This is a genomic window from Rhodanobacter sp. OK091, assembly GCF_900142825.1.
Classification (GTDB): Bacteria; Pseudomonadota; Gammaproteobacteria; order Xanthomonadales; family Rhodanobacteraceae; genus Rhodanobacter.
This window is the reverse complement of sequence record NZ_FRCH01000002.1, coordinates 170,065-225,411: the sequence shown is the minus strand read 5'-3', so window position 1 is coordinate 225,411 and position 55,347 is coordinate 170,065. Positions and strand designations below refer to the sequence as shown.

56 protein-coding genes and 1 tRNA gene (2 of these 57 cut by a window edge) are annotated in these 55,347 nt (G+C 64.8%); 20 read left to right on the top strand and 37 right to left on the bottom strand.

The window, feature by feature from the left end:
* From BUA26_RS10630 to murJ, 10 genes are all read right to left on the bottom strand, one after another.
* Window positions 1-263 carry the 5' portion of a pilus assembly PilX family protein gene (locus BUA26_RS10630; RefSeq protein WP_083572976.1) on the bottom strand. It extends 343 nt beyond the left edge of the window, so only the first 263 of its 606 coding nucleotides appear in the window; its start codon is at window positions 261-263; its stop codon lies beyond the left edge, outside the window.
* Window position 264: 1 nt separating this feature from the next.
* A complete protein-coding gene (locus BUA26_RS10625; RefSeq protein ID WP_072761534.1) occupies window positions 265-1,320 on the bottom strand; it encodes a prepilin-type N-terminal cleavage/methylation domain-containing protein in 1,056 nt (351 codons plus the stop codon).
* A gap of 11 nt (window positions 1,321-1,331) precedes the next feature.
* The gene (gene pilV / locus BUA26_RS10620; RefSeq protein ID WP_072760583.1) at window positions 1,332-1,814 is read right to left on the bottom strand and encodes a type IV pilus modification protein PilV; all 483 of its coding nucleotides are present in this window, start codon (window positions 1,812-1,814) and stop codon (window positions 1,332-1,334) included.
* A complete protein-coding gene (locus tag BUA26_RS10615; RefSeq protein WP_072760581.1) occupies window positions 1,811-2,485 on the bottom strand; it encodes a pilus assembly FimT family protein in 675 nt (224 codons plus the stop codon). Before BUA26_RS10615 ends, pilV begins: the two co-directional genes overlap by 4 nt.
* Window positions 2,486-2,729: 244 nt before the next feature.
* A tRNA-Thr gene (locus BUA26_RS10610) sits at window positions 2,730-2,805 on the bottom strand.
* 55 nt (window positions 2,806-2,860) lie between these two features.
* The gene (gene ispH, locus BUA26_RS10605) at window positions 2,861-3,823 is read right to left on the bottom strand and encodes a 4-hydroxy-3-methylbut-2-enyl diphosphate reductase (protein WP_072760579.1); all 963 of its coding nucleotides are present in this window, start codon (window positions 3,821-3,823) and stop codon (window positions 2,861-2,863) included.
* Between the two features lie 86 nt (window positions 3,824-3,909).
* Complete coding sequence (gene lspA, locus BUA26_RS10600; protein WP_072760577.1) at window positions 3,910-4,410, bottom strand: signal peptidase II; 501 nt, start codon at window positions 4,408-4,410, stop codon at window positions 3,910-3,912.
* Between the two features lie 175 nt (window positions 4,411-4,585).
* Window positions 4,586-7,447 carry an isoleucine--tRNA ligase gene (gene ileS / locus BUA26_RS10595; protein WP_072760576.1) on the bottom strand — a complete coding sequence of 954 codons (2,862 nt, stop codon included), beginning with the start codon at window positions 7,445-7,447 and terminating at the stop codon, window positions 4,586-4,588.
* A gap of 92 nt (window positions 7,448-7,539) precedes the next feature.
* On the bottom strand, window positions 7,540-8,493 hold the full coding sequence (locus BUA26_RS10590) for a bifunctional riboflavin kinase/FAD synthetase (RefSeq protein ID WP_072760574.1): 954 nt from the start codon (window positions 8,491-8,493) through the stop codon (window positions 7,540-7,542).
* Between the two features lie 49 nt (window positions 8,494-8,542).
* Window positions 8,543-10,150 carry a murein biosynthesis integral membrane protein MurJ gene (gene murJ, locus BUA26_RS10585; RefSeq protein ID WP_072760572.1) on the bottom strand — a complete coding sequence of 536 codons (1,608 nt, stop codon included), beginning with the start codon at window positions 10,148-10,150 and terminating at the stop codon, window positions 8,543-8,545.
* 229 nt (window positions 10,151-10,379) lie between these two features.
* Here murJ and rpsT point away from each other — a divergent pair, with 229 nt between their 5' ends.
* Window positions 10,380-10,643: a 30S ribosomal protein S20 gene (gene rpsT, locus BUA26_RS10580; protein WP_072760571.1), complete on the top strand. Its 264-nt coding sequence runs from the start codon at window positions 10,380-10,382 to the stop codon at window positions 10,641-10,643.
* A gap of 75 nt (window positions 10,644-10,718) precedes the next feature.
* On the opposite strand, the gene BUA26_RS10575 is transcribed toward rpsT, so the two are convergent.
* From BUA26_RS10575 to BUA26_RS10565, 3 genes are read right to left on the bottom strand one after another with little or no spacing between them, the layout of a single operon-like run.
* Window positions 10,719-11,018 carry a DUF6587 family protein gene (locus BUA26_RS10575; protein ID WP_072760568.1) on the bottom strand — a complete coding sequence of 100 codons (300 nt, stop codon included), beginning with the start codon at window positions 11,016-11,018 and terminating at the stop codon, window positions 10,719-10,721.
* Complete coding sequence (locus BUA26_RS10570; protein WP_072760567.1) at window positions 11,015-12,853, bottom strand: ferrous iron transporter B; 1,839 nt, start codon at window positions 12,851-12,853, stop codon at window positions 11,015-11,017. Before BUA26_RS10570 ends, BUA26_RS10575 begins: the two co-directional genes overlap by 4 nt.
* Window positions 12,850-13,095 carry a FeoA family protein gene (locus tag BUA26_RS10565; protein ID WP_072760566.1) on the bottom strand — a complete coding sequence of 82 codons (246 nt, stop codon included), beginning with the start codon at window positions 13,093-13,095 and terminating at the stop codon, window positions 12,850-12,852. The genes BUA26_RS10570 and BUA26_RS10565 overlap by 4 nt, the downstream gene beginning before the upstream one ends.
* Before the next feature lie 115 nt (window positions 13,096-13,210).
* Between BUA26_RS10565 and BUA26_RS10560 the strand changes: the two genes are divergently transcribed.
* The 7 genes from BUA26_RS10560 to BUA26_RS10530 all read left to right on the top strand — a co-directional run bounded on the left by BUA26_RS10560 (window position 13,211) and on the right by BUA26_RS10530 (window position 20,234).
* A complete protein-coding gene (locus tag BUA26_RS10560; RefSeq protein ID WP_072760565.1) occupies window positions 13,211-14,005 on the top strand; it encodes an enoyl-CoA hydratase-related protein in 795 nt (264 codons plus the stop codon).
* 22 nt (window positions 14,006-14,027) lie between these two features.
* A complete protein-coding gene (locus BUA26_RS10555) occupies window positions 14,028-14,546 on the top strand; it encodes a cupin domain-containing protein (protein WP_072760564.1) in 519 nt (172 codons plus the stop codon).
* Between the two features lie 101 nt (window positions 14,547-14,647).
* A complete protein-coding gene (locus BUA26_RS10550; RefSeq protein ID WP_072760563.1) occupies window positions 14,648-16,636 on the top strand; it encodes an acetyl/propionyl/methylcrotonyl-CoA carboxylase subunit alpha in 1,989 nt (662 codons plus the stop codon).
* Window positions 16,637-16,779: 143 nt separating this feature from the next.
* Window positions 16,780-17,682, top strand: a complete 903-nt coding sequence (locus tag BUA26_RS10545) for a hydroxymethylglutaryl-CoA lyase (protein WP_072760562.1) — start codon at window positions 16,780-16,782, stop codon at window positions 17,680-17,682.
* A gap of 63 nt (window positions 17,683-17,745) precedes the next feature.
* A complete protein-coding gene (locus BUA26_RS10540) occupies window positions 17,746-19,065 on the top strand; it encodes a metal-dependent hydrolase family protein (protein WP_072761533.1) in 1,320 nt (439 codons plus the stop codon).
* Window positions 19,062-19,550: a GNAT family N-acetyltransferase gene (locus tag BUA26_RS10535; RefSeq protein WP_072760561.1), complete on the top strand. Its 489-nt coding sequence runs from the start codon at window positions 19,062-19,064 to the stop codon at window positions 19,548-19,550. The genes BUA26_RS10540 and BUA26_RS10535 overlap by 4 nt, the downstream gene beginning before the upstream one ends.
* Before the next feature lie 96 nt (window positions 19,551-19,646).
* The gene (locus tag BUA26_RS10530; RefSeq protein ID WP_072760560.1) at window positions 19,647-20,234 is read left to right on the top strand and encodes a GNAT family N-acetyltransferase; all 588 of its coding nucleotides are present in this window, start codon (window positions 19,647-19,649) and stop codon (window positions 20,232-20,234) included.
* 83 nt (window positions 20,235-20,317) lie between these two features.
* On the opposite strand, the gene BUA26_RS10525 is transcribed toward BUA26_RS10530, so the two are convergent.
* Together BUA26_RS10525 and BUA26_RS10520 are read right to left on the bottom strand one after the other, a co-directional pair.
* Window positions 20,318-20,737, bottom strand: a complete 420-nt coding sequence (locus BUA26_RS10525; protein WP_072760559.1) for an RcnB family protein — start codon at window positions 20,735-20,737, stop codon at window positions 20,318-20,320.
* A gap of 179 nt (window positions 20,738-20,916) precedes the next feature.
* Entirely contained in the window at window positions 20,917-21,408 is a 492-nt protein-coding gene (locus tag BUA26_RS10520) for an RcnB family protein (RefSeq protein ID WP_072760558.1), read from the bottom strand.
* A 210-nt stretch (window positions 21,409-21,618) separates the two neighbouring features.
* Here BUA26_RS10520 and BUA26_RS10515 point away from each other — a divergent pair, with 210 nt between their 5' ends.
* From BUA26_RS10515 to kynU, 6 genes are all read left to right on the top strand, one after another.
* Window positions 21,619-22,386 (top strand): SDR family NAD(P)-dependent oxidoreductase, encoded by a 768-nt coding sequence (locus tag BUA26_RS10515; protein WP_072760556.1) that lies wholly within the window; start codon window positions 21,619-21,621, stop codon window positions 22,384-22,386.
* A gap of 92 nt (window positions 22,387-22,478) precedes the next feature.
* A complete protein-coding gene (gene yeiP, locus BUA26_RS10510) occupies window positions 22,479-23,042 on the top strand; it encodes an elongation factor P-like protein EfpL (RefSeq protein ID WP_072760555.1) in 564 nt (187 codons plus the stop codon).
* Between the two features lie 170 nt (window positions 23,043-23,212).
* Entirely contained in the window at window positions 23,213-25,312 is a 2,100-nt protein-coding gene (locus BUA26_RS10505) for an FUSC family protein (RefSeq protein WP_072760553.1), read from the top strand.
* 49 nt (window positions 25,313-25,361) lie between these two features.
* The gene (locus BUA26_RS10500) at window positions 25,362-26,396 is read left to right on the top strand and encodes an amidohydrolase family protein (protein WP_072760551.1); all 1,035 of its coding nucleotides are present in this window, start codon (window positions 25,362-25,364) and stop codon (window positions 26,394-26,396) included.
* The gene (locus BUA26_RS10495) at window positions 26,393-26,917 is read left to right on the top strand and encodes a hypothetical protein (protein WP_072760549.1); all 525 of its coding nucleotides are present in this window, start codon (window positions 26,393-26,395) and stop codon (window positions 26,915-26,917) included. Before BUA26_RS10500 ends, BUA26_RS10495 begins: the two co-directional genes overlap by 4 nt.
* Window positions 26,918-26,947: 30 nt before the next feature.
* On the top strand, window positions 26,948-28,270 hold the full coding sequence (kynU, locus tag BUA26_RS10490) for a kynureninase (RefSeq protein WP_072760547.1): 1,323 nt from the start codon (window positions 26,948-26,950) through the stop codon (window positions 28,268-28,270).
* A 33-nt stretch (window positions 28,271-28,303) separates the two neighbouring features.
* Here the strand turns inward: kynU and BUA26_RS10485 are convergent, their stop codons facing one another.
* From BUA26_RS10485 to BUA26_RS10435, 11 genes are all read right to left on the bottom strand, one after another.
* Window positions 28,304-29,566 carry a glutamate-5-semialdehyde dehydrogenase gene (locus BUA26_RS10485; RefSeq protein WP_072760545.1) on the bottom strand — a complete coding sequence of 421 codons (1,263 nt, stop codon included), beginning with the start codon at window positions 29,564-29,566 and terminating at the stop codon, window positions 28,304-28,306.
* On the bottom strand, window positions 29,563-30,732 hold the full coding sequence (gene proB, locus BUA26_RS10480) for a glutamate 5-kinase (protein ID WP_072760543.1): 1,170 nt from the start codon (window positions 30,730-30,732) through the stop codon (window positions 29,563-29,565). The genes BUA26_RS10485 and proB overlap by 4 nt, the downstream gene beginning before the upstream one ends.
* An 11-nt stretch (window positions 30,733-30,743) precedes the next feature.
* Window positions 30,744-32,039 carry an argininosuccinate lyase gene (argH, locus tag BUA26_RS10475; protein ID WP_072760542.1) on the bottom strand — a complete coding sequence of 432 codons (1,296 nt, stop codon included), beginning with the start codon at window positions 32,037-32,039 and terminating at the stop codon, window positions 30,744-30,746.
* A complete protein-coding gene (argC, locus tag BUA26_RS10470) occupies window positions 32,036-33,010 on the bottom strand; it encodes an N-acetyl-gamma-glutamyl-phosphate reductase (RefSeq protein WP_072760540.1) in 975 nt (324 codons plus the stop codon). The genes argH and argC overlap by 4 nt, the downstream gene beginning before the upstream one ends.
* Window positions 33,011-33,013: 3 nt before the next feature.
* Window positions 33,014-34,330 (bottom strand): acetylglutamate kinase, encoded by a 1,317-nt coding sequence (locus BUA26_RS10465; RefSeq protein ID WP_072760538.1) that lies wholly within the window; start codon window positions 34,328-34,330, stop codon window positions 33,014-33,016.
* Window positions 34,317-35,417: an acetylornithine deacetylase gene (locus BUA26_RS10460; protein WP_072760536.1), complete on the bottom strand. Its 1,101-nt coding sequence runs from the start codon at window positions 35,415-35,417 to the stop codon at window positions 34,317-34,319. The genes BUA26_RS10465 and BUA26_RS10460 overlap by 14 nt, the downstream gene beginning before the upstream one ends.
* Entirely contained in the window at window positions 35,414-36,607 is a 1,194-nt protein-coding gene (locus BUA26_RS10455) for an argininosuccinate synthase (RefSeq protein WP_072760534.1), read from the bottom strand. The genes BUA26_RS10460 and BUA26_RS10455 overlap by 4 nt, the downstream gene beginning before the upstream one ends.
* Before the next feature lie 27 nt (window positions 36,608-36,634).
* Window positions 36,635-37,108 carry an OsmC family protein gene (locus tag BUA26_RS10450; protein WP_143154253.1) on the bottom strand — a complete coding sequence of 158 codons (474 nt, stop codon included), beginning with the start codon at window positions 37,106-37,108 and terminating at the stop codon, window positions 36,635-36,637.
* Entirely contained in the window at window positions 37,105-37,728 is a 624-nt protein-coding gene (locus tag BUA26_RS10445; protein ID WP_072760530.1) for an FMN-binding negative transcriptional regulator, read from the bottom strand. The genes BUA26_RS10450 and BUA26_RS10445 overlap by 4 nt, the downstream gene beginning before the upstream one ends.
* 6 nt (window positions 37,729-37,734) lie before the next feature.
* Window positions 37,735-38,742 carry an N-acetylornithine carbamoyltransferase gene (locus BUA26_RS10440; RefSeq protein ID WP_072760528.1) on the bottom strand — a complete coding sequence of 336 codons (1,008 nt, stop codon included), beginning with the start codon at window positions 38,740-38,742 and terminating at the stop codon, window positions 37,735-37,737.
* A 387-nt stretch (window positions 38,743-39,129) separates the two neighbouring features.
* Window positions 39,130-39,657: a glycine zipper 2TM domain-containing protein gene (locus tag BUA26_RS10435; RefSeq protein ID WP_072760525.1), complete on the bottom strand. Its 528-nt coding sequence runs from the start codon at window positions 39,655-39,657 to the stop codon at window positions 39,130-39,132.
* Between the two features lie 177 nt (window positions 39,658-39,834).
* Between BUA26_RS10435 and cysS the strand changes: the two genes are divergently transcribed.
* Both cysS and BUA26_RS10425 read left to right on the top strand, forming a co-directional pair.
* Window positions 39,835-41,208 carry a cysteine--tRNA ligase gene (gene cysS, locus BUA26_RS10430; RefSeq protein WP_072760523.1) on the top strand — a complete coding sequence of 458 codons (1,374 nt, stop codon included), beginning with the start codon at window positions 39,835-39,837 and terminating at the stop codon, window positions 41,206-41,208.
* 52 nt (window positions 41,209-41,260) lie between these two features.
* Window positions 41,261-41,692, top strand: coding sequence for a SufE family protein (locus tag BUA26_RS10425; protein ID WP_072760521.1), 432 nt, complete (start codon window positions 41,261-41,263; stop codon window positions 41,690-41,692).
* Window positions 41,693-41,779: 87 nt separating this feature from the next.
* Here BUA26_RS10425 and dksA read toward each other — a convergent pair whose 3' ends face one another.
* Window positions 41,780-42,859, bottom strand: coding sequence for an RNA polymerase-binding protein DksA (dksA, locus tag BUA26_RS20735; RefSeq protein WP_072760519.1), 1,080 nt, complete (start codon window positions 42,857-42,859; stop codon window positions 41,780-41,782).
* 232 nt (window positions 42,860-43,091) lie between these two features.
* Here dksA and yidD point away from each other — a divergent pair, with 232 nt between their 5' ends.
* Both yidD and BUA26_RS10410 read left to right on the top strand, forming a co-directional pair.
* Window positions 43,092-43,364, top strand: a complete 273-nt coding sequence (yidD, locus tag BUA26_RS10415) for a membrane protein insertion efficiency factor YidD (protein WP_072760517.1) — start codon at window positions 43,092-43,094, stop codon at window positions 43,362-43,364.
* Window positions 43,354-44,706 carry a dihydroorotase gene (locus tag BUA26_RS10410; protein WP_072760515.1) on the top strand — a complete coding sequence of 451 codons (1,353 nt, stop codon included), beginning with the start codon at window positions 43,354-43,356 and terminating at the stop codon, window positions 44,704-44,706. The genes yidD and BUA26_RS10410 overlap by 11 nt, the downstream gene beginning before the upstream one ends.
* A gap of 160 nt (window positions 44,707-44,866) precedes the next feature.
* On the opposite strand, the gene folE2 is transcribed toward BUA26_RS10410, so the two are convergent.
* The 7 genes from folE2 to efp all read right to left on the bottom strand — a co-directional run bounded on the left by folE2 (window position 44,867) and on the right by efp (window position 50,682).
* Complete coding sequence (gene folE2 / locus BUA26_RS10405) at window positions 44,867-45,814, bottom strand: GTP cyclohydrolase FolE2 (RefSeq protein ID WP_072760513.1); 948 nt, start codon at window positions 45,812-45,814, stop codon at window positions 44,867-44,869.
* A gap of 112 nt (window positions 45,815-45,926) precedes the next feature.
* Window positions 45,927-46,781 carry an isoprenoid biosynthesis enzyme family protein gene (locus BUA26_RS10400; protein ID WP_072760511.1) on the bottom strand — a complete coding sequence of 285 codons (855 nt, stop codon included), beginning with the start codon at window positions 46,779-46,781 and terminating at the stop codon, window positions 45,927-45,929.
* Complete coding sequence (gph, locus tag BUA26_RS10395) at window positions 46,778-47,458, bottom strand: phosphoglycolate phosphatase (RefSeq protein ID WP_072760509.1); 681 nt, start codon at window positions 47,456-47,458, stop codon at window positions 46,778-46,780. The genes BUA26_RS10400 and gph overlap by 4 nt, the downstream gene beginning before the upstream one ends.
* Window positions 47,455-48,162, bottom strand: coding sequence for a bifunctional 2-polyprenyl-6-hydroxyphenol methylase/3-demethylubiquinol 3-O-methyltransferase UbiG (gene ubiG, locus BUA26_RS10390; RefSeq protein WP_072761532.1), 708 nt, complete (start codon window positions 48,160-48,162; stop codon window positions 47,455-47,457). Before ubiG ends, gph begins: the two co-directional genes overlap by 4 nt.
* A 77-nt stretch (window positions 48,163-48,239) precedes the next feature.
* On the bottom strand, window positions 48,240-48,494 hold the full coding sequence (locus BUA26_RS10385) for a YciI family protein (RefSeq protein WP_072760507.1): 255 nt from the start codon (window positions 48,492-48,494) through the stop codon (window positions 48,240-48,242).
* Window positions 48,495-48,507: 13 nt separating this feature from the next.
* Window positions 48,508-49,839, bottom strand: a complete 1,332-nt coding sequence (locus BUA26_RS10380; RefSeq protein WP_072760505.1) for a TRZ/ATZ family hydrolase — start codon at window positions 49,837-49,839, stop codon at window positions 48,508-48,510.
* Between the two features lie 264 nt (window positions 49,840-50,103).
* The gene (gene efp / locus BUA26_RS10375; protein WP_072760503.1) at window positions 50,104-50,682 is read right to left on the bottom strand and encodes an elongation factor P; all 579 of its coding nucleotides are present in this window, start codon (window positions 50,680-50,682) and stop codon (window positions 50,104-50,106) included.
* A gap of 88 nt (window positions 50,683-50,770) precedes the next feature.
* On the opposite strand from efp, the gene epmB reads away from it, so the two are divergent.
* Together epmB and BUA26_RS10365 are read left to right on the top strand one after the other, a co-directional pair.
* The gene (gene epmB / locus BUA26_RS10370; protein WP_072760501.1) at window positions 50,771-51,793 is read left to right on the top strand and encodes an EF-P beta-lysylation protein EpmB; all 1,023 of its coding nucleotides are present in this window, start codon (window positions 50,771-50,773) and stop codon (window positions 51,791-51,793) included.
* A gap of 133 nt (window positions 51,794-51,926) precedes the next feature.
* A complete protein-coding gene (locus BUA26_RS10365) occupies window positions 51,927-53,969 on the top strand; it encodes an EAL domain-containing protein (RefSeq protein WP_072760499.1) in 2,043 nt (680 codons plus the stop codon).
* A 114-nt stretch (window positions 53,970-54,083) separates the two neighbouring features.
* Here the strand turns inward: BUA26_RS10365 and rplS are convergent, their stop codons facing one another.
* The 3 genes in view from rplS to rimM are tightly spaced (at most 44 nt apart) and all read right to left on the bottom strand, a layout consistent with a single transcriptional unit that may run on beyond the window.
* Window positions 54,084-54,488, bottom strand: coding sequence for a 50S ribosomal protein L19 (gene rplS / locus BUA26_RS10360; protein WP_072760497.1), 405 nt, complete (start codon window positions 54,486-54,488; stop codon window positions 54,084-54,086).
* Between the two features lie 44 nt (window positions 54,489-54,532).
* Window positions 54,533-55,306, bottom strand: a complete 774-nt coding sequence (gene trmD / locus BUA26_RS10355; RefSeq protein ID WP_072760495.1) for a tRNA (guanosine(37)-N1)-methyltransferase TrmD — start codon at window positions 55,304-55,306, stop codon at window positions 54,533-54,535.
* A 34-nt stretch (window positions 55,307-55,340) separates the two neighbouring features.
* Window positions 55,341-55,347, bottom strand: the 3' portion of a protein-coding gene (gene rimM / locus BUA26_RS10350) for a ribosome maturation factor RimM (protein ID WP_072760493.1). 509 nt of this gene lie beyond the right edge of the window; the window shows 7 of its 516 coding nt (coding positions 510-516); its start codon lies beyond the right edge, outside the window — the gene reads right to left on this strand; it ends in the stop codon at window positions 55,341-55,343.

The window sequence follows — 55,347 nt, the reverse complement described above, 5'->3', positions numbered from 1 at the left end:
TGCCAGATGATTCCGGGATTGGTGGGAATCAGCGCCGTGGCCGCACGGATCGCCGCCTCGGCGCTCTGGAACGCCACCTGACGGTCGTACAGGTTGGACGCCATCTTCTGCTGCATGATGGTACCGCGCACCGCGGCCAGCCCCACCAGGGTGATCACCACCAGCAGGAGCAGCGCCACCACCAGGGCAACACCACGCTGCGAGCGAGCGCCAGGCGAAAGGGGGCGGAAGCGATACGGACGGGAAACGGTCGGCGCTTTCATGTCATTGCACTCGGTTGCGCACGGTGGTGGTGGAAGTGAACACTCGGGTGATCGGCGCAGCGTTGTTGACGCTCGCGCGCTGGTTGGTGCTCTGCACAGTGAGCGTGACCTGCGCGGCATTGACTGTGGCCCAGTTGGTCACGCCAGTGGCGGTGCCAAACGCCGTGCCCGGAGGTTGCAGATAGCTGATCTGCATGTTGGTGACATTGCGCACCATTTCCTCCGGCGTGGCCGTGACCGTGCCGCTGCTGTTGACTGCATTCAGGCGATACAGCGACCTGCCTCCCCCTCCCACCGGATTGACGCCGATGTACCAGTCGACAGCGGTGAGCTTGGCCACCCGCGAATTGCCGGGAAAGGAGTAGGGATTGCCGCCCCCCCCATTGCAAGTGGTAGACGGAGTCGGGCCCGGATAACCCAAATCCTTCACGCAGTTGCCCGGGGTCACCCCGCTGCCGGAGTTATGTTGGACATCCACGTTGGCGTTATCGTAATTCGTGATCTGCAAGATGGTTGCATGGTCGAAATCGCAGACCATGATCAGGTCGCCCTTGTTCAACTCGGTCGTAGTGCCACTGATTTTGAAGTCCGCAGAACTTGGCGCGGGGGTCCACGAGACGGTCACACCCGTGCTAGCTGTGCTGATCACATGCACCGAACTGGTACCGGCCACCGGCGCACCGGCACCAGTGAGGCCTGTCAGCGCCGGATCAGTGCTGGCGTCATCGTAACCATGCAAGGCGTTGTTCCAGTCGGCGTACCAGAGGGTGGAGCTATTGAGCACGTTGGCGACGCGCCCGCTGCTGGTGTCGCAGCCGGTCAGGCCGGCGCCACGCAGGTCGCGTGCCAGCATCTCGAACGCGATGCGCGAACCGTCCTGCACGTCGCCCAGCGCTTCATTGGCGCGATAGGACTGCTGACCCGCCAGGAACACGCTGGTGACACCGGCGATCACGATCAGGCCCAGCAGCATCGCCACCATCAGCTCGATCAGGGTGAACCCGTGCGGGCGCGGCGCGGCGCGTTTCGCACGGTACCGTTGCTGGCGGTGGATCATGGGATACTCGCTCATAGCATGGCCTGGGTGACGATTTTCTGTTTGTTGGTGCCACCCACGCCGGCACGGCTGTCGTCGAACTGGACGGTGATGATGCAGTAAGCGGTGGTAGTACCGGCGGCCGCGTTGCAGAGGATGGTGCCGGTGGTGTTGGCGCTGGCCCCGAGGGTCTGTCCAAGCTCGCCGCACCACTGAACCAATTGGGCGCTGGCCAGCGCGGAAGCGCCCGCGGGGGCGGCGCAGGCATTGGCCGTAACCGCGCCGTCGTAACCGTGGTTCGCGGCATTGGAGAGATCGGCGCGCATCGCGTCGAGGATCGAATAGCTAGCGACGGTCACCATGCTGCGCGCCATCGCGCTGTTGTTGGTGGACAAGGACATGGCCTGCAACGCGGCGATGCCCAGGAACGCGATGGAAAGCACCAGCACGGCCACTAGCACCTCGATGAGGCCGGCGCCGGACTGGGCAGACGCAGGGATTGCTCGGTTCATCATGGGCAGGCTCTCGAGTCTGGAGCAGGGGCGGTCGCGAGGATCGAGCCGGCTACCATCGTGATCTTGCGATGATTGTTGTTGCTCATCTGGCTGGTGCAGATGTCCGCGACTGTACCGTTGTATGGAGCCGTGGCGGTGGCGGCATACGCCAGCCCCTGCCCGTTGAAGCGCAGCGCCTGCACATTGCCACTCAGCTGAATCGGCATGGTAATGCCAGTTATGCCGGCAAGCACCGTCGCAGCTGTGGCCGGGGAGCCGCCCACCAGCACATAGACCGCGCCGGTCTGTGTGGTGCACGCGTTGCCGAGTGTATCCGAGGTATTGACGCTGGCCGAGTTGCTGCACAGCTGGGTCTTGGCATTGCGCTTGACCGCTTCCATCCGCGCGGAATTGATCGCAAGGATGAGATCGTTTGATGTGGTGGTGAGCTTATTGGAAAGTATGATCGTCTTGAAGCTCGGCACGGCAATCATGATCAGCACCACCGCAATGGTGACGGTAATCATCAGCTCGACCATGGTGAAGCCACTAGCATGCCGCCGTGCCGCCACCGGCTTATGCCTTGATGCGACGGTTGCAATGGATCCGCACTCGAACAAGCGACTGCCGGTGTTTGCCGACTTCCGCACCTCGATCAACGAGACGCCTCGCTGACGCGACAAGACTTGCATGGAATTCTCCCCCCTATACCCCTGCACGCAGGGTACTCACCCGCCAGGTCCCGACCAGCCTCCAGCCGACGGGCGGTAGAAATTGCCCGACAAGCGGCCGGAAGCGACGCAGGAAAGGTGATCGTGGTCACGCGCAGCGGCCAAGGCAGAGAACGTGCTTTGCCGTGGATCGTTCGCAGCGGAGCGAGGAACGGTTTGGGAACCCCAAAAAAACAAAGGCCCGCGTTGGCGGGCCTTTGAAGTCTGGTGCCGGAAATAGGAATCGAACCTACGACCTACGCATTACGAATGCGCCGCTCTACCAACTGAGCTATTCCGGCAAAGAGCCGTGGATTTTACGGTGCGGGGCGTTGTGGCGCAAGCGCGGAGCCAGCTTCAGAAGCTGGCCGACGTGCTGCCACCGACGATGCGCAGCTCCTTCGGCAGGGCGAAGGTGATGTTCTCCGGTTCGCCATCGAGCTCGTGAACATCGCCCGCGCCCCACGATTGCAGGCAGGCGATCACGTCGCGCACGAGTTTCTCCGGCGCCGACGCACCCGCAGTGAGACCGATGCGGGTGACGCCGTCGAGCCAGCTGCGTTCGATGTGCTCGGCGCCGTCGATCAGGAACGAACGCACGCCCTGTTTCTCGGCCAGCTCGCGCAAGCGGTTGGAGTTGGAGCTGTTGACCGAGCCGACCACCAGCATCAGATCGACCGCGTCGGCGAGGCGGCGCACCGCGTCCTGGCGATTCTGTGTGGCGTAGCAGATGTCGTCCTTGCGCGGGCCTTCGATGTCGGAAAACTTGTTGCGCAAGGCTTCGATGATGGCCTTGGTGTCGTCTACCGACAACGTGGTCTGGGTGACATAGGACAGCAGGTGCGGAAACTTCGGCGTGAGGTTTTCCACGCATTCCAGCGACTCGACCAGCAGGATTTCACCGGCGTTGGCAGGATTCCACTGCCCCATAGTGCCTTCGACTTCCGGATGGCCGGCGTGGCCTATCAGTACCACGCTGCGACCGATCCGGCCTAACCGTGCGACTTCCATGTGCACCTTGGTGACCAGCGGACAGGTGGCGTCGAACACTTTGAGATGGCGCTGCTCGGCCTCTTCACGTACTGCCTGCGATACGCCGTGCGCGCTGAAGATCACCGTGGCGCCGTCCGGCACTTCGCGCAGCTCTTCGACGAACACCGCACCGTCGGCGCGCAGCTTGTCGACCACGTAACGGTTGTGCACCACTTCATGCCGCACATAGATCGGCGCACCCCACGATTCCAGCGCGCGCTCGACGATGGCGATGGCGCGATCGACGCCGGCACAGAATCCACGGGGGTTGGCGAGCAGGATGTCCATTGAATTCTCAGGAGTGAGTGGAGAGGGGCGAGAAATGAGTAAAGGCAGCCACTCGTTTCTCACGCCCGATCTTTCTCGTCCCCCAATTATCGCACGCTGTCCTTGGGCTTGCCGGCAAACAGGCCGAAGGCGATCAGCAGCACGGCACCCACCGTGATGCCGCAGTCGGCAAGGTTGAATACCGGATAGTTCCACTGACGGAAATACACGTGAATGAAATCGGTGACCTGCGCAGCATGCAGGCGATCGATCAAATTGCCGATGGCGCCACCGACGATCAGCGCCAGCGGCAAACCCGTGCGCCAATCACGCCGCGGCGTACGCGCCAGCCATCCCACCAGCACCGCGCTGATCACCAACGCCAGCAGCACGAAGAACCAGCGCTGCCAGCCGGCGCCATCGGCCAGGAAGCTGAAGGCGGCGCCACTGTTGAACGCCAACGTCCAGTTCAAAAAACCGGGAATCACGACATGCGAAACACCCATCGGCTGCAACGCCTGCACGGCCCACCATTTGCTGAGCTGGTCGAGCGCGATGACGGCGGTGGATAGCCATAGCCAGGGGAGTGCGTTGGGTTTGGGGGTCATAAGCACATCGGACAGATTTGTTTGATTACCCCCTCTCCCCTCGGGGGAGAGGGCTGGGGTGAGGGACCGGTCTTGCGGTAAAACGACGTCGAAGCAGGCTCTTGGAAAACACTTCTACGAGCACCCACCCCTCACCTCGATCCTCTCCCCAACGGGGAGAGGAAGCAAAGCATGATCAGAACCAGCGGCGATTCTCGCCGGTGCCTTCGATGTTGCTGATGCAGCGACCGCACAGCTCGGGATGTTCGGCATGCCGGCCGACATCGTCGCGGCGATGCCAGCAGCGCACGCACTTCGCCGCGTCGCTGACGGTAGCCGATACCCAGACATCGGCACCTTCCAGCTCGGTCAGCACCGCATCGGCCGGCTGGCCACCGGCCAGATCCAGGCGCAATTCCGACGTGATGAAGAAAAAGCGCAGCTCGTCCGCCGCCGGTGCATAGCGCGCCACGGTGGCAGCGTCGGCATGAATCGCCAGCTTCGCTTCCAGTGCCGCGCCAATCTGCTCGGCTTTGCGCATGCCTTCGAGTACGCGCGAGGCAGTGTCGCGGATCGCCAGCAGATCGGCCCAATAGCGCCGCTGCTCCGGTGAACTCTGCGTGGCAGCGAGTCCGTCGTACCAGGTTTCGAACAGCACGCTGTCGTCGCGCTCACCCGGCAACTGTTGCCAGATCTCCTCGGCGGTAAAGCTCAGCACCGGTGCCAGCCAACGCACCAGCGCCTCGGCGATACGGTACATCGCGCTCTGCGCGCTGCGCCGGCCACGGCTGTCGGTCGGCATGGTGTACAGCCGATCCTTGGTGATATCCAGGTACAACGCACCCAGCTCGTTGGTGCAGAAGTTCTGGATGCGCGCTACCACTTCCGGAAAGTCATAACGCTCATACGCGGCCAGCACAGCTTGCTGCACGTCATACGCCTGCTGGATCGCCCACTGGTCCAGCAGCAGGCTGTCTTCGACCGAAACCAGATGCTTTGCCGGATCGAAACCGTCCAGATTGCCGAGCAGGAACTTCGCGGTGTTGCGGATGCGCCGGTAGGTGTCGGAGACCCGCTTGAGGATCTCGTCGGAGACGGTCATTTCGTTGCGGTAGTCGGCCGAGGCCACCCACATGCGCAGCACGTCGGCACCCAGCGTATCCATCACCTTCTGCGGCGCGACCACGTTGCCCAGCGACTTGGACATCTTGCGGCCGTTCGCATCGACCGCGAAACCGTGCGTGAGCACCTCGTTGTAGGGTGCGCGGCCGTGAATCGCCGCCGAGGTCAGCAGCGACGACTGGAACCAGCCGCGATGCTGGTCGGAGCCTTCCAGATACATCACCTTGTAATGCGATGCCGTGCCCTGCTGCAGCTCCGGGCGCTGACCGATCACCGCAAAATGGGTGACGCCCGAATCGAACCAGACATCCAGCACGTCGGTGACTTTTTCGTAATCGTTCGCCTGATCGCCAAGCAGCTCGGCCGCATCCAGCGTGAACCATGCATCGATGCCGCCCTGCTCCACTTTCCGCGCGACCTGTTCCAGCAACGCCACGGAATCCGGGTGCGGCTCCTGCGTGGCCTTGTGCACGAACAGCGCGATCGGCACGCCCCAGGTGCGCTGGCGCGAGATACACCAGTCCGGGCGCCCCGCGACCATGCCGGCAATGCGCTCCTCACCCCAGCCCGGCACCCAGCGCACGCTCTTGATCGAAGTCAGCGCGGTCTCGCGCAGCGCCGCCTGTTCCATCGAGATGAACCACTGCGGCGTGGTGCGGTAGATCACCGGCGTCTTGTGGCGCCAGCAATTCGGATAGCTGTGCTCGATCTTCGCAAACGCCAGCAGCACCCCGCGCTGGCGCAGCAGGTCGACGATGGCGTCGTTGGCTTTCCAGATATGCATGCCGCCCAGTTCGAGCGGAACAGCGGCCGGCGTGTCGGCACGATACGTGCCACGCGGCTCGATGTAGTTGAGCAGGCCGATGCCGTACTCGCGCCCCACCACGAAATCCTCGACGCCGTGATCGGGCGAAGTGTGCACGGCGCCGGTGCCGTCCTCGGCGCTGACGTGCTCGCCGAGAATCACCGGCACTTCGCGCGGATAGAAGGGGTGATGCAGCTTCAGGCCTTCCAGCACCTTGCCCGACGCATGACCGAGCACCGTCGCCTGCTGCAAGCCATAACGCTGCGCCGCCTTGTCGACCAGCGCACTAGCGATCACCAGCAACACGCGCCTGCCGTCCCGCGACGGGCCTTCGATCAATGCATATTCCAGCTCGGCGCCCAGCGACACGGCCTGGCTTTCCGGCAGCGTCCATGGCGTGGTGGTCCAGATCGGAATGGCGACGATCTCATCGCCGGCGTCCACACCGAACTTCGCCGCCAATGCTTTCGCGTCGACCGCGTCGTAGGCCACGTCCACTGCCGGCGAGACCTTGTCGCCGTATTCGATCTCCGCCTCGGCCAGGGCCGAGGCGCAGTCGAAGCACCAGTACACCGGCTTGGCGCCGCGCACCACATGGCCGTTCGACACGATGCGCGCCAGTGCGCGCAGCATGTCGGCCTCGTAGCTGAAATCCATCGTGCGATAAGGCTGCTGCCAGTCGCCGAGCACGCCAAGCCGCTTGAAGTCGGTGCGCTGCGCGTCGACCTGCTCGGCGGCGTACTCGCGGCATTTCTGCCGGAATGCGGCGGCGTCGAGCTTGTCGCCCGGCTTGCCGAACTTCTTTTCCACCGCGATCTCGATCGGTAGGCCGTGGCAATCCCAGCCCGGCACGTACGGCGCGCGATGGCCGGCCAGCAGCTTGGACTTGACCACCATGTCCTTGAGGATCTTGTTGACCGCGTGACCGATATGGATCGAACCATTCGCGTACGGCGGGCCGTCGTGCAGCACGAACACGCTGTCGCGACCGGCGGTCTTCTGCTGGATCTGCGCGTAGCGGTCGACCCGTTCCCACTCGGCCAGCCAGCCCGGTTCGCGCTTCGGCAAATCGCCGCGCATCGGGAAGTCCGTCTGCGGCAGGTTGATCGTGCTCTTGTAGTCGTGGGTCATTGCGTGGATGCCATCACTAAAATGTTGCCGTCCGCCAGCAGGCGAACAAAGGGGTCAAAATTAAACGATACGCGCGCGCGCCGGAAGCCGGTTCACGCCTCGACCAGCCGCGGATTCATGCCCAGCAGCTCGCGCGCCTTGCGGGAATCCAGCGCCATCTGCGCCTTGAGCGCTTCCAGTCCGTCGAACTTCTGCTCGTCGCGCAGCTTGGCCACGAACTCCACCGCCATGCGCTGGCCGTACAGGTCGCCATCGAAATCGAACAGGTGTACTTCAAGCAGCGGCTGGACGACCTGGTTCACGGTCGGGCGCACACCGAGGCTGGCCACACCCGGCCAACTGCATTCGCACTCGCCCAGCCCCACTTTTACCGCGAAAATGCCGTGCACCGGGCTGATACGTTGCTGCAGGTGGATATTGGCGGTGGGATAGCCCAGCGTGCGGCCCAGTTGATTGCCATATTCGACCTTGCCTTCGATCACGAAGGGACGGCCCAGCAGCGGTTCGACGCCGGCAAATTCACCCGCGGCCAGCAGCGCGCGTACGCGGCTGGCCGAGACCCGCGCGCCATCGAGCAGCACCGGGGGCATCGTGCACGCGCCAAAACCCAGTTGCGCACCCATCCGCTCCAGCAGCGCGACATCGCCGCCGCGCTTGTGGCCGAAACGGAAATCGCCACCCACCCACACTTCGCGCGCCGCCAGCCGTTCGACCAGCACGCACCGCACGAAATCCTCCGCCGACATCGCGGTCAACGCCTGGTTGAAGCGCAGCAGCAAGGTGTGCTCCATGCCCGCAGCGGCGAAGCCGCGCAGCTTTTCGCGCACACTGGACAAGCGCGGCACCGGCTCGGCGGAAAAGAACGCGCGTGGCAGCGGCTCGAAGCTCACCACGGCCGGGTTGCAGCCGAGCGCCTGCGCACGCTCGCGCACCTGCGCCAGCAGCGCCTGATGCCCGCGATGCAGGCCATCGAACGCACCGACCGCAATCACGCCGCCGCGCGGCGCCAGGCAAGGGCCCGCAACATCCCTGGAAAGTCTCATCATCGGATGAGTATAACGGCCGCGCGGGCCGTGTTGAGGCTGGCCGCCAGTCTCAAGCGGCACGCAGGTCGCGTAACCGGAAACCGCCGGCAAACAGCACGCCGACGTAGGCCGCGCTGCCAGCCATCACCAGCACCAGCAAATGCCACAGCCGGGTCAGCCAGCGCACGTTGGACCAGTCCGGCCACAACCAGCGCCCCAGCAGCAGCACCGCTACCATCACCGTGCACGCCAGCGCCAGGCGCAGCAAATGGCGCGACCAACCCGGCTGGCGTTGATATACGCCGGATCTTTTCAGCCAGTGCCACAGCAGGTACAGGTTGACGTAAGAGGCCACCGCACTGGCCAGGCCCAGCGCCATATGCAGGCCGGGCAACTGCGCCAGACCATCCAGCCACGGCAATTGCTTCAGCCCAGCCGGTGCCCACAGCTCGAACAGCAGCACCAGGAACAGCACGTTCAGCAGCATGTTGGTGAGCATTGAGGCCACCCCGGCGCGTACCGGCGTACGCGTGTCCTGGCGCGCATAGAACGCCGGCAGCAGCACCTTCACCAGCGCGAACGCCGGCAACCCGAAACTCAGCGCGGTGATCGACAGCGTCGCCATGTCGGTGTCGTGCGCGGTCCAGTGGCCATGCTGGAACAGCGTGGCGACCAGCGGCTCGGCCAGCAGCATCAGCCCGAACATCGCCGGCACCGCGATCAGCAAAGTGACCCGCAGGCCCCAGTCCAGCGCGCGCGAAAATCCGGCCTTGTCGGTGGTGACGTGGTGGCGGGACAGCGACGGCAGGATCACCGTGCCCAGCGCTACCCCGAACACGCCCAGCGGCAATTCCAGAAAACGATCCGCCTGCGACAGCCAGCTCTGCGAGCCGACGATCAAGTACGAGGCGATCACCGTGTCGAACAGCAGGTTGATCTGCGCCACGGAGGAGCCGAACAAGGTCGGCACCATCAGCCGCATGATCTTCCGCACGTCCGGGTGACTCCAGCCCCAGCGCGGCAAGGTCAGCAGATCCAGCCCGCGCAACGCCGGCAACTGGAACAGCAGTTGCAGGATGCCGGCAACCAGGATCGCCCAGCCCATCGCCAGGATCGGCGTCTGCAGCCGCTTCGACAGCCACAGCGCGCCGGCGATCATGCACAGGTTGAGGATCACCGGCGTCAACGCCGGCAGACCGAAGCGATGGAAACTGTTCAGTGCGCCGCCGGACAACGCAGTCAGCGACACGAACAGCAGGAATGGAAAAGTCAGCCGCAGCAGCTCGACGGTGAGTTCGAACTTGCGCGGCTCGTCGATCGCGCCCGGCGAAAACAGAGTGGTCACCTGCGGCGCAAAAATGATCCCCAGTGCAGTGATCACCAGCAACACCCCACCCAACGTGCCCGATACCCGCGACATCAGGTTCTTCAGGTCCGCATGGCTGCCCTTTTCCTTCACCTCGGTGAAGACCGGCACGAACGCGGTGGAGAACGAGCCTTCGGCAAACAGCCGGCGCATGAAATTGGGAATGCGGAACGCCACCCAGAACGCGTCGGTGGCCCCGTTGGCGCCGAATGCGGCATTGATCGACATGTCGCGCACCAGGCCGAGCACCCGCGAGATCATCGTCATGCTGCTGAACGAGAGCAGCCCGCGGAACATGCTGGGGGACTTCATGTGGCTGTCGTTACCTTCTGGCCGGGCGTACGGGGCGCGTAGTTTGACAGCCGCCACAGGCAAGATGACAGCCCGCGATGTGGCAAAATGCCGACGTCGCGACCGCCCGGATTGACCTCGGACCCGCGGCGACCCGCCGGCCCCCGCCTAAATGATTGACGCAACGGCGAATCGACCGCATAATTGGCGTCTTTTTCCAACCCCTAACACTGCATTCCGGAGTTCTACCTTGGCCAACATCAAGTCCGCGAAGAAGCGCGCGCGCCAGTCCGAACAGCGCCGCCTGCGCAACATCAGCGCCCGCTCCATGGTCCGCACCGCCCTGAAGAAGGTCGTCAAGGCCATCGAGGCCAAGGACAAGGCCGGCGCCATCGCCGCGTTCACCGTCGCCCAGCCGGTGATGGATCGCTACGCTGCCCGCGGCCTGATCCACAAGAACAAGGCTGCCCGCCACAAGAGCCGCCTCAACGCGAAGATCCGCGAACTGGCGTAAGCCGGGGCGCGATTCGAGTTGCACGAAAAAACCGGCGCAAGCCGGTTTTTTTGTCCGCATTCTGTAGGTCGCATGTCACTGCCTGGTGCGGAACTCCAATGGCGCCGATCCCGTTCGTGCCGCGGCGGGCGGCTTCGCACCACAGGCGCCGCACGTGCTGCAGCCATCGCTGCAATTGCCGGTCGCCTGCTTCGGCTGCAGGCGTTGCCCCAAAGCACGCAGCCATGCGGCACGGCCGGAACGGCTGAAATGGATCGACGCCGCCGCCAGCCAGCGGTTGGTGAGCTTGGGCGCCAGCTTGCGGAACACGAGCAGCGCACTGGCCAGCACGATCAGGCCGATCACCATGTATTGCGCCAGCATGCCCGCGCTCATGTCAGCATCCTCGTCACCTGGTAGACGACGAACGACGCGGCGTAAGCCATGCCGAACATGTAGCCGAACGAGATCGCCACGTTGCGCCAGGAGTTGGTCTCGCGACGGATCACCGCCAGCGTGGACATGCACTGCGGCGCATACGCAAACCACACCAGCAGCGACAGCGCGCTGGCCAGCGAGATCTGCCCTGCCAGCGCATGACCCAGGCCGCCGGTCGCCTCGCCGCCAACCAGATAGACGGTGGCCAGCGCCGCCACCGCCGTCTCGCGCGCGGCGAACGCCGGGATCAGTGCCAGGCTGATCTGCCAGTTGAAGCCGATCGGCGCGAAGATGTACTGCAGCCCGCGCCCGATGTAGCCGGCGAAGCTGTAGTTGATGGCCGGCCCGGTCGCGCCAGCCGGCGGCGACGGGAAGGTGGAGATGAACCACATCAGCACGGTCAGCCCCAGGATCACGCCAGTCAGGCGTTTTAGGAAAATCGCGCCGCGCTCGTACAGGCCGATCGCCACGTCGCGCACTTTCGGCATCCGGTACGACGGCAGCTCCATCAGCAGCGCATGCTCGCTCTTGTCGCGGCGTAGATGCTTCATCACCCAGCCCACCGCCATCGCGCCGAGGATGCCCGCCAGATACAGCGCGAACAGCACGATGCCTTGCAGGTTGAACACGCCGAACACGTAACGCATCGGGATGAAGGCGCCGATCAGCAGCGCATACACCGGCAGGCGCGCCGAGCAGGTCATCAGCGGAGCGATCAGGATGGTGGCCAGACGGTCGCGCGGATCCTGGATGCTGCGCGTGCCCATGATACCGGGGATCGCGCAGGCAAAACTCGACAGCAGCGGGATGAACGAGCGCCCGGTCAACCCCACCGACAGCATCAGGCGATCGAGCAGGAACGCCGCGCGCGGCAGATAGCCGGACTCCTCCAGGGTGAGAATGAACAGGAACAGCACCAAGATAACCGGCAGGAAGCCCAGCACCGTGCCGAGGCCGCCGAACAGGCCATTGACCACCAGACTCTGCAACGGCCCGGCCGGCATCAGCGCAGCGACATGCTCGCCCATCCAGCCGAAGCCGCTGCCGATCAGATCGCTCACCGGCTTGCCCGCGGCATACACCGCCTGGAACACCAGGAACATCACCACGGCGAGAATCGCCAGCCCGAACACCGGATGCAGCGCCCAGCGATCGATGGCATCGTCGAGCGCCGCGGTGGCGCGCGGCATCGTCACCGTCGCGGTCAGGATATCGCGCACCTGCGCATGCAGGTCGGCACGGCTGGCAGCGTCGTCGGGTTCTACCGGCGCGGCTGTCGGCATTTCGCCGTCGACCCGTTCGATCAGCGCCCGCACGCCGCCACGCTTCACCGCAACGGTTTCCACCACCGGCACGCCAAGGCGGCGCTGCAGTTCCGGCACGTCGATGAGGATGCCGCGACGGCGCGCCGTATCCATCATGTTCAACGCCAGCACGATCGGCCGGCCAAGACGTTTCACTTCCAGCACGAAACGCAGGTGCAGGCGCAGGTTGGTGGCATCGGCGACGCAGATGATCAGATCCGGCGGCACCTCACCGGGGTAGTTGCCGGCACAGACGTCGCGGGTGATCTGCTCGTCCGGGCTGTTCGCCTCGAAGCTGTACGTGCCTGGCAAATCGAGGATTTGCAGCACACGGCCGGACGGCGCGGTGAAGCGGCCTTCCTTGCGCTCGACGGTGACGCCGGCGTAGTTCGCCACCTTCTGCCGGCCGCCGGTGAGCTGGTTGAACAGCGCCGTCTTGCCGCAGTTGGGGTTGCCGACCAGGGCGATGCGCAGGGTCGAGGCGCTCATGCCGCCACCTCGGCGCGTACACTGATCCGGGCCGCTTCGGCACGGCGCAGGGCAAAGCGGGTATAGCCGATCTGGATCAGCACCGGATCGCCGCCCATCGGCCCGATCGCCACGACCCGTACCGGTTCACCGTCCACGAAACCCAGGTCGCGCAGGCGTTGCGCAATCGGATCCGCCGCATGCGCATCGTGCACGCGGTCGACCACGGCGGAAGCACCTTTGGACAATTCGGACAGACGCACGGGCGGCTCTCAAATAAGAATTGTTCGCATTGTAGACCTTTGCCCGCCCCGCTGCATCAGGCCGCATGCCGGCGATGGGCAGCGTTTATCATGGCGCTATTTGCAGGGCCTACCGATGACCGACTCCATCCTGAGCGAACGCCGTGGCGCGGTGGCGTGGCTCACCTTGAACCGTCCGCAGATTCACAACGCGTTCGATGACGAGCTGATCGCCGCGCTCACCGACGCGCTGGCGCAGGCCGATGCCGATCCGGCCGTGCGCGCCGTGGTGCTGAGCGGCAATGGCAGCTGCTTCTCCGCCGGCGCCGATCTCAACTGGATGCGCGGCATGGCCAGCGCCAGCGAACAGGAAAACCGCGAAGACTCGTTGCGGCTGGCGCGGTTGATGCGCAACCTGCAGTTCCTGTCCAAACCCACCGTTGCGCGGGTCAACGGCGCCGCCTACGGTGGCGGCGTCGGCCTGGTCGCCTGCTGCGATATCGCGGTGGGTGTCGACACCGCCAAGTTCGCGCTGTCGGAAGTGAAGCTGGGCCTGGTGCCGGCGGTGATCTCACCGTACGTTGTCGCCGCGATCGGCTTGCGCGAGGCGCGTCGGCTGTTCATCACCGGCGAAGTGTTCGACGCCGCCGTCGCCGCCCGCATCGGATTGCTGCACGCCGTTGTGCCGCCCGCCGAACTGGACGAGGCGATCGAGCGCCAGTTGTACCTGCTGGCCAAAGCCGGCCCGCTGGCCCAATGCGAGGCGAAGCGGCTGGCCTTGCGCGTCGGCGGTGCCGACCCGGCGGAAGCCGAACGTATCGACGCAGCCAACGCCGAACTGATCGCCCGCCTGCGCGTTTCGGCGGAAGGTCAGCACGGCCTAAGTGCATTCCTCGACAAGCGCGCGCCGGCGTGGGTCGGCGGCGCCTGATGATTTCAGCCGGGAGCAACTCATGAGTGGACGCATCCTCAACCTGGACCAGATCGAACTGCAGTCGGTCGATTCCCGCATGACACCTACCGGCAGCAACGCGGATAGCTACGATATCCGCTGGGGCGAGATCGCCAGCCGGATCGGCGCGCGCAAGCTCGGCTACAACCTCACCGTGGTGGCGCCGGGCAAGCGCAATTGTCCGTTCCACAGCCATCGCGTGGAAGAAGAGATGTTCTTCATTCTCGAAGGCAGCGGCGAGCTGCGCTACGGCGACGCGCGCCATCCGCTGCGGGCCGGCGACATCGTCGCCTGCCCGCCCGGCGGCCCGGAAACCGCGCACCAGATCATCAACACCGGCAGCGTCGAGCTGCGCTATCTCGCCGTGGGCACCAATGAGGTCCCGGATATCTGCGAATACCCGGATTCCGGCAAATACCTCGTTTTCGACGACAGCCTTCGCGATGCAGACGGCAAGCCACGAAAATTCCGGGTGCTCGGAAGGGAGGCCCAATCGCTCGATTACTGGGACGGCGAATAGCCTCGACGCACGTCGCCATGCTGCGCCGCGCATCGGCGGCAACACCGCAATCTGCTAGTTTTACTGGCTTTGCATCGACACGAACGATTCCAGGGATCTGCATGTTCGAACGCGTACTGATAGCCAACCGCGGCGAGATCGCCTGTCGTGTGATACGCACCTGTCGCCGTCTGGGCATCCACACTATCGCGGTGTACTCGGAAGCCGATCGCGATGCTCAGCACGTGCGGCTGGCCGACGAAGCCTGGCCGATCGGCGGCCCGCGCCCTGCCGACTCATACCTGCGCGGCGACGTCATTCTCGAGGTGGGGAAAAAGACCGGCGCGCAGGCGATCCATCCCGGCTATGGCTTCCTGTCGGAGAACACCGGCTTCGCCCGCGCCTGCATGGATGCCGGCATCGCCTTCATTGGCCCGCGCCCGGAAAGCATCGACGCGATGGGTTCCAAGGCCGCCGCGAAGGCGTTGATGGAACAACACGCCGTGCCGCTGGTGCCCGGTTATCACGGCGAGAACCAGAACGGCGCCTTCCTCGCCGAACAGGCCGCGAAGACCGGCTTTCCGCTGATGATCAAGGCGGCCGCCGGCGGCGGCGGCAAGGGCATGCGCATCGTGCGCAACGCGGGCGAATTCGCCGACGCGCTCGCCTCCGCGCAACGCGAAGCAACCAGCTCGTTCGGCGATGCACGGGTGATCCTGGAACGCTACGTCGAGCATCCGCGGCATATCGAATTCCAGGTGTTCGGCGACACCCTTGGCAACGTGATCCATCTCAACGAGCGCGAATGCTCGGCCCAGCGCCGCTACCAGAAAGTGCTGGAGGAAACGCCCTCGCCCTTCCTCGACGCGTCGCGCCGCAAGGCCATGGGTGAAGCGGCCGTCGCCGCGGCGAAAGCGGTCGACTACGTCGGCGCCGGCACGGTGGAGTTCATCGTCGCTCAGAGCGGCGAGTTCTTCTTCATGGAGATGAACACCCGCCTGCAGGTCGAACATCCGGTCACCGAGCTGACGCTGGGACTGGACCTGGTCGAATGGCAGCTGCGAGTGGCCTCGGGCGAACCGCTGCCGTTGCGCCAGGAGCAAATCCACGCGCATGGCCATGCAATCGAAGTGCGCCTGTATGCGGAAGACCCGGACCAGAACTTCCTGCCCGGCTCCGGCAAGCTGCAGACGCTGCGTCTTCCCATACCGTCGCCACATGTACGCATCGACGGCGGCGTGATCGAAGGCGACACGGTGACGATCTTCTACGACCCGATGATCGCCAAGCTGATCGTGTTCGATGCCACCCGCGAGCAAGCCTTGCAGCGATTGCGCGAGGCGTTGGCCGCATGCGAAATCGTGGGCCCGAAATCGAATATCGGTTTTCTCGAGCGACTCGCCTGCCACCCGGCCGTGGTCGAGGGCCGCATCGACACCGGCTACCTGGACCGCCACCTGGAAGAATTCCTGGTCGGCGAGGTGGTGCCGACGGACCCGGTGCTGTTCGCCGCGGCTACCGCCGCCCTGCTCCACGACGAACTGAGCATCGGTGCCGTAGCCGCCGATCCGCATTCACCATGGGCCCGCGCCGACGCCTGGCGCATCGGCCATGCGGGCAAGCGGATCATTGCGTTGACCTTGCGCGAACAGCGTTACGACATCGAGGCCCATGGCCATGACGGCAGCTATGAGTTGCGCCGTGGCGAGGCGACGTGCGAAGTACGCGGTGCGCGCCTTCTTGACGACAACCTGAGCGCGCGCTTCGACGGGGAATCGCAACGCGTACCGCTACATGCCGATGCAGCCCACGTGCTGCTGCACGACGCCCACGGCCAGCGCTACAGCTTCGCCCGTGCTGCCGCGTTCGCGTGGGAGTCGAAGGACGCTGCCGGCGGCAACCAGGTCATCGCGCCGATGCCCGGCCGCATCGTACTGGTGAAAGCGAAAGCCGGCGATGTGGTCGAACACGGCCAGGAGCTGCTGGTGATGGAAGCCATGAAGATGGAACTGGCCTTGAAGGCGCCACGCGCCGGCACCATCGAGAGCGTGAACGCTGCGCAAGGCGAATTTGTCGAGGCGGATGCCGTGCTGGTGCGCTTCGAGGCATGATGCTCTAGCCCCTCTCCCAATCGGAGAGGGGTTGGGGTGAGGGTTCGGCCAGCGCGACACATTTGGGCAAGACCGAACCCTCATCCGCCCCTTCGGGGCACCTTCTCCCGCAGGGAGAAGGTAAATTTTTCCGGAGACATCGCATGACTTCTTCCAATCACGTCCGCATTGTCGAAGTCGGCGCACGAGACGGCCTGCAGAACGAAAAGACTCTGCTGCCGGCCGACGTGAAGATCGCGCTGATCGATCGCCTTTCTTCAACGGGTCTGCAAACCATCGAAGCGACCAGCTTCGTCAGCCCGAAGTGGGTGCCGCAGCTGGCCGACGCGGCCGAGGTGTTCCGCGGAATCCGCAAAGTACCCGGGGTGAGCTACCCGGTGCTGGTGCCGAACCTGCAGGGTTATCAGCGTGCCCGCGAAGTGGGTGCGACGGACATCGCCGTGTTCACTGCGGCGTCGGAAGCGTTCAACCGCAAGAACATCAACGCCTCGATCGACGAGTCGATCGAGCGCTTCATTCCGGTAATCGAACAGGCTAGGGCCGACCAGGTGAAAGTACGCGGCTACGTCTCGACCGTGCTGGGTTGCCCATACCAGGGCGAGGTGCCGGTCGCCGACGTGGTGCGCGTGGCGCGCCGGATGTACGAGCTGGGCTGCCACGAGATTTCCCTGGGCGACACCATCGGCGTGGGCACGCCGGCCAAGGCGCGGGCGATGCTGCACGCGGTGGCGCAGGAGGTGCCGATGGCGGCGCTGGCGGTGCATTTCCACGACACCTACGGCCAGGCGTTGGCGAATATCCTGACCTGTCTGGAAGAAGGTGTGCGCGTGGTGGACAGCTCGGTTTCCGGTACCGGTGGCTGCCCGTACGCGAAGGGCGCCACCGGCAACGTGGCCAGCGAAGACGTGGTCTACATGCTGCACGGCATGGGCATGAGCACCGGCGTCGACCTCGACCTGCTGGTGGCCACGGGCGCATGGTTGGCCGCACAACTGCACAAGGACACCGCCAGCCGGGTCACCCGCGCACGCACCGCGGCGGCCTGAGCGTCTCGCCGAAACCCGCCGGCGGTCGCTATCATCGGGCTTCGATCGATGCAGGGTGATGCGATGCGTACGAACTTGATGACGTGGTGTCGGAATACAGCGGCACTACTGCTCGTGCTATGTGCCCTGCCCACGCTGGCCGCGACGCCGAAAGGCGACTGGCTGCTGCTGCCCGAGCGCGTGTGGACCGGCGATGGCGATGCCGTGCATCGTGGCTGGGCGGTGCTGGTACACGACGGCGTGATCGCTGCCGCCGGCCCTGTCGCATCGGTGCACGCACCCGCCGGCACGCAGCGCGTCGAGCTGCCCGGCGCCACCCTCACGCCCGGGCTGATCGATCTGCACTCGCACCTGTTCCTGCATCCTTACAACGAAACGTTGTGGAACGACCAGGTACTGACCGAACCGCAGGACTACCGCACGCTGGAGGCCGCCGCCCATGCCAAGGCCACACTGATGGCCGGCTTCACCGCGCTGCGCGACCTCGGCACCGAGGGCGCCGGCTTTGCCGACGTGTCGATCCAGCGTGCGATCAACGAAGGACTGATCCCGGGGCCACGGATGTTCGTCGCCACCCGGGCCATCGTCGCCACCGCCAGCTACGGGCCGGGGCCGCGCAGCTTCCGTCCGGATCTCGACTTGCCGCAAGGGGCGCAGCCGGTCAGCGGCGCGGATGCGGCCATCGCCGCCGTGCGCGAGCAGGCCGCCCGCGGCGCCGACTGGATCAAGCTGTATGCGGACTATCGGGTGGGCACGGGCGGCGAAACCGCGCCCACCCTCAACCCGGCGGAACTGAAGGCCATCGTCGATACGGCGCACCAGATCGGCCGTCCGGTCGCAGCGCACGCGGCCAGCGATGCCGGCGTGCGCATGGCGGTCGAGGCCGGCGTGGACACCATCGAACACGGTTACGGCGCCAGTGAGGCGACCTTCCGCTTGCTCAAGCAAAAGGGTGTGGCCTATGAACCCACGCTCACCGCAGTCGACGCGACCTCGGAGTATTTCCAGCACTACGTGCCGGGCAAGTCCGAACCGACACCCGCCATGAAGGAGGCCGAGCGCGCGTTTCGTACCGCGCTGAAAGTCGGCGTCACCATCGGCAACGGCAGTGACGTGGGCGTGTTCGCGCACGGCACCAACTGGCGCGAGCCCGCGGCGATGGTGCGCGACGGCATGACGCCGGCGCAGGCGCTGCATGCGGCCACCGACGTGGCGGCGAAGATCCTGCGCCAGTCGCAACACTTCGGCCGCATCGCACCGGGCCTGGATGCCGACCTTGCCGCATTCACCGGCGATCCCAGCACGCAGATCGACGATCTCGCCCACCCGGTCTTCGTGATGAAGGACGGCATCTCCTACCGCAGCCCCGCAGCGACGCCATGAACGAGACATTCCATATCCGCCCGATCGAGCCGCGCGACAACATCGCGATGGCCGCGGTCATCCGCAGCGTGATGCCCGAGTTCGGCGCCGACGGCCCCGGCTTCGCGATTCATGATGCCGAGGTCGACACCATGTATGAAGCCTATGCGCAGCCACGTTCCAGCTACTTTGTGGTCGAGCGCGACGGCATGGTCATCGGCGGTGGCGGCGTCGCGCCGCTGGAGAATGCCGAGCCGGACGTGTGCGAATTGCGCAAGATGTATTTCCTGCCGCAGGCACGCGGCATCGGCGCCGGCAGCGCGATGATGCAGCGCTGCCTCGATGCGGCACGCGCGCACGGCTTCCGGCGCTGCTATCTGGAAACGCTGACCGGCATGGATGCGGCGCAAGCGCTGTACAAGCGCAGCGGCTTCACCGCGCTGTGCGCGCCGATGGGCGGCACCGGGCATTTCAGCTGCGACCGTTTCTTCATCCGCGAGCTGTGAGCAAGCCATGAACCGGCGCGATCCGCATATCGCCATCACTCAGGAACGGCAAGCCGTGCAGTTGGAAATACCTCACGTGCCGAAGGCGGACTTTCGATGATACGCATCGCCCGCGACGAAGACGCCGCCGCCATCCACGCAATCTACGCCCCTTCGATTGCCGACGGGGTAGCCACGTTCGAGACCGAGCTGCCCGGCGTGCCTGCGATGCGCGAACGCATCCAGGCCCGCCTGCGGCATTACCCCTGGCTGGTGTGGGAAGAAGGCGGTGAAGTACTGGCCTATGCCTATGCCGGGCGCTTTCGGGAACGCGCCGCCTACGACTGGATTGCGGAAACCTCGATCTATGTTCGCGGCGATGCACATCGTCGCGGCATCGCCCGCCGACTCTATGGCACGCTGCTGGACGCGATGCGATTGCAAGGCATCAACCAGGCCGTCGGCGTGATCACTCTGCCCGGAACGATCAGCGTGGCCATGCACGAAGCCATGGGTTTCAGCCCCGCCGGCGTGTGGCGCCAGTGCGGCTACAAGCTTGGCCAATGGTGGGACGTGGGCGTGTGGCAGAAGGAGTTGCAGCCCGCAGCGTCTCCGCCGCCCCCGGTGATACCTTTCCCGGACATGGCGGGAACGGCTGCACTACGGCGCTTGCTGGACAGCTCGACCGCTGCCCAGGATCCCTAAAAAACATCAGGCCCGCTTCAAGCGGGCCTGATGTTTTTACTCAGCTTGTGCTCAACAGAACGGTGAACGCAGAGCTTTCCACATCAGTGATTGGCGAGGATGCTCACGATCACGCCGGTGGCAATCGCGACCAGCAGGAAGTCCCCGTTGTCGCTGCGCACATAGCGATAGCCACGCGGCGGCTCACGCAGATTCTGACCACGCCAGTCGTCCACCACATAGGGACCGTCACGATACTCGGTCGGCACATAGCCACCTTGGCGGTACCAGCCTTCGTGACGACCGCGGTCGTACATACCGTGATAGCTGTGACCGCGGCCTTGATTGCCACGGCCCCGACCGTGATCGCCTCGATCCTGATCACCCCGGCCATGATCGCCTCGATCCTGATCGCGGCCCTGATGCTTCTGGTCGCCATAATCCTGCGGTTGCGCCACTGCGGCGGCAGCGGAAAACATCAACAGTGCGCCACAGACCACCCACATACTCCGCTGCTTGTTCATGAATCTTCACCTCTTGGAATGACGAGAACCGGGGAGCGGTTCTTGCCGCGACGCATTCGGAGAATTCCGAAGGGCTGGCGATCTCGAAAGATCGCCAGCCCTGTCAGCACTATCAGCGACGGGAACCCCTGGTCGCGTGAATGTTTCCGTGAAGTGGTTTCACATGCAGGTTTTCGGTATCAGTGCGAAAGCAGGATGTCCGCAATGACGCCGCTGGCGATCGCCACCAGCAGGAACTGGCCATCGTCGCCACGCACGTAGCGATAGCCGTACGGCGGCTGACGCAGGTGATAGACCTGCCAGTCCTCGACCTCGTAGCGGCGATCGCGGTATTCGACCGGAACGTACCCGCCACGCTTGTACCAGCCCTCGTGACGGCCGCGGTCGTGACTCACGTAATAGCCGCGGTGGTCGTCACGGTCATAGCGGACCTCGCGATCCCGGTCATGGCCACGGCCATGGTCGCCGCGATCGTCCCAGTCGCGGCCATGGCCATTGTCGTCACGATCATGCTTGTTGCCGTGATTGCCGTGGTTGCCGTTGCCGTGGCTGCCATGCCAGTCCTGGTCGTCCTGCTGACCGCGATCGTCATGCTGCGGCGACGGGCTGGCGGCCGCCGCGGTCGCAGCGCACAGCAGACCGCTGGCCAGAAGAATCAGGTACCTTTTCATGACATGTCTCCTTGGAAAATAGGGGGAACGCTGGCCGTGCTACACACCATCATGGCTCCCGTTGCTGAAGCCTAGCAAGCTTCCCTGAACGGCACCGGTCAAACGATCCGCCAGGCTGAACGCCACCTAGCGGCTACGAATGGGCGGCCCGGATCACGGCGGATCGGCAGCTCCGCTACTATGTGCGTTTTTCGGCACCCGGATACCTTCATGCAGTTGAATCAGGTCAAGGCAATCATCACCGGCGGAGCCTCCGGCCTCGGCCATGCGGTGGCGCAACATCTTGTCGCGCATGGCGGCAAGGTCGCCCTGTTCGACGTCAATGACGAGAAAGGCCACGCCGCCGCGAAGGAACTGGGCGACGCGGCGCGCTTCTTCCGCACCGATGTCACTTCCGAAGACGGCGTGAGCGCCAACGTGGCCGCCGCACGTGACGCGATGGACGGTCTCAATGTGCTGATCAACTGCGCCGGCATCCTCGGTGCCGGCCGCGTGCTGGGCAAGGAAGGCCCGATGCCGCTGGCGAACTTCGCCAGCACGGTGATGGTGAACCTGGTTGGCAGCTTCAACGTGGCCAAGGCCGCCGCCGCACTGATGCAGGACAACGAGGCAGGCGAGGACGGCGAGCGCGGCGTAATCATCAACACCGCCAGCGTCGCCGCCTACGAAGGCCAGATCGGCCAGGCCGCGTATTCCGCCTCCAAGGGCGGCGTGGTAGGCATGACCTTGCCGATGGCGCGCGAACTGGCCCGCTTCGGCATCCGTGTGGCGACGATCGCCCCGGGCATCTTCTGGACCCCGATGGTCGATGGCATGTCGGAAGCCGTGCAGCAGTCGCTGTCCGCCTCGATCCCGTTCCCGGCGCGCCTGGGCCAGCCGAACGAATACGCCAGCACTGTCGCCTTCATCCTCGGCAATCGCTACATCAACGGCGAAACCATTCGCCTCGATGGCGCGGTGCGGCTTCAACCTAAATAGCGAGGAGTGAGTGGGGAGGAGTGAGAAGCGAGAGAAATGCTTCGTACTCCCCGACACCGCTGCCGCCTTCTCTCACTACTCTCCACTGACTTATGAAAGCTTCCGACGTCAAGAAAGGCAATGTGGTCGAACACGACGGCACCGTCTATCAGGTGCGCGACATCGAGCGCAGCTCGCCCAGCGCGCGCGGCGGCAATGTCACCTTCCGTTTCACCCTGTATTCGATTCCCGGCGGACGCAAGTTCGACCTCAGCCTGCGTGCCGACGACGAGCTGCGCGAGATGGATCTGGTTCGTCGCGCCGCGAATTTCTCGTACATGGATGACGGCGCGTTCGTATTCATGGATGCCGAGGATTACACCCAGTACCCGCTCTCGCCCGAGCTGGTGGGAGACAATGCCGGCTACATCGTCGAAGGCATCGAGGGCTATTACGTGCAGCTGATCGACGATGCGCCGGTCGGCCTGCAGGTGCCGAGCAGCGTGATCCTGACCGTGGTCGACACCGCGCCGGAAATGAAGGGTTCCAGCGCCACCAAGCGCAACAAGCCGGCCAAGCTCAACACCGGCATCGAAGTGCAGGTGCCCGAGTACATCACCAACGATGAGAAAGTGTGGGTGAACACGCTCACCGGAGAGTTCGCCGGCCGGGCTTGAGGGCAGAATCGAGTGGAGAGGAGTGAGAAGTGAGAGAAAAGCAGTTCGAGACTGCCTCGCTTCTCGTCCCAAACAGGCATGGAGCATTGGATCAGGTGGCACGGTAACCTTGCCCGAGTCACGGCTCTTCTCTCACCTCTCACTCCTCTCCACTCACTCCTAGCCCACCCATGTCCTCCAGCGACTATTCGCTACGCGCCCATGCGATCGAAAGCCTGACCGTCATCAAGCGGCCGGACGTGCCGTGGCAGGTGGTCTTGCGCAATACCGCCGCGGTGGTGCTGCCGCTGGGTGTCGGTCTGGCCATGGGTTATCCGCAGATCGGACTGGGCGTGGCAGCCGGTGCGCTGGACACGATGTTTTCCGATCAGCCCGGACCGTATCGGCAGCGCCTGCGCCAACTGCTGTTGGCGTCACTGGCTGCGGGCGCTGCCGCGCTGGTGGGTTTTCTGATCGGCGGCCACTTGCTGCCGATCCTGATCGCCACGGCCGCCTGCGGATTCTTCGGCGGCCTGCTGGTGGTGTTCGGCATCGATACTGCGCGGGTCGGCATGACCAGCATGATCCTGCTGGTGATCACCGCCTCGACGCCGACATCGCTGCAAGGAGCACTCGGCGGCGCCGCGTTGATTTTCAGCGGCGGTCTGTTGCTTACCGTGTTCTCGCTGGCCGCGTGGCCACTGCAACGCTATTGGCCCGAACGACAGGCACTGACCAACGTGTACACCGGTCTTGCCGTGCTGGCCAGGCAACAATCGCATGACGACACCGATGTGCCGGCGTTGACCGAAGCGATGACCACGTTGCAGCAAACCCTGCTGGGCCGTCACCGCGCCCACGGTCGCGCGATGGAAGCGTTCGGCGTGCTGCTGGAGCTGGCCGAACGGATCCGGCTGGAGCTCACCGCGATGACCGAGCTGCACGCCGATCCGACCACCCACGCGATGTTCCGCGAGGACGCCGCACGCGTGCTGGCGGCGATTGCCGACGCACTGGCACAAGGTGAATCACCGGAGCAGGCCAGCCGCGCGCTCCAGACCTTGCGTGCCAGCGAACAGGCGCTGTTCGACAACGACAGCCCCGCCGGCGGCCTGGCCGCGCACATCCATGCCCTCGCCGGCCAGTTGGCCGCGGCGGTGCGCAACGCCGACTGGGCCGGCAGCCGCGGCGAACTGCGTGCCAGTGCCGAAGAAACCCGCCTGCCCAAGGCATTGCGCAGCGGCTCTACCTGGGCCACGTTGCGCGCCAACCTCACGCCGCGCTCGGTGGCATTCCGCCACGCCGTGCGCATGGCTGTCTGCCTCAGCGCCGCGTTGTGGATCTCGCGCCTGCTGCAGCTGCCACACGGCTACTGGCTGCCGATGACGGCGGCTATCGTGCTGCGGCCTGACTTCGCCGCCACCTTCAACTTCGGCCTGCTGCGCGTGCTCGGCACGGTGCTGGGGCTGGTGCTCACCACTGTGTTGTTGCACATCACGCCGAACGAGCCGTGGGCACACCTGGCCCTGATGGCGCTGCTGTGCATGGCGTTCCGTTACCTGGCCACCGCGCACTACGGCTTCGCGGTGGCGGCGCTGACCGGCACCGTGGTCATCCTGCTTTCGTTCGAGGGCGTCAATTCCGGTGCCGCCGTGTCGGACCGGGTGATCAATACCGCGCTCGGCTGCGGCATGGCCTTGCTCGCCTACGTGGCGTGGCCGACCTGGGAGCGCGGCCGCGCGCGCGCCGCGCTGGCGGTGATGCTGGATGCCTACGCCAGTTATTTGCGCGCCATGGCGCAACCCGGACAGGCGGGCGCCCAGCGCGACACCCGCACCGCAGCCCGCACCGCCCGCACCAACGCGCAGGCTTCGATCGACCGCATGCGCACGGAGCCGGCCACTCCGCCGGAACTGTTGGCGCTGGCCCGCGCCTTGTTCGCCAACGGCAACCGCCTGGCGCGCACCGCCATGACGCTGGAGGCGTTGCTCGACGACCTCGCCACACTGTCCACACAAGAGGAGATCAGCCGTTTCATCGAGCACTCCGCTGACGCCTTGCAGACGATTGCCGCGGCACTGCGCGAACAGCGAACGATGAGTCCCTTGCCGCCACTGCGCGCCATGCAGCGCACGCTGGTCGGCGTCACCCAGAACGCCGGAGATCGTGCCACCGCCGAGCTGCTGGCGCGGGTCACCGACCGGCTGGTGGACAATATCGATACGCTCGCCTACGTGGCGAACCGCAGCCGTCCGGAACCCGCTACTGCGACGGACCCGCGACCGGCCTAGGGATGCGGCGCAACGCGACGCAGCCGCGCGAAGGTTTTACACTGCGCGGATGCTCAAGATCGATACCCACGCGCACATCCTGCCCCGCGACTGGCCGAATCTGGCGACCAAGTACGGCGACGACCGCTTTCCGGTGATGACGCATACCGATGAGCGTCACCGCATCTACAAGGACAGCAAATTTTTCCGCGAGGTGTGGGATTCGGCGTTCGATCCGCAGACGCGCATCGACGACTATGCCCGTTTCGGTGTCGACGTGCAGGTGATCTCCACCGTGCCCGTACTGTTCTCGTACTGGGCGCCAGGCTATCAGGCGCTGGAGTTGCATCGCCATTTGAACGATCACATGGCCGGCATCTGCCGCGACTATCCACGTCACTACGCCGGCATCGGCACGGTGCCGCTGCAGGCACCGAAACTGGCGGTCCGCGAGCTGGAGCGCTGCATCGACGAACTGGGCCTGCAAGGCGTGCAGATCGGCTCGCACTGCGGCGACTGGAATCTGGATGCGCCGGAACTGTTCCCGTTCTTCGAGGCCGCCGCCGACCTCGGTGCGACGGTGCTGGTGCATCCGTGGGACATGATGGGCGCGGACAGCATGCCGAAGTACTGGATGCCATGGCTGGTCGGCATGCCGGCCGAACAGACCCGCGCCGCCTGCTGCCTCGCCTTCGGCGGCGTACTGGAACGGCTGCCGAAACTGCGTGTGATGCTGGCGCACGGCGGCGGCAGTTTTCCATCGACGATCGGCCGGATCGAGCACGGCTTCAAGATGCGTCCGGACCTGGTCGCCACCGACAACCCGCGCAACCCGCGCGAATACCTCAAGCGCTTCTATTTCGACTCCTGCGTGCACGACGACCGGGCGCTGCGTTATCTGCTGGATGTGACGGGCGTCGAGCAGGTGATGCTCGGCACAGACTATCCTTTCCCGCTGGGTGAACAGGAACCCGGCAGCGGCATCGAGGCACTGGGCCTGAACGACATCGAGCGTTCCCGGCTGTTCCACGGTACCGCGCTGGAATGGCTGGGCCTGCCCCGCCATCGTTTCGTCCCCGACGTCATCCCCAAGGAATCAGCATGAGTTTTCCGCGCAGCATCGTAACGATCGCGATCGCCCTGGCCGCCACCTTGCTGCTGGCCGGCAGCGTCCACGCCACCGACGTCAGCATGGCTGATGGCAGCGTCCATTTCAGCACGCCGGACAACTGGCTCGGCATCATGGAAACCCAGGGCGACCCCGAAGCAAAGGTGTTCCAGGTACCCGACCCCTCGCCCACCGGCAAGAACAGCCTCGCCCGTATCACCGTCACGGTGAAACTGGTCAACGACGTCAACAGCTTCAACCAATACAAGAGCGAGGCCACCGCGAAGGCGATGGCGCTGCCGGGCTACAAGGTTGCTGCATTGCCGCCGGGGCCGAACAGCTACACCTACACCGCGCAGGAAAACGCCACCGAATTCAGCTACACCGAACACTACTGGTTCAAGAGCGGCCACGCGATCCAGCTGCGCTGCGTGCGTCCCAGCCAGAGCCTGGCCGGCGCCGCGTGGAAGGCCGAATTCGATAAGGGTTGCGAGGCGATCGCGGCGCAATTGAAGTAAGCCCGGCTTCCACTCCGAAGAGATCGCCCGATGTCCGCAAGCTTTGAAGCCAACCTCGACTGGGCTCGTGCCCGGGACGCCGCCGACCCCCTGCGCGCGTTCCGTGACGAATTCCTGATCCCGCCGCACGAAGGCCACGACGGTCCGCCGTCAGACAGCCGGCCGTTAGACAGCCAGCCGTTAGACAGCGTGTACTTCTGCGGCAACTCGCTGGGCCTGCAGCCGCGCGCCGTACGCGACGCGGTCAATGCGGAACTCGATTACTGGGGTGAGCTGGGTGTGGAAGGCCACTTCAAGGGCCGCCTGCCGTGGATGGACTATCACGAGTTCGTGCGCGACGATCTCGCCGCCATAGTCGGTGCGCAGCCTTCCGAAGTGGTGGCAATGAACACCTTGGGCGTGAACCTGCACCTGATGATGGTGAGCTTCTATCGTCCCACGAAAGAGCGCCCGGCGATCCTGATCGAGGCTGGCGCATTTCCCACCGATCGCTACGCGGTGGAATCGCAGATCCGCTTCCACGGCTTCGATCCGGCCAGCGCGTTGATCGAGCTGCAGCCCGACGAACCGAACGGCACGACCTCGCCGGCCGCGATAGAACGCGCGCTGGCCGAACACGGCTCACGCGTCGCGCTGGTGATGCTGCCCGGCGTGCAATACCGCACCGGCCAGGCCTTCGACCTCAAGGCGATCACCGCGCTGGGACACAAACACGGTTGCATGGTCGGCTTCGACCTCGCCCATGCCGTGGGCAACCTGCCGTTGCAGTTGCACGATAGCGGCGCCGACTTCGCGATCTGGTGCAGCTACAAATATCTCAACAGCGGCCCCGGCGCAGTGGGTGGCGCGTTCGTGCACGAGCGTCATGCCAAGGCCGCACTGCCGCGCTTCGCCGGCTGGTGGGGCCACGACAAGACCACCCGCTTTCAGATGGGCCCCGAGTTTGTGCCCACGGCAGGCGCCGATGGCTGGCAATTGTCCAATCCGCCGATCCTGGCACTGGTGCCTTTGCGCGTGTCGTTGGAAATATTCCGCCGCGCCGGCATGACCGCGTTACGTGCGAAATCACTGCAACTCACCGGCTATCTGGAATGGCTGGTGCAGACGCAGCTGGCCGACGTGCTGCAGGTAGTCACGCCGACCGATCCGCAGCACCGCGGCGCCCAGCTGTCGATCCGCGTGATCGAAGGCCGTGACCGCGGCCGCGCATTGTTCGGGTACCTGATGGAGCACGGCATCATCGGCGACTGGCGCGAACCCGACGTGATCCGCATCTCGCCGGCGCCGCTGTACAACCGATTTGCGGATTGCCTGGCGTTTGCGGAGGCGGTGCGGGAGTGGAGTCGCGGCTGATTTGCCGACGTTCTGACCACTTATGTCAAAGTTTTACGTCTGGCTTTGCGGGTGTCTTACCTGCCCTTCCCCACGTACCACGAAGCGCTCCACCGTAAGCGCTTCGGCACCCATCGGGCCGTAGGCATGCAGGCGCGTGGTGGAGATACCGATCTCGGCACCGAGGCCCAGCTCGCCGCCGTCGCTGAAGCGCGAAGACGCGTTGACCATCACCACCGCTGAGCGGATCGCCTGCACGAAGCGTTGCGCGGCGGCTTCGTCGCGGGTGGCGATCACTTCGGTGTGGTCGGAGCCGTAGCGGTGGATGTGGGCAATGGCTTCGTCGAGATCATCGACCACGCGCACGGCGAGAATCAGGTCCAGGAATTCGGCCGCGTAGTCGTCGTCGCTGGCCGCATGCATGTCGGGCACCAGCGCGCGGCTGCGTTCGTCGCCGCGCCATTCAACGCCGCGTTCGCGCAACGCCAGCACCGCCTGCGGCAGGAACGTGCTGGCGATGTCCCGATGCACCAGCAGCGTCTCCAGCGCGTTGCACACGCCGGGGCGCGAGGTCTTGCCATCGATCAGCAGGTTCAGCGCGAGTGCGGGGTCGGCGGTGCAGTCCACATACAGATGGCAGACGCCCTTGTAATGCTTGATCACCGGCACGCGCGCGTGCTCGGCGACGAAGCGGATCAGGCCTTCGCCGCCGCGGGGAATGGCGAGATCGACGATGTCGCTGAGCTGCAGCAGTTCGATCATGGTCTCGCGACGCAGATCTTCGACCAGGGTCAACGCGGCAGTCGGCACGCCGTGCGCTTCCAGTGCCGACTTCAATGCGGCGGCAATCGCCGTATTGGAGTGGATCGCCTCGGAGCCACCACGCAGGATCACACCGTTGCCGGCCATGAGGCATAACGCGGCAGCGTCGGCGGTGACGTTGGGCCGCGCCTCGTAGATCATCGCGATGACACCGAGCGGAATGCGCACGCGTTCGATGGACAAGCCATTCGGCCGTGTCTCATGGCGCGTCACCACGCCAACCGGGTCAGGCAGTTCGGCCACTTCGCGCAACGCGCTGGCGATGCCGGCCACGCGCGTCTCGTCCAGCCGCAGGCGATCGAGCATCGCGCCCTGCACACCTTTCGCCGCAGCCTGCCGCATGTCCTCGGCATTCGCCTCCAGTACCGCGGTGGATTGTGTTTCCAGCGCTGCGGCCATATCGCGCAGCAAGGCGCGCTTGGCGTCGCTACCCAGTGCAGCGATGACCTGGGCGGCATCGCGACAAGCCAATGCCTGCTGTCGGATCGTGTTCATGCGCTGATCTCCTGGTCGGGCGCAACGGGATGGTCCATGGTGATGAGGTCGTCGCGATGTACCACCTCGGCGCCGTAGCTGTAACCGAGCACGGTGTCGATCTCGCGACTATGCCGTCCGGCCAACCGACGCACCTCGGCGGCGCCGTACTGGCTGAGACCGCGTGCGATGGCCTTGTCGGCGGCGTCGACGATCTCCACCAGGTCGCCGCGATGAAACTCGCCGTCGGCGCCGAGCACGCCGCCGGGCAGCAACGACACGCGGCCTCCGGCCAGCGCCCGCGCGGCGCCCGCGTCGACGCGGATGCAACCCGGCGCAGCGGGTGCGTGACGCAACCAGTATTTGCGCGCCTGCATGCGGCTGCTTGCGGCTGCGATCAAGGTGCCGCGCAGGCGGCCGTGCTGCAGCGCCCGCACGGTTGCCTCATCGCGGCCACTGAACAACGCACTGGGAATGCCGGCCGCGGATGCCTTGACCGCCGCTTCCAGCTTGGTCCGCATGCCGCCGGTACCCGCCGTGCTGCCGCTGCCGCCGGCCATCGCCAGGACTTGCGGCGTCAATGCGGCGACATGGGCAACCGGCACGGCATCGGGATCGCGACGCGGATCGGCGCTGTACAGCGCATCGACATCGGATGCGATCAGCAGCAGGTCGGCATCGACCAGCGCCGCGACGATCGCGGCGAGATTGTCGTTGTCGCCCAGCTTGAGCTCGTCCACCGCCACGGTGTCGTTCTCGTTGACCACGGGCAGCACGTCCAGCGCCAGCAGTTCGCGCAAGGTCGCGCGCGCATTGAGGTAGCGCCGCCGGTTGCGCAGGTCGTCATGCGTGAGCAGCACCTGCGCCACCGGTCGTGCGGACAGCGATTGCCACAGTGCAATCATCGGCGCCTGGCCCAGCGCGGCCAGCGCCTGCCGCGCGACCAGCGCATCGCCGGCCGGTTTGCGCTCGCGCAGCAGCGCACGGCCCGCCGCCACCGCGCCGGAGGACACCAGCACCACCTGCCGGCCAGCAGCATGGCTGGCAGCGATGAAGGCGGCCAGCGCCTCGGCATAACGCAGTGTGAGACCGCCGCCGTCCGCGGCCAGCAGGTTGCTGCCGACCTTCAGCACGGCGCGGCGCCACTGCGGCAACACTTGTTCGAGCAATCCCACATGCGCGTTCATGCCGGTTCCCTTCAACTGCCCAGTTGACCCAGTCGCTCGCGCAGTTCATCCAGCCGCAGATCGTTGCCAGCACCCGGCGAAACACGCGCGGCAAGGCTGCTTTCCGGCGTACGGCCCTGCCCCGCGGATGCTGCAGTTTCCGCTGCGGCACGATAAGCATCGCGGAACGGCACACCGGCGGCGGCCTGCTCGATCGCCACGTCGGTGGCATACATCGCCGGCTCGATCGCTGCACGCATCGCCGCTTCATTCCACTGCAGGCGCGCCAGCAGATCCGGCACCAGCTCCAGCGCGCTCAGACCGTGACGGCAGCCATGGAACAGCGAGCCCTTGGAAAACTGCAAGTCACGCTGGTAGCCCGATGGCAGCGACAGCAGTTGCTCGATCTCGGTACGCGCCGCGGCCACGCTGGCGTAGCTGGCACGCAGCAATTCCACTACGTCCGGATTGCGCTTGTTCGGCATGATCGAGCTGCCGGTGGTGTACTCCGGCGGCAGCTTCACGAAATCGAATTCCGCGGTGGTGAACAGCGACAGGTCCCACGCCATTCGACGCAGATCGAGCAACGCGCTGCCGATCGCTTCCAGCACCGCCATTTCGAACTTGCCGCGCGAGAGTTGCGCATAGATCGGCGACACCTGCATGCGCGAGAAGCCGAGCGCCTGCGTGGTGTGCTCGCGATCGAGCTTGAGATTCACGCCGTAGCCGGCCGCGCTACCCAGCGGATTGGCATCGATCCACATCGATGTCTGCTGCGCGCGCCATGCGTTGTCGATGAAACCTTCGGCGAAACCGGCAAACCACATCGCGGTGGACGACACCACGGCGCGTTGCAGATGCGTGTAGCCCGGTAACGGCAGCGCCGGCTGCGCGGCGCGGTCGAGACAGACCTGCGCGATCGCGCGGCAATGCACCTGCAGCGTGACGAGCTGTTCTTTCAGCCAAAGCCGGGTGGCCACCAGGATCTGATCATTGCGGCTGCGTCCGGTGTGCACGCGACGGCCGGCGTCGCCGAGGCGTTCGGTGAGCCGTGCCTCGATCGCGGAATGGCCGTCCTCGTAACGCTCGTCCAGCACGAATGCGCCGCTACGAAAATCCGCAGCCAGTACGTCCAGCTCACGCTTCAACGCCGCGGACTCGTCGGCACTGACCACACCGATATTCGCCAGCCCTTCCACATGCGCCTTGCTGGCGGTGATGTCGTGCAGGAAGAATTCGCGATCCAGCAATACATCGTCGCCGGCGAGGAACTTCATGATACGCGCGTCGATCTGCACGCCGGATTTTTGCCAGAGTGGCTGGGTCATGGTGTGTCCTCGGCTTGGCCGAGCGGAATGGCGGTGTATTCGTCCACTCCGATCGCGCGGTTGATGTTCTGCATCGCCTGCGTGGCGGCACCCTTCAACAGGTTGTCCAGCGTCGCCACGATCACCACCCGCTTGCCGTCGGCCGACAGCGCAAAGCCACCGATCTCGGCGTGGTGGCGATGGGCGATGCGGCTGACCCACGGCGCCTCGTCCGTCACGCTCACCAGTTTCTCGTGATCGTATGCCGCGTGAAAACGGGCAAGCACGTCCTCACGCGTCATCTTGCGCGACAGGTACAGATTGGTGGTGACGGTGAGCCCGCGGAAATGCGGTGCCACGTGCGGCATGAACTCCACGGGCACGCCGAGCCGGAACGATGCTTCCTTCTCATGCATGTGGCCGGTGAGCGCATACGGCATCAGGTTGTCGCGCAGCTTGTCCGGATCGTTCTTGTCCGACGGCGTGGTGCCGGCACCGGAGTAACCGGAGACACCAAAGCAGACTGGAGGTGCGGCCAGCAGATCTTTCAGTGGCGCGATCGACAGCTGCATCGCGGTGGCATAGCAGCCGGGATTGCTGATCCTCTTCTCGCCGCGCCACTTTTCGCGGGTCAGCTCGGGCAGGCCGTAATACCAGGTCGGGTCGAAACGGTAGTCTGCCGACAGATCGACGATCAGCGGATCGACGCCAGCTGCATCGAACGCCGCCACGCAAGCCGCCGCCTTGCCGTTGGGCAGCGCCAGGATCACCACGTCGGCGCCGAGCTTCGGCAGATCCTCATGCGCCGGTGCGCTGTAGCGCAGCTCGCCGCGGTACTCGGGCACATGCGCGTCGACGCGCTGGCCGTCCAGTTCGCGCGAGGAGACGAAAGCCAGCTCCAGCGCCGGATGCGCTGCGATCAAACGGATCAGCTCTGCGCCGGTATGCCCACGGGCGCCGACGATGCCGATACTCTTCCTGTTCGTGTTCATGCTTCAGTCCGTCAAGGTCGGCTGTCGCTGTGCGCAATGCGCCACGCAGCGAGCGATGGTGTCGAAGTCGTGGATGCCGTACCAGAACACCTTCCAGTGCGGCTGCTTGAGGCAGCCATCCGATTCGGCATAGTAGAAAGGATTGACCGGGTTGCCGTGGCGCGAGCGCCAGAACAGCTGCGGATTCTCCTCGCGCATCACCTGCCACACGGCACGCCCCAGACCCTCGCCCTGCGCATCGTCGAGCACGGCGAATTTGTCCAGATACGGCAAGCCGCCTTCTTCGGTGAGGATCATCGCGGTGCGATAGTTCTCGCTCACGTAGACGCGCAGCGGCTGGGTGCGTTCAAAATAATCCGGCACCAGCGTACGGCCGAAACTCGACTCGATCAGCGTGCGCATGCGTGCCAGATCGATACCTTTCCACGAGTCGAATGTCAGCACCTTCTCGCCGCGCCGCACCAGCGTGCCGGAACCCTTGTGGGTGAACAGCTCCTTGGCCAGCTCCGCCGGCCGGGTGATCGACACCGACGAGGTCAGCGGCAGGTCGGCCAGCAGGTCGGCGATCTGTTCGATCTTCAGGCGCATGCCGCCGTTGATCCACGGCTGCGTCATCAGGTGATCGAACTCGGTACTGAGATTGATCGAATCGATCACCTTGCCTTGCTCGTCGAGCAGGCCGCCGGTGCCGGTGAGGAACACGATCTTGTACGGTTGCAGCACGCGCACCAGCTCGTTGGCGGCGAAGTCGGCATTGATGTTGAGAATCTGCCCTTCGTCGGTTTCGCCGAGGCTGGCGATCACCGGGATGGAGCCGGCGCGCAGGCTGGCCTCGATCGGCGCCAGGTTGATGCTCGCCACCTTGCCGACCAGCCCGTAGGTATCGCGATCGAGATAGCTGGCCATGAACACGCCCGATGCCACCGAAGTGGCGCGCGTGTCCATCGACTGCAATGCCTCGACCAGCTTGAGGTTCTGCTGCTGGAACACGCGGCGCACGATGCCGAGCGCCTTGGGCGAGGTAACTCGCAGGCCATTGACGGTCTGCTTCTCGATGCCGGCCGCCGCCAGTTCCTCGTCCAGCTGCGGGCCGGCGCCATGCAGCACGATCGGAGTGAGCCCGACCTGCTGCAGGAAGGTCAGTGACGAAGCGAGGTCGGCCAACTCGTCGCGCAACACGGCGCCCCCCACCTTGACCACGGCAAAGCGCTTGGCGTCGATTTCGGAGAAGCGTTTGAGGTATTGCTGGATTTCCTTCGCGCTGCCCATGCTAGAGAGCAGGCGCACGATGGTCTTGCGAGTGTGCTTATGCGTTTCCACGTTCGACGATCCGGTAGATGGTTTCTGCGTACTGCTGCAATTGATCGAGTGCGATCCACTCGTCGGCGCTGTGCGCCTGGGCGATGTCGCCGGGGCCGTAGACGAAGGCGGTGTAGCCGGCGGCGGAGAACAGCGCGGCCTCGGTCCAGAAGTCCACCGCGTTGCCTACCGGGATACCGAGCTCGTCGGCAAGATCGCGCGCGGCGAGTCGGTTCGCCTCCGCATTGGCGGTATCGCCGGCCGGCAGCGAGGCGCCGCGGAACGTTTCGGAAAATTCCACCGGCTGCGGTTCCACCAGCGAACGGAAACGCTCCAGCAGTTGATCCGGATCCATCGTCGGCAGCGGGCGGCAGCCGAAACGCAGCTCGGCCGTCGGTGCGATCATGTTCGCCTTGATGCCGCCCTCGATGCGGCCGATATTGAAGCGCAGCCCGGTGAGCCCGCCGAAGCGTTCGTGCGATTGCGCCGCCACGAAATCCAGCGCCGCACCGCCCCAGCGCACGGCCTGATGCAGCGCGCTGTCACTGGGTTTCTGCTCGCCCGAAGCGTGGCCGGCATGACCGGCAAAACGCATCAGCACCGACTGGATGCCGCGGTGTGCCAGCACCGCTTCGGCCTTGGTCGGCTCGGCCACGATCACCGCTCGGTAATCAGGAGATGTGCCCAAAAAACCGGCGATACAGCGTGGATCGTTCGCTTCCTCGTCGGTGGACAGCAGCAGCGCCAGCGGACCGTCGGTGGCGTTCGCTACGGCAAGCAATGCCGCTGCCGCACCCTTGATGTCGCAGGCGCCCAGGCCGATCGCACTATCCGCGGTAACCCGCAATTCATGCGGATTCGCGCTCCAGTGCGGCGAATCCGGCACCGTATCCAGGTGCACGTTGAACAGGTATTTCGGCTGGCCGCGTACCGCATGCAAGGTCACCGCACCGGCGCCGTAGTCGGTCACCGTCACATCGAAACCGGGCAATTGCGCGCGCAGGTAATCGAAGATGCCGCCGGTACCGATCGAACGCGGCGGATTGCGCGTGTCGAAACCGACCAACGCCTTCAGGTGCTCCAGCGTGGCATCGAGCAAGGCACTCATCCGCGGTTGACCTCGGCCCACAGCGTGCTGCTCATGCCGAACAACTTGATGAAGCCTTCGGCTTCCTCCACACCCCAATCCGCCGATTGTGCGTAGGTCGCACCCTTGGCGTTGAGGATGTGCTTCGACTCGACCGCGACCGCGTTGACGATGCCGCCACTGGTCTCCAATGTCACCTCGCCATTGACGGTGGACTGGCTGGAGGCAAGAAAAGCTTCCAGATCGGTCTTCAGCGGATCGTGGAAAAAGCCCTCGTAGACCAGCTCCACCCACTTGCGGGCCACCTCGGGCTTGAAGCGGTTCTGCTGCTTGGACAACACAGCTTCTTCCAGCGCGCGATGCGCAGCGAGCAGCACGGTCAAGCCGGGCGCCTCGAAGATGATGCGGCCCTTCAGGCCGATCGTAGTGTCGCCGGTGTAGATGCCGCGGCCCACGCCGTACTGGGCGAACAGGCCGTTCAACTTGGCCAGCATCTTGTGGCCGGCGATCTTCTCGCCATCCAGCGTCACCGCCTCTCCCTTTACGAAACCGATCTTCACGCTCAGCGGTTTGGACGGCCATTCGGGGCGCGGCTTGCACCAGCCCATGGCGCCTTCGCCCGGCGCCTGCCAGCGATCGATCTCGCCGCCGGACATGGTTAGGCCGAGCAGGTTCTCGTTGATGGTGTAGGCCTGTTGCTTGGCGCGCACGCCGAAGCCGCGCTGTTCCAGATAGGCCTGCTCATAGGCGCGCGTCTGGGTGTGTTCCTTCTGGATCTCGCGGATCGGCGCTACGATCTCATAGTCGCCCAGCGCTTTCACGGTCAGGTCGAAACGCACCTGGTCGTTGCCCATGCCGGTGCAGCCGTGCGCTATGGCCTTGGTGCCCAGTTCCGCAGCGCGCTTGATGGCCGCGTCGACAATCAGGTAACGGTCGGAAACCAGCAACGGGTACTGGCCCTGGTAGCCCTCGCCCGCCTGCACGAACGGCTTGACGAAGCCTTCCCAGATCGCCGGGCCGCCGTCGACGGTGACGTGCGAGGCCACGCCCAGCTCGGCCGCGCGCTGCTCGATGAAGGCACGCTCTTCCGCATCCACGCCGCCGGTGTCGGCAAAGACGGTATGCACAGCCCAGCCGCGCTCTTTGAGGTAAGGCACACAGAAGCTGGTGTCGAGGCCGCCGGAAAACGCGAGAACGATGTCTTTGCTCATAGTTTGCAGATCCTTGAAATAAAATGATTAGACGGATGCGACCACGATGCGCGGTTCGCAGCGCACCGGAAAATTCACGGAATTGGCGATGAAGCAGGCGTGGTGGGCTTCCTCATGCGCGGTCGCGGCCTTGGCCGGGTCGCTGGCGGCGCTGATGGTCACCGTGGGATGCAGCACGACCTCGACGAAACGACCGCCATTGCCTTCGGTCGCCATCGTGCCTTCGGCGGCATCGGTATAGGTAGTCACCACGACGCCCGCCACCGTGGCCATATGCAGATAAGACAGCATGTGGCAGGTGGACAGCGCCGTGACCAGCATGTCTTCGGGATTGTGCCTAGCGGCATCGCCGCGAAACGTGGGGTCGGACGAGCCGACCAGGGTCGGCTTGCCAGCGATGCGGATCTCGTGGTCGCGGCTGTAGTTGCGATAGCCGTCCGTACCGGTACCCAGATTGCCGGTCCATTCCACGTCCACGCGGTAGTGATGCTGATGTGTCACAGGTTCGACTCCTCTTGTCGGGCCATCCATTCGGCCAGCTCGGTATCGCCATCGCCATCACGCTGGCGCAGGCCGGCGATCGCTCCCGCCCGATTGCGCGTGGGGTGGTTCTGGCTCAGCTTGAACTTGCCTTCGATGCGATCGATGGCGACCTCGAGACCCACGATGGCCCGCAGCAAATTCGCGATATGCTCTTCCGGCGCATCACCGACCTGCCACGGTTTCGGCTGGGTGGCCTCATGGTGATTGGTCAGTGTTTCCAGCAGACGACGCAGCCAGATCGCATCGTCGATCACCCGCAACCGGCCATGCACATGGACCACCGCATAGTTCCAGGTCGGCACCTCGCGCCCGGTCTCGTGCTTGCTCGGATACCAGTTCGGGCTGATATAGCCGTCCGGACCCTGGAAGATCAGCAGCACTTCGGCACCGTCCAGCTGCGCCAGCTCGTTGCCGCGGGCCACATGGCCATGCAATACGCCGTCGACCAGCTCGAACGGCAGGTGGTTGGCAGTCAACCCGGCAGCCGCGTGGGTCGCCAGCGTGGCGAACGGATACGCTCGGATCAGCCCGTGCAAGACATCGGCGCGGGTTTCCTCGAAGTGCTTCGGCGTATACATGAGTGCTCAGCCCTGGCCGATCAACGACGCCATCACCGCCTTCTGCACGTGCAGTCGGTTCTCGGCCTCGTCGATGGCGATGCAGGCGGGCGAATCCATCACCGCATCGGTGGCCTTGATGTTCCGGCGCAACGGCAGGCAGTGGCTGAACAAGCCGTGGTTGGTCAACGCCATCTTCGCCTCGTCGACGATGAAGTGCTTGTGCGCATCGCGGATCGGCTTCTCCTGCTCCCAGCGGCCGAAGAACGGCAGGGCTCCCCAGCTCTTGGCGTAGACCACGTCCGCGCCACGATAGGCCTCTTCGATATTGTGGCTGACCTTCAGCGAGCCACCGTTCGCCTTCGCATTCTGTTCGCCGAACGCCATGTAGCGCTCGTCCAGCACATAGTCCGGCGTGGGGCACAGCAAGGTCACGTCCATGCCCATCTTCGTCGCGATCAAGAGCGCCGAATTCGCCACTGCGGTGTTCAGCGGCTTCGGATGATAGGTCCAGGTCAACACGTATTTCTTGTTCTGCAGGTCGCCCAGGTGCTCCTTCATCGCCAGCGCATGGGCCAGCTCCTGGCAGGGGTGGGTGATCGTCTCCATGTTGATCACCGGCACCGTGGCGTACTGCGCGAACGCCTTGACCACCTTGTCCTGGCGATCCACCGCCCAGTCCTGGAATTTCGGGAACGCGCGCACCGCGATCAGGTCGACGTAGCGCGACAACACGCGCGCCACTTCGGCGATGTGCTCCTCGGTATCGCCGTCCATCACGCTACCCACGTCGAACTCGATCGGCCACGCATCCTTGCCCGGCGACAGCACGATCGCGTGCCCGCCCAGATGGAACGCACCCAGCTCGAAGCTGGTGCGCGTGCGCATCGAGGGATTGAAGAACATGAGCGCGATGGACTTGCCCGCCAGCTGCTGGCCGCGCGGCGAGCGCTTGAACGCGGCAGCCTGTTCCAGCAGTGCGTCGATCTCGGCGCGGCTGAAGTCCTGCGTTGTGATGAAATGGCGAAGGGTCATGTTGTGAGGCTCTTGGTGAAGAGTCAGGCCACGGATGGCCGGTTCGGGTTGTCACGGGTGGATCCGTGTGAAGTACATCTCCAGAAAACAAAAAACCCGGCACGATGGCCGGGTTTTGTCGTCAATGCACATGAAACGCGTGCGACTGCCTACCCGGCTGAATACCCATCCAGCGGTCGGCGCGCACGCGACGTCATGCCAGCAGCCGCGCGGGCGCTGGTGAGTACGGTGGCGGTATAGACGGCTGCGGACATGCAGATTCCAAGTGACGAGTACGGCGACGAATGCGCATCATGGCGACATTTCCGCTGCCGTGCAACAAAAAAATCGCCCCAGAAACGACATCGCCGCCCTGAGGCGGCGATGTCGGCAATGGCCGGGGTCCGATCAGTCGGCCGGATCGACCTGTACGCGCACGCGCAGCCGTTCGCCGGGATCGTAGTTCAGCCGCGAGGTGTAGACCTCGCCGCGATAGCGGTATTCCACGTCGTAGCCGATGATCCGGCGCTGCTCGCTCATCGAGCTGACCTCGCGGCACTGGGTCTGGGTGCTCTGGTAGTCACCACCATGGTCCGAAACCCGATTGCCGACTGCGCCACCCGCCACTGCACCCACCACCGTGGCGGCCGTGCGACCGTCGCCCTTGCCCACGGTGTGGCCGAGCACGCCGCCGATCACGGCGCCAAGCACCGTACCGGCAGCGCTGTTGCCGCCCTCGTGGCGCACCACCGGCTGGTCGTAGCATTCCTGCCGCGGCACTTCGGTGCGGGTAATGCCCTGCACCGGGTCCGCCCGCAATACGTCGGCCCAGCCGTAGTGGGCGTTGTCGTCGTTGTTCGGGGCGCGCGCGTCCTGCGCAAAAGCGCCGGGAGCCGCCAAGGCGAGCACCAGCGCGGAAAGCCATAAGCGGGTCATCGCGACCTCCCAGAAGGAAACATCCAAGCGCCTGTGCGCTTACTGGCACGCATTGCAACAAAATCACGCTGAATACACGCTTAGAATCGGCTTGGCGCCACCGCCCCACTTACACCTTGTTAAGATGCCGGGCTGGCCGCGCCCTGCCCGCGCGGCCCCACGCTGCGGATTTCACCCATGCCGATCTCGCTCTACAACAGTCTAACCCGCCGTACCGAGCCGTTCGCCCCGCTCGATCCCGAGCGCGTGACGATGTATCTGTGCGGCCCCACCGTCTACAACTACGTGCATATCGGCAATGCCCGCGGCCCGGTGGTGTTCGACGTGTTGGCCCGGCTGCTGCGCCGGCATTATCCGCAGGTGGTGTACGCCCGCAACATCACCGACGTCGACGACAAGATCAACGCCGCCGCCCAGGAGCAAGGCGTGCCGATCGGCACGATCACCGAGCGCTTCGCGCAGGCGTATCGCGACGACATGGCCGGACTGGGCGTGGCGCCGCCGGACATCGAGCCGCATGCCACGGCCCACATCGGCCCGATCATCAAGATGATCGAGGACCTGCTCGCCGGCGGCCATGCCTATGCCGCCGAAGGCCACGTACTGTTCGACGTCAGCTCGTTTCCCGCCTACGGCGAGCTGTCCGGCCGCGATACCGACGAGCTGATCGCCGGCTCGCGCGTCGAAGTGGCACCGTACAAGCGCAGCCCCGGCGATTTCGTGTTGTGGAAGCCGTCCACGCCGGATCTGCCCGGCTGGGACAGCCCGTGGGGCATCGGCCGGCCGGGCTGGCACATCGAATGCTCGGCGATGAGCGCGGCGCATCTCGGCGACACCATCGACATCCATGCCGGCGGTATCGACCTGCTGTTCCCGCACCACGAGAACGAGATCGCGCAATCCACCTGCGCGCACGGCGGCAAGGTGTTCGCACGCTGGTGGATGCACAACGGCATGCTGACCTTCGACGGCCGCAAGATGTCCAAGTCGCTGGGCAATGTGTTGCTGCTGCACGAACTGTTGAAGCTGCACCCGGCCGAAGCCCTGCGGCTACGGCTGCTGAGCGGCCATTACCGGCAGCCGCTGGATTGGTCCGAGGGCGCTATCGCGCAAGCGGTGAGCACGCTGGATGGCTGGTATCGCGTGTTGCGCGACCTCGCCGATATCGAACTGCCCGCCGGCGACTTGCCCGTACCCGCTGGGGTCGAGGCCGCCTTGTGCGACGACCTCAACACACCGCAGGCGTTGGCCGAGCTGTCCGTGCTGGCCGACGCCGCGCGCCAGTCCGGCACGGCCGCGGCGAAAGCCGCACTGCTAGGGGGCGGTGCCCTGCTCGGGCTGCTGCAGCAGGATGCGGAAGCATGGTTCAAGCGCGACAGCGGACAAGCCATTGATGCCGCGCATATCGATGCGCTGCTGGAAGAACGCCGCGCCGCCCGCGCCGCACGTGACTTCAGGCGCGCGGACGCAATTCGCGATGAGCTGGCCGCCATGAACATCGCCATCGAGGACGGCGCCCAGGGCACCCGCTGGAGTGTGCAGAAGAGCTGAGCAATGGCCGCCCGTGTTCGTGAATTCAGCTTGCAAGCGCGATAATGTGCGCATGAACAGCATTGCCACCACCAGCGCCGCGCAGGCACAGCAGGACATCACCGAGGAATTCGCATTCTTCGGTGACTGGACCGAGCGCTACCAGTACCTGATCGACCTCGGCAAGCAATTGCCGCCGTTTCCCGAGTCGGACAAGACCGAGCAATACCGTGTGCACGGCTGCCAGTCGATGGTGTGGCTGGTGCCCAGCGGCGATGCGTCGAACATGCACTTCGAGGCGGTCAGCGACTCGGCGATTGTCTCCGGACTGATCGCGTTGGTGTTGCGGGTGTACTCGGACCGCTCCGCGCAGGAGATCGTCGCCACCGAACCGCAGTTCATTGCCACGATCGGGCTGGCCAAGCACCTCTCGCCCACGCGCTCGAACGGGCTGGCCGCGATGCTGGCAAAACTGAAAGGCTACGCGGCGCAGGCACTGGCCTGAGTCGAACCAGCTTCCGCCACCCTTCGTCCTGAGAAAGCGAAGCCCCGCACGAGGCGGGGCTTCGGTATTCAACGAGAACTGTTGAACTCAGTCGCCCATCTGCTTCTGCAGATGCTCGCGACGTTCCTGAGCATCCAGCGACAGCGTGGCGATCGGACGCGCGTCGAGACGATCGATGCCGATTTCCTCGTCGGTCTCCTCGCAGAAACCGTAGCTGCCTTCCTCGATCCGGCGCAACGCCTTGTCGATCTTGGAAATCAGTTTACGGTACCGGTCGCGGGTACGCAGTTCCAGCGAGTTTTCGGTTTCGCGGGTGGCGCGCTCGGCTTCGTCGCCGACGTCACGAACTTCTTCGCGCAGGTTGTCCATGGTCTGGCGCGATTCTTCCACCAACTGGTCACGCCAGTCCCGCAGCTTGTTGCGGAAGTAAGCCAGGTGCTGCGGGTTCATGTACTCCTCGTTGCTGGAAGGGTGGTAGCCCTTGGGCAACACGATGGTACTGGTGGCCGGCAGCGCGTATCGCCCGTCTTCACGGGTGATGCCGTTATCGAGTTTTTTTGTAGCGAGTTTATTCATTGAGGACGACGAGTTTTTCTGACTTCTGGGAGAGGAGGCGTGATGCGCGGCAGCCGGGGCTGTTCGCGGTGTCACCATGGCGGTTGCACTCGCCACCTTGCCCTTGAAGAGGGTGCTGGCGGGTGACGGGGATACGCTGTTTGGAGCCGGAGCGGCCTTGACTGCCGGCGTGGCAACCGGCTTGGCCGCAACATGAACTGGCTTGACCGGTTTGTTGGCCGGTTTCGCTTCGTGCTTCACCGCGGCCTTGGATGGTGCGGCCGCTTTCTTGGCCACCGGCTTGGCGACGGGTTTCACGGCCGATTTCTTGACGGTGCCGCTCTTGACCTTGGTGTTCTTGACGGAGGCTTTCTTCGGCGCCGGCTTCTTGGCGACGACTTTCTTGGCGACAATCTTCTTCACGGCGGCTTTCTTGGCGACGACTTTCTTGGCCGGGGCGGCCTTCTTCGGTTGCGGCTTGGCGACGGCTTTCCTGGCCGCCGGCTTCGCGGCAGGTTTCTTGGCTGCGACCTTTTTGGCCACGACCTTCTTCGCCGCCTTGCCGACTGGCTTGCTCACGGTTTTCTTGGCAGGTGTCTTGGCGCTCTTCACGCTCCGCCCCTTTGTAGCAGCTACTGTCGGCTTGCCAGCCTTGGCGACTTGCGCCCTGGCCGGAGTCTTCCCTTTCTGTGCCTTGACGGCAGTCGAATTACGTGTCGTTTTCGCCATATCCCTTCACCGTTTTTGGCCGTGGCGGCCGGGTGTTATAGCCCATGTGTTCTACACCAGCAAGCTCGCTTCTGGAATACTTGTACCACTACATGCCGCAAGCCGCCCCGGCAACGTGAATGTCCTGACCCGATTGATACTGTGGTTGCTCCGTTTGTACAAGCGCTGGCTCAGCCCATTGCTTGGTCCGCGCTGCCGCTTCCACCCCAATTGCTCTGATTATGCACGGATTGCGGTCACGCGCTTCGGCCCGTGGCGCGGCAGCCTGCTGGCCGGCTGGCGGCTGCTACGCTGCCAGCCATTGTGCACCGGCGGCGAGGATCCGGTGCCCGAACACTTCCACTACCCCCGCTGCCGTTGCCAAGGAGATTCACCCGATGTCCACTGACTGGCTGATCAAGAACGCCGAACTCGTCAACGAAGGCCGTCGCTTCCACGCCGACCTGCGCGTGAAAAATGGCCGCATCGAGACGATCGCCGGCGATCTCGACAGCCGCCCCGGCGAGCAGGTGATGGACGCCAGCGGGCTATGGCTGTTGCCAGGCATGATCGATGACCAGGTGCACTTTCGTGAACCGGGCATGTCGCAGAAGGCCGATATCCGGCACGAATCCCGGGCCTGCGCCGCCGGCGGCGTCACCAGCTTCATGGATATGCCGAATACCCGTCCACCCACGCTCGACCGTGCTGCGCTGGAAGCAAAGTATGCCCATGCGGCGGAAGGCTCGGCCGTGAACTACGCCTATTACATGGGCGCCAGCAACGACAACCTGGAAGCGATCCGGGCGATCGACCCGCGCACCACACCCGGCGTGAAGGTATTCATGGGCGCGTCCACCGGCAACATGCTGGTCGACGACCCGGAAACCCTCGACGGCATCTTCCGCGACTGCCCCACTCCGATCATCACGCATTGTGAAGACACCCCGATGATCGATGCCCTGCATGCGCTCGCGCGCGAAAAGTACGGCGAGGACATCCCGGCCCGGGAGCATCCGCTGATCCGCTCGCGCGAGGCCTGCATCAAGTCGACCCGGCTGGCGATCTCGCTGGCGCAGAAGCACGGCACCCGGCTGCACGTGCTGCACATCTCCACCGCCGACGAACTGGCGCTGTTCCAGCCTGGCCCGCTGCGGCGCCAAGACGGTACGCGCAAGCAGATCACCGCCGAGACTTGCGTGCATTTTCTGCATTTCGACGATCGCGACTACGAGCGGCTGGGCTTTCTGATCAAGTGCAACCCGGCGATCAAGACCGCCGCCGATCGCGAAGCGATCACCCAGGCGCTGGCCGAAGGCCGCATCGACGTACTGGCCACTGACCATGCGCCACACCTGCTGGAAGAGAAGGCGCAGAAGTACGACAAGGCACCCTCGGGCCTGCCGCTGGTGCAATTCGTGCTGCAAGCCGCGCTGCAGCGCGTGTTCGAAGGGAAGCTGACACTGGAGCGTGTGGTCGAGGCGGTAGCCCACGCACCGGCCACCTTGTTCGACGTGAAAGAGCGCGGCTACCTGCGCGAAGGCTACGCCGCCGACCTGGTACTGGTCGATCCAAACAAACCGCACACGGTGACCCGCGCCGAAGTACTGTCCAAATGCGGCTGGTCGCCGTTCGAGGGCGAGACTTTCGCTAGCTCGATCGTCAGCACCTTCGTCAATGGGCAGCGGGTGTGGGATGGCACGACCGTGGACGACGGCGTACGCGGGCAGCGGTTGGCGTTTGATCGTTGATGCGGACGAAAGATCTTCGTTTCAAATCAATAAAACAAGCAGGGGGATCGCGACTGAAGTCGCTCCTACAAAAGCGCCCGCAAGATAGGTAACTTTCGGTGCACGCCTATCCCTCACCTTCATCCTCTTCCTCCCTCCATTAGGGAGAGGAAGAATGCGGTTACGGCGTCGAGCCGTAGCCTCCGGCCACGCCCTTGCTGGCATAAGCCACCGCGTCATGCGGGTGCAGGCTTTCCTGGTGCTCGACGCGGATGTGGAAGTCGCTGAGCGCAGCATCGGCATCCAGCGCCTTCTGGATACGCCGGGCAGCGTCCTCGCAGAACATCAGGTTGCCGCCGTTGGCCAGTGCGAACGCCTGTTCGTCCTCGCGCTTGACCGCGGTCTGCACCGGCGTGCCGAGCGCGTGCTCGACGCGGTCGACCAGATCGATCAAGCGGAAACCGGCACCGGCCATCGGGCGGACGCGCAGGCGTGCCACGCTGCGCTGGGCGTGCGGCGTGGCGACGATGCCGTGCTCGCTGCCGAGCCAGGCCAGCACCGCCGCGTGATCGACCGGCGCCGCGGCATCGAAGTCGCTGGCGAACTGGTCCTGGATCAGCTGGCGCGACAGTGCAGCCGAGGCTGGACAGGTAGAGGAGTAAACCACCTCGGTGCCGAATTCGAGCAGGAACTCGTCGCCGGTTAAGCTGGCTTCGATGCAGACCGGATAGGCGCGCCAGCCCCGGTTGGCACTGCGCAAGGCCGGGCGACGCACCAGTTGTTCGAAATGGATGCTGAGGCAGGCACGGTCGGACAAGTCCTTGTGCGAATCGAGAAAGCCGCGCAGCAGCGCGTGCAGCGAATCCACGGTGAGCGTCTGCGTGCTCAGCGCCTGCTCGACCTGCAGGTACAGTCGCGACATGTGGATACCACGCTTGTCCGGCCGGTTCAGATTGACGAAGGCGCCGACCCGCGCGCTGGCCCGCTGTATCTCACCATCACCCGCGTCGAACAGCACCGGCACCTGGATATCGGCCATGCCGACCCAGTCCAGCGCACCAGCGAGATGCGGCTGCGCGTGCACGGCAACGTCGGGGAGCAGGCGGACGGTATTTTCCTGATTCGGCATTGTTGGATCCTGACATCGGCGAGCGCATCGCCGCGAAGCAGACAATCTTGGGGCGGGGAGCCCACCGCGCAATAGTAGTGCGGCGGAAACGCTGCGTCCGTCCCGAATCGCTTTACACCACTTGCCGGCGCCAGGCGCGGGCGGCCTGCCATGCCTGCAAGGTGGTCGCCAGACCGCTGCGCGGCTGGCCGGCCTGCAAGGTCGCCAGCGCATCGCCGGCATGCATGGCACGCTGCGCCAGCCGGCTGGCATGACGCGATTCCAGCGCACGAAACACGCTCAGCGGACCGGGCAGCACTGTCGATTCCTTCCAACTGGCCAGCAGATCCTCCAGTTGGGCCCTGACCGCATGCTGTCGCGCTTCACTGGCCGCACGCAATTGCGTGCGGCTGAGTCCATGCCGCGCCAACCGCGCCATCGGCAGCGGCAGGCGGTCGCGCTCGGCGTCCTGCTCCAGCCGCAACAGCGCGTACAGCAGGTGATTGAGCGTGGCGACCCGTGCTGCCCGCGCGGACGATGCGTCGGCGCCATACCACCAGGCGGTTTCCAACGCAGCCATGCCGCCGTGCAACGGCATGGCGGCCTCGATCTGTGCGGGAAAATCCGTGGCGGTGCCCTGCTCCAGCTGAGCCATCGCGGCCAGCACCGGGGCCAGCCAGAGGTCGCTGGCGATGGCATGCGCACGCTCGTCGTCGAACAGCACCTGGGTCAGCGGATGACGCCCGCCGCTGGTCGCCGCACCGGCCAGTTCCTCGGCCCACCAGTTGAGCTTGGCCACGGCCACCTGCGGCTCGCGAATACCGTAGGCGGCACCGAGCAATTCCTGCTCCAGCGCAGCCAGCGCGACATGACCGGGGTAGCGCCTGCCATCGACGAACACCAGCGCAATGCGCTGCTGCGGCTGCACCGCCAGCCACTTGTCGATGAAGCCTTGCAATACAGCATTTTGTTCGACCAGCTCGATCATGCGGCGACCGGTTGCAACTTCAGCAGCGCGGCCAGTTCAGCCGGATGAGCCAGCACCGCATCGGCACCCCAGGTGTGCGGATCGCCGCCGTCGAGATAACCCCAGCTCACCGCGACCGTATACAGGCCAGCGGCCGCACCGGCCTGGATGTCGCGGCGATCGTCGCCGACGAACAGGCAATGCGCCGGTTCCACGCCGGCCTGTTCGCAAGCCAGCAGCACCGGCGCCGGATCGGGCTTCTTCACCGGCAAGGTATCGCCGGACACCACCGCGCTGACGCGACTGGCCCAACCGATGCGGCTGACCAATTCGTCGGTGAGGAACGCCGCCTTGTTGGTAACGATGCCCCAGTGCAGGCCGTGTGCCTCGATCCGCGCGAGCAGGTCGTCGACGCCATCGAATGCCTTGGTTTGATGTGCCATCGCGGCCTGATATAGCTGCAGATAACGTGGTACGAGCGTTTCCAGCGCCGGCTCGCCGCGCTCGGCAAATGCGCAGCGCAGGACGGCGCGCGCGCCACGCGAAACCACCTCGCGCACCGGCGCATACGGCGGCGGTGCAACACCCTCTTCCGTGCACTGCACGACCAGTGCGGCGTACAGATCCGGGGCGCTGTCGAGCAAGGTGCCATCCAGATCGAACAGCACGCCCCGGATAGTTTCGGGTAGCGACTTCATGCAGGTCTTTGTGCGCTGAGCACGTAATTGACTGCGGTGACCTTGCTCAACCATGCCTTGCGATTGAGCGGGTTGTAGCCGAGTCCGGAGACGTCTTCCAGTTCCAGCCCGGCATGGCGCAGCAGGCGACCCAGCTCGGACGGCTTCAGGAATTGCGCATAGTGATGGGTGCCACGCGGCAACATCCGCATCACGTATTCCGCACCCACGATCGCCGCGCCGAACGCAGCCGGCGTGCGGTTGATGGTGGACATGAACAGATGTCCGCCCGGTTTCAGCATGGCGGCCAGATCATTCACCAGCGCTGCCGGATCGGGCACGTGCTCGATCAGTTCCATGCAGCACACCACGTCGAAACCGGCCGGCTCGGCAGCAGCCAGATCGGCCGAGGATTGCACGCGATAATCGACCTTGAGATTCGACTCGTGCAGGTGCAGCTTCGCGATCTCGATCACCTTCTCACCGAGATCGATACCGGTGACCCTGGCGCCGGCGCGGGTCAGCGCCTCGCTCAACAGGCCACCACCGCAACCGACGTCGGCCACGCGGGCGTCACGCAGATCGGCGCGTGCCCCGATGTAGGCCGCACGCACCGGATTGAGATCGTGCAGCGGGCGCGACTCGCCATCCGAGTCCCACCACCGCGCGGCGAGATCGCCGAAGCGGGCAATTTCCTCGGGACTTACGTTTTTTGGTGAGTCCACACCGGGATGTGCGGGGGTTTGCGACGGACTCGCATTCGTGGTTTGCATTGTCGAATCCTCAAAGGACGCCATCGAGTTTAATGCGCCTGCCACTCGTGCACCGTGATATCCCAGCCACCGCTGAGATGCGTCGGATCGCTGTGCGCGATCGCGGTCGCCTCGGCCAGATCGGCCGCGTGCAACAGATACGCTCCGCCGGACTTGTCGCCGAATGGACCGGACAACTCCACCCGCCCCTGCTCGCGCAAGCTGTCGAGAAACGCCTGGTGGAGCGGCACCACTGCTGGATCGAAAAGCGGGCGACGCATGGCCAGGATCAGGTAACGGTTCATCGAAGGCTCCAACTCAGGCCGCGGCGATGCGTTCGCGCCAGGCGCGTGTCTTGTCCAGGATCGCCGCGGTATCGACGCCGATCAGTTCGCGCGCGGCGAGTTTGCGCTTGCCGGCAATCCATACGTCGCTGACCTGGTGGCGGCTGGCGGCGTAGACCAGCTGCGAGATGACGTGGAACATCGGCTGGGTTTCCAGATCGTCCAGGCGAACGGCAGCGAAGTCGGCCTGCTTGCCGACCTCGATCGAACCGATCTTCGCTTCCAGCCCGATCGCCCTGGCGCCGTTGAGCGTGGCGGCACGCAACGCGAACGCGGCATCGAACGCTGCCGCATCACCGGCCACGGTCTTCGCCAGCAGCGCGGCGGTGCGCATCTCGCCGAACATGTCCAGATCGTTGTTCGACGCGCAGCCATCCGTGCCCAGCGCCACATTGACACCGGCCAGGCGCAGCTTCTCCGCTGGACAGAAGCCGGAAGCCAGCTTGAGGTTGGATTCCGGGCAGTGCACCACCGACACGCCCGCCGCAGCGCACGCGGCGATCTCGCCGTCGGTCAGCTGGGTCATGTGCACGGCGATCAGGCGATCGTTGACCAGCCCCAGCTTCTGCAGCCGCTGGAACGGACGCAGGCCGCTCTTGGCCTTTTCGTCCTCGACCTCGTGGGCGGTCTCGTGCGTGTGCAGATGCACCGGGATGTCGAGCTGATCGGACAGCACGCGGATCCGCTCGAAGCTCTCGTCCGACACCGTATACGGCGCGTGCGGTGCGAAGGCGGTGCTGATCAGGCCATCGCCGAGAAAACTGTCGTGCACTTCGCCGGCGCGTTCGAAGTATTCGTCCTGGCTTTTTGCCCACGCGGTGGGGAACTCGATCACCGGCAGCCCGACCACCGCACGAAAACCCATGCGCCGATAGGTCGCCCCGATCACGTCAGGGAAAAAGTAGTTCTCGTTGGCGCAGGTGGTGCCGCCGCGCAGCATCTCGGCCACGGCCAGCTCGACGCCGTCGCGCACGAACTCCGGCCCGATCACCCTAGCCTCGGCCGGCCAGATGTGCTGTTGCAGCCACACCATCAGCGGCAGGTCGTCGGCGAGACCGCGCAGCAAAGTCATCGGGTTGTGCGTGTGGCTGTTGATCAGACCGGGGATCAACGCATGCTCGGCCAGCTCGACACGCTCGCGCGGCGCGTAGGTGGCACGGGCGTCGGCGATCGGCAGCAGCGCGACGATGCGGTCGTCCTGCACCACCACCGCATGATTCTCCAGCACCACCGCGTGCGGCTCGACCGGCACCACCCAGCGGGCTTCGATCATCAGGTCGACGGGTTGCGCTGTCATCTGGCTCATTCTGGACTCGCTCCATGCTGGCACTGGTTTGGGATACGACATGGGGCGGTCCCATGCGGTGGCCGCCCCATGTTTTGAATCGTCCGGCGCTGGCTCGTCATTGCCTTTGATCGCCATTCCGGCGCAGGCCGGAATCCAGTTGTATTTGCACGCGAAGCATATGAAACGGGTTTCGCGTGCTTCGCACGAGTACCTCACTGGATCTCTGCCTTCGCAGGGATGACGAACTGGCAAAGGCGCGAGCGGAGCTCGCGCGCCAGCTCGTCACTTCACGCGGCTGTCGTACTCGCCAGTGCGGGTATCGACCTTGATGATTTCGTCCTGATTGACGAACAGCGGCACACGTACCACGGCACCGGTCTCCAGCGTGGCCGGCTTGCCACCGCCACCTGAGGTGTCGCCGCGCACGCCCGGATCGGTCTCGGTGATCTTCAGCTCGACGAACTTCGGCGCCTGCACGGCGATGATGCCGCCATTGAACAAGGTGACGACGCACTCTTCCTCGCCCTTGAGCCACTTCCACGCGTCGCCCATCGCGGCAAGCGAGGCGGGCACCATCTCGAAGGTTTCCATGTTCATGAAGTGCCAGACGCGGTCCTTGCCGATGCCGTCGATAAACGAAAGCTGCATGTCGGTATCGGTGGCGTCGGCTTCCTCGAAGGAGTCGCTGGACTTCAGCGTCTGCTCGGTGGTGCGGCCGTCCTTCAGATTGCGGATGCGGATACGGGTGAACGCCTGGCCCTTGCCCGGCTTGACGAAGTCCGCCTCGGTGATGAGCCACGGATCGCCGTTATGAATGATCTTCTTACCCGTTTTGACGTCATTGAGGCCAAGGGTCGCCATGCGTTATCTGCTCCAGAGGTAAAACCGCCCCGCAAGACGGCTAAAATAGGTATCTGTCACGGGCTCGAGCGCCCGCCTAAGGCCCACCATGATAACCGCAAGCCCCGGCGCCCGCATTACGCCGTCCGCCCATGCCCCGATGGCCGACTGGCGTCAACTCTGGCGCGAAGCCGTGACCGATGCCGCCGAATTGCTCGGCCTGCTCGGGCTACAGCACCTCGCCGGACGGCTGCCATTGGCCGACGCCGGCTTCCAACTGCGCGTGCCGCAGGGCTTCGTCGCCCGCATGCGGCACGGCGACGCACGCGACCCGCTGCTGTTGCAGGTATTGCCGCAGCTGGCCGAACTCGATGAAGTCGCCGGCTTCGTGGTCGACGCGGTCGGCGACATGGCCGCGCGCGAGGCGCAAGGTGTGCTGCACAAATACCACGGCCGTGCGCTGCTGATTGCCAGCGGCAGCTGTGCGATCAACTGCCGCTACTGTTTCCGCCGGCACTTTCCGTATGGCGAGGAAATGGCCGCTGCCGGCCAGTGGCGGCAGGCACTGGAACATCTGCGCCGGGATGACTCGATCAGCGAACTGATTCTCTCCGGCGGCGACCCGCTGGCGCTGGCCACTAGCAAGCTGGAGGAATTGAGCCGGGGCCTGGCCGATCTGCCGCACGTCACCCGTCTGCGCATCCATACCCGCCTGCCGGTGGTGCTGCCCGAGCGGATCGACCCTGCCTTCACGGCCTGGCTGGCCGCGTTGCCGCTGCAGAAGGTCGTGGTACTGCACGCCAATCATGCCAACGAGCTTGACGACGGTGTCGATGCCGCCTGCGCACGATTGCGCGATACCGGCGCCAGCCTGCTCAACCAGTCGGTGCTGTTGCGCGGGGTCAATGACGATGCCGAGGTGCTGGCTGGGTTGTCCGAGCGACTGTTCGCAGCCGGCGTGTTGCCGTACTACCTGCACCAGCTCGACCGCGTGCAGGGCACCGCGCACTTCGAGGTGGACGACATCCGTGCGCTGGCGTTGATGGAAGCGCTGCGCGCGCGATTGCCGGGCTACCTGGTACCCCGGCTGGTACGTGAGGTGGGCGGTGAGGCCTCCAAGCGGCCCGTGTGAACCGGGCTGCGGTCACCGTTATGCGGTTTTTAGCTGGCGGCGAGTAGCGGAATCCGTTACAAACATCAGTAACAGACAGCCATGCAAATCGGCTAGCGCGGCTCGCGGCGATCAACGGATAGCTTAACGCCCCATGAAAAAAGACTACGTCATCAAGATCCTCTTCATCGAGAACTCGCTCGAAGAAGCCGAACAGATCATCAGCCTGCTGCGCAATACCGGTATCGCCGTGCGACCGGCCCGTGCCACCAATGTCGAACAAGTCCAGACAGCAGTGAACGAACTGGAGCCGGACGTGGTGATGTTCGATCCGGCAGTCACCACCGTCACCCTGCCTGACGCGGTGAAGGTACTCGATGCATACGGCCGTGATTACACGCTGCTGGGCCTGGTCAACACAATGGAAAACCAGGTCGTCGCCGACCTGTTCGTGCATGGCGCCCGTGGCGTCGCCTCGCGCAACCAGCCGAAGCAACTGATTGCAGTCCTGCAGCGCGAGTTCGAGTCGCTGCAGACGCGCCGCCAGGTGCGCCGGTTGGAAACCGCACTGCGCGAATCGGAGCGGCGCTGCGATGCGCTGCTCGATTCCTCCACCGATGCGATCGCCTACGTGCACGAGGGCATGCACGTGCGGGCCAACCAGGCCTATCTGGAGACATTCGGCTACGAAAGCTTCGATGACCTGCTCGGGCTGCCGGTGCTGGACATGATCGACTCGGCCAATGCCGACGAGTTCAAGGCCTTGCTGCGCGGCCACGCCCGCCAGGAGAAGCTGCCGTCCCAGCTCGTCCTGCATGCACGCCGCGCCGATGGCAGCCACTTCGATGCCACGGTGGAATTCGCACCGGCCACGTTCGAGGGCGAACCCTGCCTGCAGATCGTGTTCCGTCGGCAGATGGTCGACCCGGCGGTATTGGCGCAGCTACAACGCGACCCGGTCACCGGACTGTTCAACCGCGCGCATATGCTGGGCTGCGTCGACGACGCCGTCACCGCTGCCGCCAAGGGCAAGAAGGGCCAGTCGCTGCTGCTGATCGAACCCGACAACTGGGCTTCGCTGGTGGGTGGCATCGGCCTGGGCAAAGCCGATGAACTGCTGGCCGCCTTCGCCGATCGCATCCGAATGCTGCTGGGCGCCGACGATGTCGCCGGCATGCTCGCCGAACATACCCTGGGCGTGGTACTCGACTCGCGTTCGGATGAGGCGATCAGGGAATGGATCGCCAAACTGCAGCACAGCGTCAGCAACAAGATCTTCGATGCCGGCACCCGTTCGATCACGGTCACCGCCAGCGTCGGCGGCAGCCTGCTGGGCGAGAAGAACGCCAATACCGAGTTGCTGCTCAATCAGGCAAGCCTGGCCTTGCGCACCGCGCAAAGCCTCGGTGGCAGCCAGGTGGAACTGCACGATCCGGCAGCGCGTGAAAAAGCCGACGAGGAGCGCGATCGCTACTGGCTGGATTTGTTGCAGCAGGCGCTGACGAAGAATGGCCTGGTGCTCTATCACCAGCAGACGATCAGCCTGCAGGATGCCGAGGGCGACTACTCGGAAATCCTGCTGCGCATGAATGGCCCGCAAGGCGAGGTACTCCCCGGCTTCTTCATGCCGATTGCGGAAAAGCACAACCTCACCGGCGCGATCGACCGCTGGGTGCTCGACCAGGCCATCAGCGCATTGCAGACACGCGAAACGCAGGGGCAGCAGACCACGTTCTTCATCAAGCTCACCGCGGCCTCGCTGCACGACGACACCTTGTTGCCGTGGCTGCGCGACCGGCTTGGACAGGCAGCGCTCAAGCGTGGCCATCTGGTGCTGGAAATGACCGAGAGCAAGGTGATGACGCTGTTGCGCCCGGCGCAGGAATTCGTCAACGGCTGGAAGAAACTGGGGGGCGGTTTCGCGCTGGAGCAGTTCGGCTCGGGCCTGAATTCATTCCAGTTGCTCAACCATGTCGACGCCGATTACCTGAAGATCGACCGCAGCTACATGGCCGAACTGCCGCAACATCCGGAGAGCCAGAAAAAGATCACCGAAATCTGTCAGCAGGCGCGCGAATTGAAGCGTCAGACCATCGCTGAATGGGTCGAGGACGCGACCAGCACGTCGTTGCTGTTCGCCTGCGGCGTCGATTTCGTGCAGGGCAATTTCCTGCAGCAGCCGATGCGGCTGGAGTAAACGGCGGCCGGGATTTGCCGAACTCCGTCGCCGACGGACTGGCAGCAAAAAACCCGCGGATCGCTCCGCGGGTTTTTTTATGCAGCCAGCAATCCTGGACGGCTTACTTGGAGATTACTTGGCAGCGGATGCGGCAGCTGCCGCCTTGGCACTGATCTTGGCGGCGGAGACCGCAGCGATGTCTTCCTTGATGCGGGCTGCCTTGCCTTCCAGACCACGCAGGTAATACAGCTTGGCGCCACGCACCTTGCCCTTGCGCTTCACGGTCAGCGAATCGATGGCTGGGCTGTGCGCCTGGAACACGCGCTCCACGCCGGTGCCATGCGAAATCTTGCGCACCGTGAAGGCCGAATGCAGGCCGCGGCTGCGCTTGGCGATGACGATACCCTCGAACGCCTGCACGCGCTCGCGGTTGCCTTCCTTCACCTTGACGTTGACCACCACGGTGTCGCCGGGGCTGAATTCCGGCAGCTGGCGGGTGATCTGCTCGGATTCGAACTGTTCAATGATCTTGTTCATGGCGCACCTGTCGGTTCACTTTAGCGATATCAATGCTGCGGTCGTCATTCGGCCGCATCGTCTTGCCGCAACCGCTCCTGCTGAGCATGTTCACGGCGGAATTCATCCAGCAAGGCCCGGGATCCAGCATCCAGCCCACGCTGCGACAACAAGTCCGGGCGGCGCAACCAGGTTCGTCCCAGCGATTGCTTCAGGCGCCAGCGGGCGATCGCCGCATGGTCACCGGACAACAACACCTCCGGTACATCACCCAGCGCATCATGCACCGGTTTTCCATAATGCGGACAATCCAGCAGACCATCCGAGAATGAATCCTGCTCGGCCGACTGTGCGTGATTCAACGCACCGCCCTGCAAGCGTCCCACCGCGTCGATGATCACCGCAGCGGCCAGCTCACCGCCGGACAGCACATAATCGCCGATGGAAAGCTCCTCGTCGACCTCGTGCGCCAGCAGACGCTCGTCCACACCTTCATAACGTCCACAGAGCAGCGCGATGCGCGGCAATTTCGCCAGCGCTTCCACCCTGCCCTGCGTCAGCCGCGCTCCCTGCGGACTGAGATAAATCAGATGCACCGGTTCCGGTGCCGCGTCACGCATGGCCGCCAGGGTCGTGCGCAACGGCTCGATCATCATCACCATGCCGGGACCGCCGCCATAAGAGCTGCTGTCGACGGTACGGTGCCTGTCGGTGCTGTAGTCGCGCGGATTCCAGGTTTCCACCTGCAACAACTCGCGTTGCTGCGCGCGTCCCACCACACCGACAGCGGCACACTGAAGCACGAAGTCGGGAAACAGGCTGACGACATCGATGCGCATGATCCCGATCCTCAAGCCCCGCAACCCGGCGACGTCAGAAT

What these genes read in the sequence shown, in the direction of transcription:
- BUA26_RS10625 (WP_072761534.1), bottom strand. Translation starts at nt 1,320, where the DNA reads ATGATCCACCGCCAGCAACGGTACCGTGCGAAACGCGCCGCGCCGCGC.
- pilV (WP_072760583.1), bottom strand. Translation starts at nt 1,814, where the DNA reads ATGATGAACCGAGCAATCCCTGCGTCTGCCCAGTCCGGCGCCGGCCTC.
- BUA26_RS10615 (WP_072760581.1), bottom strand. Translation starts at nt 2,485, where the DNA reads ATGCAAGTCTTGTCGCGTCAGCGAGGCGTCTCGTTGATCGAGGTGCGG.
- ispH (WP_072760579.1), bottom strand. Translation starts at nt 3,823, where the DNA reads ATGGACATCCTGCTCGCCAACCCCCGTGGATTCTGTGCCGGCGTCGAT.
- lspA (WP_072760577.1), bottom strand. Translation starts at nt 4,410, where the DNA reads ATGACCCCCAAACCCAACGCACTCCCCTGGCTATGGCTATCCACCGCC.
- ileS (WP_072760576.1), bottom strand. Translation starts at nt 7,447, where the DNA reads ATGACCCACGACTACAAGAGCACGATCAACCTGCCGCAGACGGACTTC.
- BUA26_RS10590 (WP_072760574.1), bottom strand. Translation starts at nt 8,493, where the DNA reads ATGATGAGACTTTCCAGGGATGTTGCGGGCCCTTGCCTGGCGCCGCGC.
- murJ (WP_072760572.1), bottom strand. Translation starts at nt 10,150, where the DNA reads ATGAAGTCCCCCAGCATGTTCCGCGGGCTGCTCTCGTTCAGCAGCATG.
- BUA26_RS10575 (WP_072760568.1), bottom strand. Translation starts at nt 11,018, where the DNA reads ATGAGCGCGGGCATGCTGGCGCAATACATGGTGATCGGCCTGATCGTG.
- BUA26_RS10570 (WP_072760567.1), bottom strand. Translation starts at nt 12,853, where the DNA reads ATGAGCGCCTCGACCCTGCGCATCGCCCTGGTCGGCAACCCCAACTGC.
- BUA26_RS10560 (WP_072760565.1), top strand. Translation starts at nt 13,211, where the DNA reads ATGACCGACTCCATCCTGAGCGAACGCCGTGGCGCGGTGGCGTGGCTC.
- BUA26_RS10555 (WP_072760564.1), top strand. Translation starts at nt 14,028, where the DNA reads ATGAGTGGACGCATCCTCAACCTGGACCAGATCGAACTGCAGTCGGTC.
- BUA26_RS10550 (WP_072760563.1), top strand. Translation starts at nt 14,648, where the DNA reads ATGTTCGAACGCGTACTGATAGCCAACCGCGGCGAGATCGCCTGTCGT.
- BUA26_RS10545 (WP_072760562.1), top strand. Translation starts at nt 16,780, where the DNA reads ATGACTTCTTCCAATCACGTCCGCATTGTCGAAGTCGGCGCACGAGAC.
- BUA26_RS10540 (WP_072761533.1), top strand. Translation starts at nt 17,746, where the DNA reads ATGCGTACGAACTTGATGACGTGGTGTCGGAATACAGCGGCACTACTG.
- BUA26_RS10535 (WP_072760561.1), top strand. Translation starts at nt 19,062, where the DNA reads ATGAACGAGACATTCCATATCCGCCCGATCGAGCCGCGCGACAACATC.
- BUA26_RS10530 (WP_072760560.1), top strand. Translation starts at nt 19,647, where the DNA reads ATGATACGCATCGCCCGCGACGAAGACGCCGCCGCCATCCACGCAATC.
- BUA26_RS10525 (WP_072760559.1), bottom strand. Translation starts at nt 20,737, where the DNA reads ATGAACAAGCAGCGGAGTATGTGGGTGGTCTGTGGCGCACTGTTGATG.
- BUA26_RS10520 (WP_072760558.1), bottom strand. Translation starts at nt 21,408, where the DNA reads ATGAAAAGGTACCTGATTCTTCTGGCCAGCGGTCTGCTGTGCGCTGCG.
- BUA26_RS10515 (WP_072760556.1), top strand. Translation starts at nt 21,619, where the DNA reads ATGCAGTTGAATCAGGTCAAGGCAATCATCACCGGCGGAGCCTCCGGC.
- yeiP (WP_072760555.1), top strand. Translation starts at nt 22,479, where the DNA reads ATGAAAGCTTCCGACGTCAAGAAAGGCAATGTGGTCGAACACGACGGC.
- BUA26_RS10505 (WP_072760553.1), top strand. Translation starts at nt 23,213, where the DNA reads ATGTCCTCCAGCGACTATTCGCTACGCGCCCATGCGATCGAAAGCCTG.
- BUA26_RS10500 (WP_072760551.1), top strand. Translation starts at nt 25,362, where the DNA reads ATGCTCAAGATCGATACCCACGCGCACATCCTGCCCCGCGACTGGCCG.
- BUA26_RS10495 (WP_072760549.1), top strand. Translation starts at nt 26,393, where the DNA reads ATGAGTTTTCCGCGCAGCATCGTAACGATCGCGATCGCCCTGGCCGCC.
- kynU (WP_072760547.1), top strand. Translation starts at nt 26,948, where the DNA reads ATGTCCGCAAGCTTTGAAGCCAACCTCGACTGGGCTCGTGCCCGGGAC.
- BUA26_RS10485 (WP_072760545.1), bottom strand. Translation starts at nt 29,566, where the DNA reads ATGAACACGATCCGACAGCAGGCATTGGCTTGTCGCGATGCCGCCCAG.
- proB (WP_072760543.1), bottom strand. Translation starts at nt 30,732, where the DNA reads ATGAACGCGCATGTGGGATTGCTCGAACAAGTGTTGCCGCAGTGGCGC.
- argH (WP_072760542.1), bottom strand. Translation starts at nt 32,039, where the DNA reads ATGACCCAGCCACTCTGGCAAAAATCCGGCGTGCAGATCGACGCGCGT.
- argC (WP_072760540.1), bottom strand. Translation starts at nt 33,010, where the DNA reads ATGAACACGAACAGGAAGAGTATCGGCATCGTCGGCGCCCGTGGGCAT.
- BUA26_RS10460 (WP_072760536.1), bottom strand. Translation starts at nt 35,417, where the DNA reads ATGAGTGCCTTGCTCGATGCCACGCTGGAGCACCTGAAGGCGTTGGTC.
- BUA26_RS10455 (WP_072760534.1), bottom strand. Translation starts at nt 36,607, where the DNA reads ATGAGCAAAGACATCGTTCTCGCGTTTTCCGGCGGCCTCGACACCAGC.
- BUA26_RS10445 (WP_072760530.1), bottom strand. Translation starts at nt 37,728, where the DNA reads ATGTATACGCCGAAGCACTTCGAGGAAACCCGCGCCGATGTCTTGCAC.
- BUA26_RS10440 (WP_072760528.1), bottom strand. Translation starts at nt 38,742, where the DNA reads ATGACCCTTCGCCATTTCATCACAACGCAGGACTTCAGCCGCGCCGAG.
- BUA26_RS10435 (WP_072760525.1), bottom strand. Translation starts at nt 39,657, where the DNA reads ATGACCCGCTTATGGCTTTCCGCGCTGGTGCTCGCCTTGGCGGCTCCC.
- cysS (WP_072760523.1), top strand. Translation starts at nt 39,835, where the DNA reads ATGCCGATCTCGCTCTACAACAGTCTAACCCGCCGTACCGAGCCGTTC.
- BUA26_RS10425 (WP_072760521.1), top strand. Translation starts at nt 41,261, where the DNA reads ATGAACAGCATTGCCACCACCAGCGCCGCGCAGGCACAGCAGGACATC.
- BUA26_RS10410 (WP_072760515.1), top strand. Translation starts at nt 43,354, where the DNA reads ATGTCCACTGACTGGCTGATCAAGAACGCCGAACTCGTCAACGAAGGC.
- folE2 (WP_072760513.1), bottom strand. Translation starts at nt 45,814, where the DNA reads ATGCCGAATCAGGAAAATACCGTCCGCCTGCTCCCCGACGTTGCCGTG.
- BUA26_RS10400 (WP_072760511.1), bottom strand. Translation starts at nt 46,781, where the DNA reads ATGATCGAGCTGGTCGAACAAAATGCTGTATTGCAAGGCTTCATCGAC.
- gph (WP_072760509.1), bottom strand. Translation starts at nt 47,458, where the DNA reads ATGAAGTCGCTACCCGAAACTATCCGGGGCGTGCTGTTCGATCTGGAT.
- BUA26_RS10385 (WP_072760507.1), bottom strand. Translation starts at nt 48,494, where the DNA reads ATGAACCGTTACCTGATCCTGGCCATGCGTCGCCCGCTTTTCGATCCA.
- BUA26_RS10380 (WP_072760505.1), bottom strand. Translation starts at nt 49,839, where the DNA reads ATGAGCCAGATGACAGCGCAACCCGTCGACCTGATGATCGAAGCCCGC.
- efp (WP_072760503.1), bottom strand. Translation starts at nt 50,682, where the DNA reads ATGGCGACCCTTGGCCTCAATGACGTCAAAACGGGTAAGAAGATCATT.
- epmB (WP_072760501.1), top strand. Translation starts at nt 50,771, where the DNA reads ATGATAACCGCAAGCCCCGGCGCCCGCATTACGCCGTCCGCCCATGCC.
- BUA26_RS10365 (WP_072760499.1), top strand. Translation starts at nt 51,927, where the DNA reads ATGAAAAAAGACTACGTCATCAAGATCCTCTTCATCGAGAACTCGCTC.
- rplS (WP_072760497.1), bottom strand. Translation starts at nt 54,488, where the DNA reads ATGAACAAGATCATTGAACAGTTCGAATCCGAGCAGATCACCCGCCAG.
- trmD (WP_072760495.1), bottom strand. Translation starts at nt 55,306, where the DNA reads ATGCGCATCGATGTCGTCAGCCTGTTTCCCGACTTCGTGCTTCAGTGT.